The organism is Gammaproteobacteria bacterium (genome assembly GCA_016195665.1).
GTDB lineage: Bacteria > Pseudomonadota > Gammaproteobacteria > SURF-13 > SURF-13 > JACPZD01.
Map to the genome: position 1 here is coordinate 1 of JACPZD010000028.1, position 57,671 is coordinate 57,671.

Genomic DNA, 57,671 nt, shown 5'->3' on the forward strand with positions numbered 1-57,671 from the left:
CAGGACAACGCTCAGAGTCCGGTTGAACCGAGTCAGGCGATGAGCTTCAGCCTCTACGGCATCACCACCTTCGACGTTCAATACTGGAACGGCTCTGCCTGGGCGGCTATTCCCGGGGGCACGGTCACCGGTAACAACAAAGTCTGGCGGCAATTCACCTTTGCAAGCATCAGCACCGGCAAAATCCGGGTGCTTGTCAACAACTCAGCGTCCAAGGACTGGAGCCGCATCGTGGAGGTGGAGGCGTATTAGCCCCTGACTCTTGTAGTCGTGACGCAGCAGCCTTGTTGCTTGCGCCAAGAATCCGAGTTGACCCCCCGTTTTCACGGACACCCAGATAAGGGGATAATGCCCCGAGGAGAAGTTCGATGCAGACGCTTATTCAGGCACTGGGGGCGGTTGAAAGCCGAGCACTTCGTTGCTGCCTGACAAGAGAGCGCTTCGATTACACGGAGTGGCGTAAGGTAAGTCCAGGCTCTCAGATAGGGGTATTGAGACGTTGAGCAAAGAGGCGTCCCGATATGCCAAATTGCTAGGCAACTGACCCCCCATGAATACTCTCGCAATGCCTGCAAAAGCGAAGACATTAGCACTTCTCTAGACGAGACAAAACACCGCTACTGGATTTATGAATGCAAAGAAACTGATATACAGAAGCCACGCCATCAAGCAAATGTTTGAACGTAACATTGGAGAGGCAGACGTAAAAGCCGTTATTGACCTGGGTGAAGTGATCCAGGACTATCCTGATGACGTTCCCTACCCAAGCCGCTTGATACTTGGCTGGTGCAGAGGACGGCCGATTCACGTGGTCGCCGCTTACGACAACCAGGAAAGAACAGACATCGTGATCACCGTCTATGAGCCCGATCACTCACTGTGGGAAGACGGATTCAAAAAGAGGAAACCGACATGAAATGCCTTATCTGCAATCTGGGAGAAACCCGCGAAGGATTTGCCACCGTTACACTTGAACGGGGGCAAGCCACTCTGGTATTCAAGCACGTGCCCGCCCAAGTCTGTACAAACTGCGGGGAAGAATACATCGATGATGCCGTCGTCAGGCACTTGTTTGAACACGCCGAGGAAGCGCTGGAAGCAGGTGTCGAATTGGACGTCAGACAATACAAAGCAGCCTGAGCCACCAACTAACCGCTATGCACTATCCGCTACGCCCTTTAAACTAACCACTATGCGCTATTAACTAATCGCTACCCGCTATCTGCTACCCAAGGAGATCCACCATGACAGCAACATCAGTGAAAAATGAAGCCAAACGACTGGTTGAAAACCTTCCGGATACCGCGAGTTGGGATGACCTGATGTATGAGGTCTACGTCAGGCAAAAGATCGAAGATGGAATCAAGGCCGCAGATGAAGACCGGGTGCTGACCCATGAGGAGGTGCGCAAGCGCTTCGGCACGCAATGAAGCTCGTCTGGACCGAGCCTGCAGTAGAAGCCTTGCAGGCAGTCCACGATTATATTGCCCTGGACCACCCCTTCTACGCGGTCCGTTTTGTCGACCGCATGACGAGATCTGCTGAGCGACTGATCATCCATCCTGAAATCGGCAGGCAAGTGCCCGAAGCCGGGCTGGAAGATATTCGCGAGATCATCTTTCAGCGTTACCGGATTATCTACCGACTGCGCCCTCACCTGATCCAAATCCTGACAGTCGTACACGGCGCGCGAAACCTTGCCGGATCGGAACCAAAACCTTGGGAGGTTGGATGAAACTATTGAGGTGGCAATATAATGTTGAACGTCTATGGACTGCCACGGCGTCACTGCCGCCTCGCAGTACTAACCCCTATTCGCTATGCCCTTAAACTACACGCTAATCACTACCCCCTATCCGCTATGAGCATCATTGAAGTCAACCACGTCACCAAGGAATTCAAGCTCGGGCAGTTGCACAGCCTGAAAACCACCGCCCTCAACCAGTGGCGGCGGCTCACCGGCCAGCCGGTAGAAGAGCGCGCTCCGTTCAAGGCGCTGGACGACGTCAGTTTCAGCATCGAAGCAGGCGAAGTCGTCGGCATCATCGGCCACAACGGTTCCGGCAAAAGCACGATGCTTAAACTGCTCGCCAACACTCGAAACAGACGTCAGACAGTATAAAGCAGCCTGAGCCACCGACTAATCGCTATGCCCTATCCGCTACGCCCTTTAAACTATCCCCTACTCGCTAACGCCTAATGACTAACTACCACTCGCCAATCTCATCGCCGCACGAAGAGGATGCTTTTGCTCCCATCCTCGATTTCGTTCGCCAAGCGCGCGGCCAGGCCTTGGCGGCCGTCAACCGCGAACTGGTAGCGCTTTACTGGCGGATTGGCGAATACCTCAGCCACAAGATTGCAGCGGACGGCTGGGGGCAAGGTACGATCAAGCGCTTGGCCGACTGGCTGGTGATCCATGAACCCGTTATCAGGGGATACTCCCCGCAAAATCTTTGGCGGATGCGCCAGTTCCACGAGACCTACCGAGAAGACGCAATTCTCTCACCAGTGGTGAGAGAATTGTCCTGGACCCACAACCTGGTTATTTTGTCCAAGTGCAGATCGCAGGAGGAACGGGGCTTCTATCTTCGCCTCGCGGTACAGGAGCGGTGGACCAAACGCGAACTGGAGCGGCAACTTGATGGCGGCCTGTTCGAGCGCACCCTGATCGCCAAACCAAAACTCTCACCGGCGTTGAGAGAAATCCACCCCGGTGCCGAATCTGCCTTCAAGGACGGCTATCTTATAGACTTTCTTAGCCTGCCCCATGTCCACAGCGAACACGACCTGCAGAAAGGCCTGCTTGCCAACCTCAAACAGTTCCTGCTCGAACTGGGGCGAGAATTCTGCTTCGTGGATGAGGAATACCTTATCCAGGTAGGCGCCAAGGATTTTTTCATCGACCTTCTGCTCTACCATCGCGGCCTTCAAGCCCTCGTGGCTTTCGAACTCAGGATCGACGATTTCAAACCCGCCTACCTGGGGCAACTGGAGTTCTATCTCGAGGCCCTCGACCGCGACCACAAGAAACCCCACGAAGCGGCCAGCATTGGTGTGCTACTGTGCAAGAGTCGCGACCATGATGTAGTGGAATACGCCCTTTCGCGCAGCCTCTCACCAACACTTGTGGCAGAATATGTGACCAAACTGCCAGACAAGCATATGCTGCAAACGAAGCTGGATGAATTTTACGAACTGGCACAATACCAAGCCCGCCAGGAGCGCGAGCCATGAAATTCCGTCACTACCCCCTAACCCCTATCCGCTATGAGCATCATTGAAGTCAACCACGTCACCAAGGAATTCAAGCTCGGGCAGTTGCACAGCCTGAAAACCACCGCACTCAACCAGTGGCGGCGACTCACCGGCCAGCCGGTGGAAGAGCGCAAGCCATTCAAGGCCCTGGATGACGTCACTTTCTCCGTCGAGCAAGGCGAGGTGTTGGGCATCATCGGTCACAACGGCGCCGGCAAGAGCACGATGCTCAAGTTGCTCGCCAACATTTCAAAACCCTCCAGCGGCAGCATCACCGTCAAAGGCAAGATCGCCCCATTGATTGAGGTAGGAGCCGGCCTGGTTGGCGACCTCACCGGCCGCGAAAACATCTATCTCAACGGCGCCATCCTCGGCATGCCGAAGAAGGAAATCGACCGCAAGTTCGACGACATCGTCGCCTTCGCCGAACTGGAAGAATTCATAGATACCCCGATCAAGCGTTACTCATCAGGCATGCAAGTGCGGTTGGGATTTTCCGTCGCCACCAGCGTGGAGTCGGATATTCTGATCGTAGACGAGGTGCTGGCTGTGGGTGATCTGGCGTTTCAGCGGAAGTGTTTCGACCGGATCGAAGATTTGATTAATAGGCAGGAGAAAACCGTATTATTGGTAAGTCACAATATCAGGCAAGTCGAACGCCTCTGTAGCAGAGTCATTATGTTGGATCATGGTCACACAGTGGCCGACGGTGATCCAACCGAAGTAAGTAATCTCTTCTTCGATTACAGCAACCAGAAAATCAAGTCAGACGCTTCAAATACTAGTGGTGGAAAGTTCAGAACGTCAGATGAGCTAACCTTTAAGGGCATGGATTTTTACGATGAGCACGGCCAATCTGCGGATCGGATTAATTTCCTCTCGCCCTTCCACATATGTATTCAATTTACAATTAACAAACCTCTTGAGCGTATTTGTTTCCTCATCGGCGCACACACCACCGATTTCGTATATCTCACCGCCAATAATAATGTCGAGGACCCGCGTGATTTCGAGACGGGCGATCATGCTGTCGAATTGCATTTCGAGTCCATGACGCTGTTGCCAGGCATCTACTCAATGCGTGCATGGATAGGAACCCCGGAAGGCCGTGAATCGTTTTATGGGGAAAATCTTTTCTCCTTCCAGGTTTTTTCGCATGATCACTTCATCACCCGCCAACAGGAAATGGGGTTATTCCACTTAAATGCCACATGGAATTTTGGAGAAAATAGAATGCTGTCTTCCAAAATGGCTAGCCCGCAACCGATTGATGAATAACAAAGAAGTGATTATTTGGAATTTAATATAATGGCAGATCCTTTCAAAATAGCATACAAATATTACCGTTCTGCATTTAACAAATGGGAATTTCACAAACGAAAAAATGAAGCCCATAGAAAATTAAAACTATGGCAGCGTCCCTATAAATTGCACCTAGGTTGCGGGGAAATCAGATTCAATGGCTGGATCAACATAGATCTAAATAAGGATCTAACAGATACCGATATTATCTGGGACTTGGCCTGGGGAATTCCTGTGGAGGACTCTTCCTGTGGGTTGATTTTTACTGAACACATGTTGGAACACATAAGCGTCAACGCTGGGCTTTCGTTCCTGCGCGAGTGCCATCGCGCACTTCAACCAGGAGGGGTAGTAAGAATCGCAATGCCATCCCTCGACGTACTCATTGAAAAGGCCTATCTAGGCAATTGGCGGGAACAGGATTGGTTAACTTGGCCAGCCTATCAGTTCATTAAAACGCGTGCCGAAATGATGAATATTTTTTTCAGGTGGTGGGGGCATCAATGGATATACGATCGAGAGGAGCTGCATAGGCGGTTGCGAGAAGCTGGTTTTACCGACATACGCGACGTTGAATGGGGCAAGAGCGAAGTGCCTGATATGCAAAATCGCGAAACCCGCCCCGACTCATTGCTGATATGCGAGGCGCGAAAATGATACCCCATGCTGACCGACAACTCATCAAACTAGGACAATCTAAGGTAATTAATGCCCCCGAAAAATAAATTGGCAATTTGGGAAGGCGGTGGCCACGCCCTAATCGTGGCCGATACTATACGGCTTCGGGGGGGGTATGAAATTGTTGGCTTTCTCGATGATGTTAATCCGGCTCTCTATGGTGCGGAATTTTGCGAAGCTGAAATTCTTGCGGGCTCTCAAAAGTTAGCTGAGCTTAAACATAATGTGGTTGACGACAAGACTATCCACTTCCGCGAATGCAAAACCGCACTGTGACCAGAAAACCTCCTATCGTCGTGTTCGGTGCTGGAGGCCATGCCCTAGTAGTGGCCGATATCCTTGGCCAAATGGATCAGTACCGTATCATCGGATTTCTGGACGATGTGAATCACGAACGCCACGGTGCGAAATTCGCCGGAGCCTCAATCCTTGGCGGTTCCAACGAACTGGCGGCCTTGCGCGCCGACGGTGTGACTCACGCCATCGTGGCAATCGGTCATTGTGCAACGCGCACTCGAATAGCTGAAATGCTTGTCAACACAGGTTTTGAGCTGGTCAGCGCAATACACCCGCGAGCCTATATTGCCGGCAACGTGGAAATCGGCCCAGGCTGCGTAGTGGCAGCCCAGGCCGCGATTAATCCGGGTAGCAAGTTAGGCACCAACGTCATCGTCAACACCGGGGCCACAGTAGACCATGAATGCGAAATTGGCGCAGCTGCCCACATTGGCCCGGGTGTACATTTAGCCGGTAGAGTACAGGTGGGAGAACGCGCTTGGATAGGCATTGGTTGCTGCGTGAGCGATCGTGTCCGCATAGGCTCAGATGCCTTCATTGGAGCTGGGGCTGCCGTGGTGCGGGATATTCCAGCAAGTATGCTGGCCTATGGAGTACCAGCCCGTGTTATCGGGAAAGTGAACGAATGAACAATACTAGACCCCTCGCCATTCTCGGTGCCGCCCCGACGTTCCCCGAACCCCTATATGTAGGGCGTCCCAACATCGGCGACCGAGAACGTTTGATGGCACGACTCAACGACATGCTCGACCGCCGCTGGCTTACCAACAACGGACCCTACGTGCAGGAACTAGAACGTGAACTGGAAAAGATGCTGGGCGTGAAGCACTGCATCGCCATGTGCAACGCGACAGTAGCTCTGGAAATTGTCATTCGTGCGTTGGAGTTGAAGGGCGAGGTGATCGCCCCTTCTTTTACCTTCATTGCCACCGCCCATGCCCTGCAATGGCAGGAAATCACCCCTGTGTTCTGCGACGTTGGCCCGGCGACCCATAATCTTGATCCACGACGTGTGGAAGAACTCATCACACCCCGTACTACGGGCATCATCGGTGTACACGTCTGGGGCCGTCCTTGTGACATTCCGGCACTCGCCGAGATCGCGCAGCGACGCCGACTCAAGCTGCTATTCGACGCCGCCCATGCCTTCGGCTGTACCACCGGTGGGCGCCACCTCGGCAATTTCGGCGACGCTGAAGTGTTCAGTTTTCATGCCACCAAGTTTTTCAACGCCTTCGAGGGTGGAGCGGTCACCACCAACGATGACGCGCTGGCAGCGAAAATCCGCTTGATGAAGAATTTTGGATTCAGTGGTTACGACAATGTCATCTATATCGGCACCAACGGAAAGATGAGTGAAGCATCGGCTGCTATGGCTCTCACGTCCCTTGAGAGCATGGACAGTTTCATCGCCACCAACCAGGCCAACCACGAAACTTACACTGCATCCTTTGCGGACTTTCATGGACTTAAGCTGATAGGGTATGATAACAGTGAACAAAACAACTACCAATACGTCGTGGTGGAGGTAGACGAGTCCCAGACCGGCCTTAACCGTGATGAACTGATCAAAGTTCTGCATGCAGAAAATGTCATCGCCCGACGTTATTTCTATCCAGGTTGCCATCGCATGGAACCCTACCGCTCATTTTTCCCCCATGCCGGTCTGTTACTACCCCACACGGAAGCCTTAGCCGACCGGGTACTAGTACTTCCCACCGGTACCGCTGTAAATTCCAAGGATATCGGCACCATCGGCGATATTCTGTACTCCGCCGTCGCCAATGCGCCCGCAGTACGTACCTACGCCGAACAGAGCGGTAAATAATGGCAGCCCCTGTCGTAAGCGTCTGCATTCCCACATTCAATGGCGCGGCATTTTTGGATGATTGCCTACGCAGCGTTCGCAGTCAAAGCTTCAGTGATTTCGAAATCGTTATCGTCGATGACAACTCAACAGATGAGACTGTTGCAATTGCAGCACAGCACGCCGCTGACGACCCTCGTATTCAAATTTTTGAATACAAAACACATTCTGGGCTTGGCGGTGCCGGAAACTACAACCGCTGCATCCAACATTCACACGGAGAATGGATTAAGTATGTTTTTCAAGATGACCTGCTGGCGCTCAGGTGTCTTGAACGCATGTTGGAAGCCACAAGTGCAGAAAGTCGCTTCGTGGCTTGCTGGAAAGACTTCCTTTTCTCGCCGGAGACGCCCCACCAAGTACGGGACGAATACCTGGCCATGCCTGACCTCAAATCGGTGTTCGGTGAACATCATCGAGTCGACGCTACAACCTTTTGTCATGCGGTACTGGCACGCTGGCAGAAGAACTTCGTAGGTGAGCCAACTTCAATGCTGATACATAGGGATTGTTTCGAGCGGTATGGCCAGTTCAATCCTGATATTGCGACATTCGCTGATATGGAATGCTGGATTCGTATTGGTAGCCATGAAGGTTTAACCATCGTACCGGAGGTACTTGCAACCTTCCGCATCCACAAAGCATCCATGAGCGGGATCATCCGCCATACACGCCTGTACCGGGCAGAACTAGAGAGAGTGTTACTGTGCAACAACCTTGCTTTTTCTAATCAATATGCCTCTCTCCGGGCGCATGCCGCAAGAGTCAACCCGCCAATTGACCCTATTCAAAAACTAGTGCAAATAGCCCAAGATGTGCGGTGGCTTGCCATCCATGCCCAGAACAGCCAAAACGATTTCACGCTCCTTACGGAGTGGGAGAACTTCTCCCGGCACTATCCCCACATAACTCAGTTGCTGCCACGAACAAAAGAGGCAGATCCGAGCCTGCTTACTCGCATAAAAAAATATATTGCTAGACAGATTGGTCCCTCTTAGGTATTTGTCATGGCTGCCATATCTCAGTCCAGTGCTGTAGCGTGTTCGTAAGGATCAATAATGCCAATCGTCAGCATCTGCATACCCACATATAACGGCGCCCGATATCTGGAGTCCTGTTTGGACAGCGTGTTGAGCCAGACCTACAAAGATATTGAGATTCTTTTGGTCGATGATGGATCAACCGATGCCACTTTTGAAATCCTTGAGCGTTACGCGGCCAGCGATCAACGAATCCGATTGGCCCGAAACGAGCAGAATCGTGGGCTGGTAGATAACTGGAACCATTGCATTGAACTAGCCCACGGCGAGTGGATCAAGTTCGTCTTTCAGGACGACCTGATCGCGCCCGGCTGTTTAGAACGGCTGGTTGCCGCATCAGCGCAGGACGTTTTTTTTGTTGCATGCAAACGCAATTACTTATTCGATGAGGACACCACCAAAGATGTCCGACAGTTTTATTTTGATAATCAGCGTTTGATTGATAACATTTTTTCGGAGTCTGGCAGGATTTCCGCACAAGACTATTGTCAATTGGCGCTTGCTCGGATAGGGATGAATTTCGTAGGCGAGCCTACCAGCGTCATGTTGAGAAAAAGTGTTTTTGACCAATATGGATTATTTAATCCTCATTTAATCATGTCCTGCGACTTGGAGTATTGGACACGGGTTGCCATCCATACCGGCTTAGTCTATGTGGCGGAAAAACTGGCGACTTTTCGAGTGCATAAAGGGGCAACGAGCGAAACAAACCGGGCTCATCGTCAATATCGAATGGAAGTATTGGATGCGCTTATCATTCTGCATGATATTGTATATGCGTCGAACTATGCACCGCTACGAGAGGCTGCCAACAGCCGGCAGCCTCCAATCAATCTATTACAAAAGCTCGCCGAGGAGGCGCGTGGTGCAAAATGGCTGGCAGTCGCCGCTGCAAACAGAGCGGATAATCCAGATAGTACCCTGATAGAAGAATGGAATCAGGTGGCGCAAGATTACCCGCGCCTTGCAAAGCTTTCGGGTGGCGCCTCCTCACACCGGGGTAGTAAACTACTGAGTGCCTGGCGGGATCGGCTGTCCAGATTTTTGTAACGATACAAAAAACAATAACCGATTGCTCGCCATGCCCCCATTAAAATACATTTACTGGAAAGTCTCTGCCCTCATTACCGAGCAAGTAGATTTGCTTAAATTCTTATTTAAGACTTAGGCCGCTGTTATTTTCGAAAACTTTTATGGCGGACATTAAGCTCATTTGCTTCTACCTTCCTCAGTTCCACCCTACTCCCGAAAATGACGCATGGTGGGGGAAGGGCTTTACGGAATGGCGGAATGTTACGAAGGCTAAACCATTGTTCCCCGGCCATTACCAGCCGCATATTCCGGCCGACCTGGGTTTTTACGATTTGCGGCTACCCGAGGTGCGGGAGGCGCAGGCGGAGGTGGCGCGGGAATACGGCATCCACGGTTTTTGCTACTACCACTACTGGTTCAACGGCCGGTGCATTCTAGAGCGTCCTTTCAATGAGGTATTGGCCTCCGGCAAACCCGATTTTCCCTTCTGCCTGTGCTGGGCGAACGAGAACTGGACCAGGGTTTGGGATGGGGGCGAGAAGAATGTTCTGCTCGAGCAGAAGTACAACCATGAGGACGATCTTGCCCATATTGAGAGTCTGATGCCCGCTTTCCGCGACGAGCGCTATATACGGATCGATGGCAAGCCGCTATTTCTGGTCTATCGGACTGAGCTTATGCCTGATCCGGCGCGGACGGCCGAGATTTGGCGCGAGGCGGCAAAGCGGGCCGGCGTTGGGGATCTTTATCTTGCCAGAGTGGAGAGTTTCGACAATGCCACTGATCCGCGCGGTATCGGGTTTGACGCCGCGGTAGAGTTTGCCCCGGACGGCAACTACTATGGCGAGAAGAAGTTTCATGGCAAGTTTTATGAGTGGCTGGCAAGAAGAGGGTTGCTGAGTAAGGGGTACATCGAAAACAATGTGGGCAATTATCGGGGGCTCGCAGCCCTCCATCGTCAAAGGCCTGATCCAACCTTTACCCGATTTCACTGCGTCACACCGTCGTGGGACAACAGCCCACGTAGGAAGCAGGGCGCCTGGATTTACGATGGATCGACGCCGGAGATCTATGGAGATTGGCTAAAAACTGCGCTCCGAAGAACGCTAAAAAAACACAAAGGCGATGAAAGGGTAGTCTTTATCAACGCCTGGAACGAGTGGGCGGAGGGCAATCACCTGGAGCCTGACCTTAAGTGGGGGCGCGCCTATCTGGAGGCGACCGATATAGCGAAAAAGGCGGCAATATCCGGCGAGGGTGAGAACAGTCACAGTCCCATTCCAAAAGGCATCGGGAGCCCTTCTACTCCGGTTGCTAAACGGCTGTATTGGAAGACCGCTGCATTCGCCAGCAAGCAAGTGGAGCTGGCAAAAGCCCTATTTAAAAAATAGCGATATCGGCTGAGCCACAACAGGATTAATTGATGCTTTCTTCAAGAGTACACGCCTTCGGCTGGCTTTTTGCCCTGCTCCTGCTGCCAAATTTAGCGTCGGCTGCGGAGACTGCGGAGACTGCGGCAAGGTTGTGGCGGGTCACGGAATTGGAATTTGCCTCCAGTCAGGATTCCGAGAGGCCCATGGATGTAGAGTTGACCGCCCAATTTACCGGCCCCGATGGCAGCCGCCTTGACGTGCCTGGGTACTGGGACGGCGAAAACGCGTGGAAGATTCGCTTCACGCCGACCAGGCCGGGCAAGTGGACTTATGTAACCCGTTGCAGTCGCATTGACGATTCAGGCTTGCATGATCAGCACGGTATGCTGCTTGCTTTACCGGCGGATGGCGACAACCCCCTGTTCAAACACGGCGGCTTTCTGAAGGTCAGCAAGAACAAGCATTATCTGACCTATTCGGACGGCACGCCGTTCTTTTGGCTCGGAGACACGTGGTGGTTTTGCCCATCCAAACTTTGCCCCATCGAGGGTTCATCCAATCCGAAGAAGTACCCTTCGATGTTCAAGGCGCTGGTGGACACCCGGAAGAGCCAGGGGTTCACGGTGGCGCAGATGGCATTCTTGGGTCCGACAAATGCCCCCGTGCCGCATCTTAACCCGCGTCAATGGACGCCAGCGAACATAGATTTCTGGCGTGGCGCCGACGAATATATCAGCTATGCCAACGAAGCCGGGATTGTGCCGGTCATCGGGGTGGGCTTCCACCGTGATCTCGACAAACCAAGTCTGGAGGATTTAAAGCTGCTGTGGCGTTATATGGTGGCGCGTTACGGCGCCTTCGCCGTCACCTGGTTGATTATGGGCGAATACAGCATGGGCGCCGATGCTGCGCGGATCAAGAAGGTGATGGCGCTTGGCCAGTTTATCAAGGACATTGATCCTTATAAACGAGCGATGAGTATACATCCGGAAAACACGGGCGCCGAACATAGGGTGGCGTGGAATCAACCCTGGTATGATTTTATCATGAATCAATGCGGCCATCCGGAGGACAGGGTGCCGTCCATAGACATATACCTGTACCCGCACGCTTTCGGACTCAAGGGGACCAAGCCCGTGCTGGAGGCCGAATGCAATTACGAGGGTATCCGCGGCAAGACAGCGGATCGGGTGCGGCTGGTGGCCTATCGCGCTATTCAGTCCGGCTCCTTCGGCTATACCTATGGCGCTCATGGGCTGTGGTACCCCACGCAATTCATAGTGGATAAAACATTCTGGATGTTTGGGGTATCCCCGCCTTGGTGGGAAGCTCTGAAGAAACCTGGCGCTGAGCAAATGGGCTATCTGCGGCAAGCCTATGAATCCGTGAACTGGTGGGAGTTGGAGGCGCGGCCCCAGGCAGTGACCACCGCCCTGCCCCTTCCCGAGGGGCAGCGCATCCTCACCAAAGCGAGCGGAGACAAGGTTTTTCTGATTTATTTTCCGAAGGGGCTCGATCCGATGACGGAGACGTTGTTGCAAGGAACCGATAGGCGCGGCGCCTATTCCGCCGAGTGGTTCAATCCGCGCAACGGTGATCGGCAAACAGCAGACCCAGGAAATGTCGATGGAAGACTCCCGCCACGCCCGGATGACGAGGACTGGATGCTGATTTTGCGCAAGCAGTGACGGTTCATGACTCCGGACATACGACTAATCGCATTTTATCTGCCCCAATTCCACCCCATTCCCGAAAATGACGAGTGGTGGGGCAAGGGTTTCACGGAATGGAGAAATGTCGCCAAGGCGCGACCACTCTTCCCCGGACATTACCAGCCCCATCTACCGGCTGATCTGGGATTTTATGACTTGAGACTACCGGAAGCACGGGAGGCTCAGGCCGCATTAGCGCATGAATACGGCATCCACGGGTTTTGTTACTACCACTACTGGTTCAACGGCCGGCGTGTCCTGGAGCGGCCGTTCAACGAGGTGCTGGCCTCAGGCAAGCCGGATTTTCCCTTTTGCCTTTGCTGGGCCAACGAGAACTGGACCAGGATTTGGGATGGCGGAGAGAAGAATGTTCTGCTCGAACAGAAATATAGTCATGAGGACGATCTCGCCCATATCGAAAGTCTGATTCCCGCCTTTCGCGACGAGCGCTACATCAGGATAAATGGCAAACCTTTATTCCTGGTGTATCGCAGCGGACTGCTGCCAAATCCGGCTCGCACCGCGGAAATTTGGCGCGAGGCGGCGAAGCGCGCCGGCATAGGCGGCCTTTATCTCATCAGGGTGGAAAGTTTCGGCAACGAAGCTGATCCGCATGCCATCGGTTTCGATGCATCGGTGGAGTTTGCCCCGTTTGGCGGAGTAATGGGCAAGTTAAAATTTAGCGGGACTTTTCATCGCCTGCTGGCAAAGCTCGGCGTGCTCTCCAAGGGGTTTATCGAAAACAGCGTGATTGACTACGACACCATTGTGGAAGGTATGCTGAAAAGACCAGAACCCGATTACAAGCGGTTTCACGGCGTAACGCCTGCTTGGGACAACAGTGCGCGCAGGAAGCAAAACGCCTTTATTCTCGATGGCGCAACGCCTCTAAAATACCAAGCGTGGCTGCGAACGGTGGTGGAGAGAACGCTGCGTAAACCGGCGGGCGACGAGCGCATTGTTTTTATTAATGCCTGGAACGAATGGGCGGAAGGCAATCACTTGGAGCCTGATCTGGAATGGGGGCGCGCCTATTTGGAGGCGACACGCAATGCAGTGCTCGGCGCGACCCAGCAAAGCGGGGCTGCTGCACCCGCAAATCGTGCACCCGAATTACAGGCCACGCCGGCTAGGCGGACTTATTGGAAGGCGCGTGCTTTCCTGAAAGAGCAGGCGAACTTATTACGCCTACTGGGTTTTAGAAAGAAGTAAAATGCTTAGAGCATCTAACAAAATGAACGATAGTTTATTTCTGATACCCCGCTAGCGAACACCGGCCTGTCATTTTGTTAGACACGCTTATTTAACTGCCTAAAAAACGCCGCTGCAATCTCCGCCAACGCGGCTTAAGTTCTTCTTCCATCATCTCAACCGCAACGCTGCGCAAGCGTTTCTTCAAGCTAAGCGGATAGGTGCGAAAGTACGGATGAAATATGCGTCCGCCGGTGCGTGACAGTAAATGGCTAAACACCATGCGCAGGGGCACTTCGTGCACGTCGGCGTTCAAGATTTTGGCGCGCAGCGGCAGCGATCGCGTGCTAGGGTCGTCCGCCCACCATGGGTTGTAGGGATGCGCGGTGCAAAACGGGATGCCGAAAATTTGTGCATAGATAGGCAGCTTGTATTCCAAAAAACCGAGTTCGGAATCGGGTATCTGCGCGTAATGATCAAGAAACCGTTTCGATAGGCATGCCACGATAAATTCGCAGCATAGCGGTTCATCGCGGTAGGAATGGGCCGCCCTGATGTATTCCATGAACTTAAAATATTCCTGCCGCTCGGCGGAGCCCTCGCGCAGCCACCACCACCAACTTTCCACTTCCTTTACCGGGCGCAATCCGGAAAGCAGCACCTCGTCTTGTTTCAGGGAGGGAAAAAGCTTTTCCACGCCGCCGATAATCAACTTGTCCCACTGAGCAATAACCACCGTATCCCAGGATAAATCCTTGCCCCTGTCGCGATGCCATTGCGCGATCATCAAGTCGCCGTTGCGCCATTTCCATTGTACGTCTTTGTCTTGGTTGTACGCATAGAAGTCGTCCAGGTATTGCCCCAGCGCGCCGCGGAATTCCTCTGCCTGATTAATATCACCGCCATAGAGTCCGAATATCGGCGTGTGTGGATTATACTTACGCAAGACCTGCACACGATTCAGGCATAATGGGGCGTCTTTGTAGAACCAGAAGAGAATCGCTAACTTCATGCAGGAGTCGCCTTATTAGACGGGGCGGCAACGCTATTTAGCATTGCCTTTTGGGACGCGATTAAGTACGATGATTTTTAATATTATACAATTACTTACGTAAACCTATCAATGAGCGGCAACCTGATCATACGCAGATTTCACACTACCGTAAAATCAAAATGAAAAAAATTCAGCAGGGATGACAAGTGTCCATAGACTTCATTTCACGCCGATTGCTGCGCAACGCCGGCACGCATGGGCCGCTCGCGCTGATGTACCATTCGGTCGTTCCCGGCAACGGTGTACCTGATTGGAGATGGGCCGTTTCCTGCCGCTGGTTTGTCGCCCAGCTTGATTTGCTGCGTGACGAAGGTTGGACAACGGTCTGTGTGCGTGACCTGGTCCATCCGGCCGGTTTGCCGAATCGCACGGTCGTATTGACTTTCGATGACGGCTACGCGGACAACTACCCTGCCTTTGAAGCGCTCGCACAGCGCGGCATGCGCGCGACCTGGTTTATCGTGAGCCGCGACGTTGGCGGCATGTCAGGTTGGGACGACCCCGGTGTGGCGCCTCAACGCATGCTAAGCGGCGAGCAGCTACGGGCGATGGCGGCAGCCGGCATGGAAATCGGTGCGCACAGTCGCAGTCACGCCCGGCTAACCGAGCTGGACGACACCGGCCTCGCGGATGAAGTAGGGCGTTCGAAAACAGAGCTGGCCGGAATAGTGGGCGAGTCCGTGCAAAGTTTTGCCTATCCTTATGGTAAATACGATGACCGCGCGGTGGATGCGGTGCGCCGCGCCGGGTACACCGGCGCGTGCATCACCCGCCCCGGCTGGGCGCTGCGCGATAACGATCCGTTGCGCATTCGCCGCGTCAGTATTTTCGCTCAAGACGATCTCGCCGCACTCGCGCGTAAATTGGCGTTTGCCGACAATGATGTGAGCTGGCGGCACATGCTGCGTTATGCATCAGGCCGGCTTGTTACTCGGCTACGGCCCTGAGGGCGCAGCGCAGCGCTTTATAATGAGTCCTCACACCGCTTCCATTATCATCCCGTGTTTTAACGGCGAGCGCTTCCTGGCCGAGGCGATTGATGCAGCGCTCGCGCAAACATATCCCCGGTGCGAAGTCATCGTCGTTGACGATGGCTCCAGCGACGGCTCGGCGGCCATCATGCAAAAGTACGCAGGGCGTATCCGTGTCGTGCAGCAAGCCAACGCGGGTCTGCCCGCAGCGCGCAATGCTGGCATCCGGGTCAGCACCGGCGGTTATCTCGCCTTCCTCGATGCGGATGATTACTGGCGGCAGGATTTCATCGAGAAGATGGTGCAGGCGCTGGAAACGAGCGGCGCGGCTATTGCTTATTGCGGCTGGCAGAATGTGGGCCTACCGGACGGACGAGGCAAACCTTTTATACCGCCCGATTATGAGCATGAACAGGGTAAGCTCGAGCGGTTGGTCGGCGGTGTGCGCTGGCCGGTGCATGCGGCGCTGGTGCGCCGTCATGCCGTCGAAGCCGTTGGGGGATTCGACCCGAAATGGACAAGCTGTGAGGACTTCGCATTTTGGATACGCGCGGCCACCCGCCACGCCCTGGTTAGGGTCCCCGAAGTGCTGGCGTTTTATCGTCACCACGGCCGCCAGATGACGAAGAACCGGGCGCTCATTGCCCACAACCATTGGAGGGTGCAGAGGGAATTTCTGCGCGAGCATCCCGAGGTCGAGAAACGGTTGGGCAGGCGGCGCATTCGGGAGCTGACTCATGGCGAAATGCTGCGCAAGGGTTATGAATCTTATTGGCAGGGGGATCTGGAAACGGCGCGCGCCATCTTCCGCACCGTAATGAAAACCGGCTACGGGGCGCCCGGCGATTGGAGATACATGCTGCCCGCGCTCCTTCCCCTGCCTTTGCACCAGGCGTTGATCCGTCTGATGGATCGGAACAAAAAAGAAAAGCCCCTTTCAGAAAATGACTGACCATGCTGACCTTCGCCTTCTGCACCTACAACCGCGCCGACCGTCTGGAAAACCTGGTGGCCGCCATGCGCGCCCAGGTTTGCCGGGTCCCATTTGAGATCCTGGCCGTCAACAACAACAGCAAGGACAACACCCTCGCCATTCTGGGGAAACTGGCCGCACAGCCCGGCGCCCCATTGCGCTTCGTCACCGAGAGCGCCCAAGGTATCGTCCCGGCCCGCAACCGGGCCATCGAGGAGGCGCTGAAGAGCGACATTCTGGTGTTTATTGACGACGATGAATTGCCACAGGCCGGTTTGCTGAACGCGGCTTCTGACGCCATTGTCAACGAGGGCGCCCAATGCGCCGGCGGACGTGTAGAAGTCGACTTCACCGCGCACAGTCGCCCCGCTTGGCTGGATGACGAGATTGCCGGTTTCCTCGGCGAACTCGATTACGGATCTGAACCGTTCTGGATCAAGGATGGCGATACGCCGGTCTGGAGCGGCAATATTGCCTACGACATGCGCCTGTTCCGCGACGACCCAACGCTGAGGTTCGACCACCGCTACAACCGGGAAGGTGCGGACGTGGGCGGCGGCGAGGACGCCATCATGTTCCGCACGTTGCAGTCGCGAGGCACGAAGATTCGCTATCGCCCGGATATGGTCGTACGGCATTACGTCGAATCCCGGCGGCTGAAACGCAGCTACTTCCTCACGCTGCACTACCGGTCGGGATTGCGCCATGGCCGCCACGAATTAGAGACCTATTCTCGCACCATGCTGGGCGTGCCGCCTTTCCTCGTCGCGCAGTGCCTGCGCCAGGGAGTACGGGCAACGGGCATGCTGCTAACGAGCCGTCCCGGTGCTTTGCGACAAGCTATGAATGCCGCCAATTCTCTGGGTCGTCTGGTGGGTTACGCTCAGCGTCCCAAGGCATACTAAAAATAACATAAATAAAGCCGTGGCTTTATTTATGTTATTTTTAGCAACTTCTTAAGGAAGCTCTGATTTATGCATGTTGAACCGCCAAGACGCCAAGAACGCCAAGACTTTTCTTTACAAATTCAAGCCTTTTTTCTTGGTGACCTTGGCGCCTTGGCGGTTGGCGATATATTTTTCAGAGTTTCCTTAATTTTTAACTCACCCCCACCCTGTCCCGCCCCCTGGAAAGGGGCGGGAACGTATCATGTCGTGTGGCTTACTTAATGAAGTTCATTGTAACTCGGACCCATGATTCCGGAAAAACCCATGGACACCGCCCTCACCGTCCTGATCTGCACCCATAACCGCGCCGATTTGCTGGAGCATGTGCTGGCATCGCTGAACGCAGCGAAGCGGCCGAACATGCCGGTGCAGATTCTGGTGGCAGCGAATGCCTGCACCGACGACACGGTGGCGCACATGCATGCATATCAAGCGCAGCAGGCTGACAAGGGCTGGCTGCCGCTACGTATCATTGAAGTCCCCACACCCGGCAAGTCGTACGCGCTGAATCGCGCCATCCCGGAAATCGACACTGAACTTACCGCCTTTGTCGATGACGACCATAGGGTTGATGAAAACTACCTGGTCGCCATCGAACAGGCTGCGCTGACCTGGCCCGGCGCCGGATTGTATTGCGGCCGTATCCTGCCCGACTGGGATGGCGCAGAACCCGCCTGGGTGCATGACGAGGGGCCGTATCGCATTTACCCCCTGCCCGTGCCGCGCTACGACCAGGAGGATCAACCCAAAACCATCACGGCGGAAGAAGGCCCCATCCCCGGCGGCGGCAATCTGGTGTTGCGCCGCCGCGTTTTCGAACTGGCCGGATCGTTCTCCACTGAGCTGGGCCCCCACGGCCATGATCTGGGCGGCGGCGAGGACAGCGAATACGTGCTGCGCGCCCTGACACGCGGCGAATGTTGCCAGTACACACCGGACATGGTGCAGCATCACTATGTCGATGCCGCACGACTGAAGCTTTCGTATCTGCTCAGGAAAAGCTATCAGCGCACCCGCTCCACCTCACGCATCCGCGGCAACGGCCGAGTGCCGCTGTATATGTGGCGCAAGCTTGCAGAGTATGGTTTTCACAGTATCTTCAGCCTGTCATGGGCAAAAAGCCGCTTCTACTGGGTTCGCACAGCCGCGGCATTAGGAGAAGTACAGGGTCGTCGCGAATCCGGCAATCGGCGCAAGAGGCTCGACCTCCCGCCGGACCGCGGCATGCTGGGGGTGGGGGCGCTAGCGCTACTGACTGCGGCTTGCGGCTTAGTAGCATGGTTCGCGAGCGGCGAGGATCGTTGGGCCGGATTACTACCCGCGCTTGGAGTCGCTGCAGTTGGAACAGTCTCCCTGCTGGCGAAATCGCTGTCGGACTTCTCGCAGACCGGGCCACGCATCCGTAAAGAAATTCTCACGCACTATCGGCGTTATACTCTGTTTGCCCTCGCCCGCCTAAGTGCATGGGCGTTTGCGCTGACGCTGTTTGCAGGGGGCGGCGGCGTGCTCATTTATTACGCGCTGAATGTGAGCTTAGGGGGAAGCTGGTCGGCATGGCTGGCCGCACTGGCCACGGTCATGGGAATACTCGGCGCCAGTGCGCTGCAACTTATCCGCAAGCTCCGCTTTAACCCGGGACTGCTGGTCGCTTCCACGCACTACCGCATGAGCCGGTTCTACCGGCTGTGGCAGTGGGTCACGCCTGCCCGCATCGGCGGGTTGCAGGGTGCGCTCATCTTCGTTGCCGGACTGCTGGTCGCCGCCGCCTCGTGGCGGCTGGTGAAGCAGAACCAGACGGCGGAACTCATGGCGCTAGGGTCAGCGGTGCTATTCTACGCCGGGGTCATCGTGTGGGCCGCATGGTCGCCGCAAGCGCGTGCGCCGCGCCACGCCAGGATCCGACAGGAAAATACGCCGCCCAATATCCTGCTCATCGGCTCGGACACGCTACGCGCCGATCGTCTGGGTGCGCACGGCTATCGCCGCGCGCTCACGCCCAATATCGATACACTCGCCGCGCAGGGTGCGCTGTTTTCAAATTGTTATGTTCCTTGCGCCCGCACGTCACCCAGCCTGATTTCTCTGTTAACCGGCACCTGGCCGCACACTCATGATATCCGCGACAATTTTGTCGCCGATACCGAAACCCGTCTCAAGGTCGCCACCCTGCCGCAACTGTTGAAGCCGCTGGGCTATCGCACCGCGGCGCTATCCGACTGGTGTGGTGCGGACATGGGCAAGTTCTCATTCGGCTTCGACTACACCGACCTGCCGGAAGACCAGTGGAATCTGAAATACCTGATCCGGCAAGGCCCGAAGGATCTGCGCCTGTTTGTTTCGCTGTTTACCCATAACCGGCTTGGGCGGCTGCTGTTGCCCGAACTGTACTATCTGGGCGGAGTGCCGCTCACCACCCAGATGGGATGCCGCGCGCGCCGGCTGATCTCGCGCCTGGCTGCCAACCCGCAGCCGTTTTTCCTGAACGTGTTCTACTCCACCACGCATCCGCCTTTTGCCTCCGAATGGCCGTGGTATACGCGCTTTGCCGATCCCGCCTATGCCGGAGAATCAAAATTTGCCATGGCCAAGCTCTCCGATCCCTTCGACATCATCCGCCGCCAGGGCGCACCCCTGGAAGAATTCGACCTCGACCAGATCATCGACCTGTATGACGGCTGTGTGGCGCAATTCGACGATGAGGTCGGTCGCATGCTGAAACATATTGAAGCTTGCGGGCTCGCGGACAACACCATCGTCGTCGTCTATTCCGACCACGGCATGGAGTTTTTCGAGCATGATACCTGGGGGCAAGGCAATTCCGCCGTCGGCGACTTCAGCCCGCGCATCCCGCTGGTGATCCGCGATCCCCGCAAGCCGGCTTGCGGCACAATCAAAAGCGTGGTACGCAGTATTGACTTGGCTCCCACGCTGCTGGAATTGGCCGGTTCAACACCGGCAGCCCACATGGAGGGAATCTCCCTCGTTGCCTGCCTGACCCATCATGAACACTGCCCGCAACTCGACGCTTACAACGAAACCGGGGTCTGGGTCACCGACATCCCAGGTCAGCCAGAGAAGCATCTGCGATATCCTGACCTGTTGGAACTGCTGGAGGTGCCGGACATAGCCGGCGGCGCCCTTGCAATCAAACCGGAATATGCAGCACACATCATAGCAGCCAAGGATCGCATGATCCGCAGCGGGCGCTGGAAGCTCACCTACCAGCCGCTCACTAACAGCCACATCCTGCAACTGTTCGACGTTGAGACTGACCCTATATGCCGGCATAATGTGATTGAGCAGTATCCGGAAATAGGCGCTGCGTTGTGGCACAAGCTGTCTGAATGGATCAACCACGGGTCTGACGCACAACCCAAGCGCTGACTTTTCCGGCAAGGGAGAAACCAGATGCCGTTCAAATCCGCTATTAAGCAAACTCTGCGTGCCTTAGGCTACAAAATCGAGAAAATCGATCCGCTGGAGGAAAGCATTCCCGCCGAGTACAACCACTCACCTTTTCTGCCCCGGATCTATCGCGGCGCGCTGGACCGGTACCTTTACTTCAAGGATATGGTGGAACAGGTTCGAAATGTGGAGAGAGACATCGTCGAATGCGGCGTCTCGATCGGGCATGGGGCGTTGCTTTTTACCTTGTTCAGCGGCTATATCGGAAGGCCTCGGGCCTACTACGGTTTTGACTCCTTCGAAGGATTCCCTGACCCGGTCGAAAAAGATGAAACTACCCCAATCAAGGGCAAGGGGTTCTGGGCCAACCCGCTCGATACTGTGCTCAAAGTGTTGCAGGACGGGCGCCTGAGCGATGAGGTCATCCGCGAACGGATACATCTTGTAAAGGGATGGTTTGACAAGACTCTGCCCGGCTACGAGGGGCGTATCGCCTTGCTGCACCTTGACTGCGATCTATACGAATTCTACAAACTCGCTCTGGAAACCCTCTACCACAAAGTTCAGCCTGGCGGTGTGATCATGTTTGACGAATACGGCGACGCGCGCTGGCCGGGCGCCACCAAGGCTATTGATGAATTCTTCCGTGGCAGGCCCGAGACGGTTCAACCGCATTCAAAATGCACCTGGAAATACCACGTTATCAAACAGTGAACGCCACGGATGGTCAATAGTGGCCGCAGCGCGCCCCCGTTCTTGACAGTGGCGCACAGCACTCGCCTCAACTCTTGCCCTCATGCGGGACGGCGCATCGAATCGGTAATTCGGCCACGCATGAGGGCGCCTGTCGCGCAATCTAAGGTCTTAAGAAAATGAGCACTAAACCCGTTGTCTGTTTCTTCACCCTGAGCGCCGGTGACTGGGGGGGCGCCAGCCGAGTACTGTTCACCAACCTGCGTCTGATGGATCGTGACAGGCTGACGCCCTTGCTGCTTTTGCCACACACTGGGCCCGTAGTGGAAGAATTGAAGCAACGGGATTTACACCACCTTATTTGGGGACCTCTCACCGAGCCGGGCAACCTCATGATCTATCTGCGTGGTTTCATCCGGGCTTGGCGTTTCTTCCGGCGTGAACGAGTGGAGGTGATCCACGTCAACGGCTCCAACTTCTGGCGGCCGGCCGAGTTGCTCGCAGCCTGGGTACTGCGCATCCCCATCGTCGCCCACTACCACGTCATCAACGACGAGCCGGGGCCATTCATGAAGTTGTGCCGGGCGGCAATCAGCGTCTCGCGCTACACCGCCGAGCAATCGTTGCCGGTGACATTGCACAAACCGGTGATCTACAACTCGATCGGTCTGGATCGTTTCGATGCTGGACGCAGCCTGCGCGCAGAACTGGGTCTGTCCGACAGTAACATCGTGGTGGCCTTTCTGGGTCAGATCCGTGACATCAAGGGAGTGCAGGATTTCATTGCCATGGCCCGCCGGATCCCGAACCCCGACGCCCGTTTCCTGATAGCCGGCGAATGCCGCGACCCGAAGAGATTTTCCGGCTCCTTTTCAGAGCAGGACCTTAAGGATATGGCGGGCGGTGATGCTCGTATCCGCTACATCGGCTACGTGAAGGAAGTGGAAAACGTCTACCACACCGCAGACATTGTGGTGGCGCCATCACGTTGGCAGGAACCCCTCGGACTCATCAACCTTGAAGCTGGAGCCTGCAGCAAACCGGTGGTGGCAACCCGGGTCGGCGGCATCCCCGAGGTCATTCATGACGGAGAGAACGGCTATCTGGTTGAGCCGGGTGATGCGGAAAGTCTGGTCGGGCGGGTGCGGAAACTCATCAATGATCCTGATGAGCGCCGTCGTATGGGAGAGACCGGGCGGCGGCAGGTGGAAATGGATTTCACAATCCGGCCGGTTAGGGAGTTCGAAGATTTATTGTTAAGCTATACTAGACGTAATTGAGTAGCGGGGCTCTATACATGGCGATTTCATCAGATGGTGGCTAACTGAATGGGCGCCAGAAAACCAGACTTCATCATCATCGGCGCAGCCAAGGCCGGCACCACCTCCCTATACCGTCATTTAACCTGGCATCCCTCCATCTTTATGAGTGATCCCAAGGAACCCACCTATTTCGCATTTGACGAGCGCTATGGCAGAGGTGAGGATTGGTATCTGTCCCTGTTTTCCGGCGCAGGCGAGGCACAACTCTGTGGCGAGGCGTCGACCAACTACACCAACTGGCCGCTCTACCCTCATACGGTGAAACGCATGCATGCGTTGCTGCCCGACGTAAAACTCATCTATGTCATGCGCCATCCGGTAGATCGCGCCTATTCCCACTATATCCAGTTGATCAACAACATCCGCAACGATGATCCGGATTACACCTTCACCGATACCTTCGAACAGCATATCGCGAAGGATGACAGCGTCATCCAGAGCAGCCATTACATGCTGCAAATCAATCGCTTTTTGGAGTATTACCCCCGCGAACGATTCCTGTTCCTTTTTTTCGAAGATTTCATTCAAGATCCCGGATTGACCCTGGAGCGAGTCATCAGCTTTCTGGGCATCGACAAGAAGGTTGATTTGCTGGCACGGGGCGCAGTGAGCGAAAATCTGAATAAGGAAAAGGAAGCCTGGCTGATTCGCTCCAGGCTGACTGGTCCCCTGCGTACATTACCGGGAGCGCAATGGATAGCCGACCATCTTCCCCAGGGGGTGCGTGACAGTATCTACACGATGTTGCGCAAGCTTCCTGCGCATCGGCGCATCGAGGCGGAATTCATCCCCCCCAGGATGCAGACGGAAACCAGAGTTCGGCTACTGGATTATTTTCTTGGGCCGAATCGGGAGTTGGGCGAATTTCTCGGTAAAGACCTGTCGCGCTGGAATGAATGAAACCGGCCAGGCTATTGCATCGGGGCGTCGGCTGGCGGTGAATCCGATTTGGTCTTGTCTAAACTCTCCTAATCCGGGCAGAAACGGCAGTAGGGGTTGGTCGGGGTGCCGATGACGGGCGGTTTGCTATCGCCGGCGCTGCTCGCTTCACCACCACTCTGTTTGTCTTTAGATGTGGCGGTGTCATCTGGCCCAGCTTCCTGTTCAGGCCCCGATTCGGTCGCAGCATCGTGGGGAGTCTGACTTACTCCGGACCGGGTATCTTGCCGCCCGTCCGCAGCATCCGGCGCTGCCGGGTTGCCTGGTGATGCAATACTTTCAGCAGCCGGGAGCGGTTCCTTGCCGCCCAACTCCAGATATTTCTTCTGCAACCCTTTGCTTTTCGGAGCGTGACTGAGACCGTTGGTGACGACCTCCAGAGCCTTGGCCTTATTGCCTCCCTTGATGTAAATCGCTGCCAGGTTCAAATAGGCCTGCACCTGTTTGGGATCGTGTTCGATGGCTTTGACAAAATCGACGGCGGCGGCGCCATCTTGCTTCATCAATTTATGTGCGATACCGCGATTGAGATAGATTTCTCCCGCCAATGGAAAATCGTCGGGCATATCCTTAGCCACGTAATCGATCTCCGGTACGGCACGGCTCAGATAGTAACCCCTTTTCGGGTCGTTCCACAGGCGCTGATACCGGTTGATGTAATTAAGGCCGCTACAGTAGTGATGGATGCCCCGGAATTTCGGACCCAGCCGATTCAACCACATCTGGAATTCAGGCAGATGACCATTATCGGTGGCCCTGACCCTGCAGTATTCCGGCAGCCGCGCCATTTCCGCTTGAGTCGGTGCAAAGGGCAGCAACTCCGCCCCTGTAGCCTGTAATGTGAATAAAAGCAACAGGGTCCCGAATCCTCGCATTCTTCGCACCATGCTCACTCCTTTCCAGCCGCTGGCACACCCAGTCCACTGGTCTTGGCCGCGACCTGTTCCCAAGCAAATGCTCCCAGCGCCCTATGATAGCCGTTTTTACCCATACTGTATCCCACTCCGCCCAGCAGGCGCACAAAGGCATCCACGATGGCCCCCAAGCATTCACCGTTCACTCTCAATCCGGTTTCCCCATCCACCACCGCAGCACCCGTCCCGCCTGCGTTTCCAGCCAATACGGGCCTGCTACAAGCGGCCGCCTCAATAAACACCATGCCAAAACCTTCCGTGTCGCCATTGATCTCGCGGTTGGGCATGGCGAACACGTCGCAGGCATTGTACCAACGAGGCAGATCCTCGGGGCTGACATGGCCCAGAAGGTGGACTTGATTGGCCACTCCCAATTCTCGAGCAAGACTGATCAGATAATCCCGGTCTTCACCCATGCCGATCAGCGCATATCGAACATTGATCCCCTGACGCAGCAGTTCCGGCAGGCTGCGGACGACCATATCGAAACCCTTGCGCCGAGACAGACGTCCCACTGACAAAATGAGTTTTTCACCCGGCCGGAGACCGATGCCGGCCTTAAGATCATCGCAAGGGAGACCCGGGCGGAAGCGCTCCACATCCACACCCGGATAGATCAGGGTGATGCATTCGGGCCGGACATCCATTTTCACCAGTTCGTCGCGGGTGAACTCGCTGTTGGCGATTACCCGGTCGGCGTGACGCAAGGCGAAGCGCATCGCCCTGTACTTGCCCCCCCGGCCCCAGGTGGTGAGCTCCTCGCCGTGGGCATAGATCACCACCGGCAGCCGTATGAGCCGCGCCACCGCCCAGGCCACCAGGCCTTCCGGCAGGGCGCGGCCGGCATGCACCACGTCGAAATCGTGGCGCAGCGCGAGCCGCAGCCCGGTGACGAAGAGCTTGGCGTACATGGCTATTGACTCGGGTTTGAGCCACCAGCGGCGACGGAGTTTCACCCGATGCACGCTGTTGGGGTGGAGCGCGTCAACTTCCGCCGCACCCGGCACGTCGGCGGTGACGATGTGGATATCCTTGCCGCCCAGACGCCGGTAGACCTCGGCGAACCATACCGCGGTACCGCCCTTGGTGGGCAGAAACAGTTCGGTGAAAACCAGATAACGCAGCGCCATCCGTAAGCCTATTTTTTGTCGTCCAGGCCGCGCGCCACCGACAGCAACTCACGCAGTGTGGATAGTCCCGGTTGAGCGAGGAACGATGGCAGGACCGCTCCGACAGCCTCGGTCCGCCGCCCCTGGCGCAGCAGCGCCACCGCCAGGTTGTAGCGGGCGCTGCGCAGGCCGGCGCGGAAACCTCGTTGCACGGCAGGCAACGCCGCGGCAAGCTGAGGTTTCAGCGCCGTAAGCGCCTCCACCGTGAGCCGCTGGGCGCGCAGCGGGTCGCGCCGGGTGGCGCTGCCGGGGTAGATGTAATAAACCGCCATGGGCCGGAGTACGACACCGATGCGACGGCTGGCGGCTGTGAGCCGAATCAGGAAATTGACGTCCTCGCACACCGCGCGCCCCGGCGGATAGCCGCCCAGTTCCAGGAAAGTCCGGCGCGGCACGCTCAGGGTATGGGTGTCGCCGAAATGGTCGGCGACGAAGGCTTCAATCTCCGCCGCTTGATCCATCACCACCCGCTCCGCCCCCGCCGCTCGCGCCAGCAACATCCGCCCCGCCGCCGTGTGGGCGAGCGAGGTCTTGATCAGCCGTCCGTCCGGCTCGCGGTATTCCTGCTCGCCGGTGAGAAAATCCAGTGTTGGATCTTCGGCGATCCACTGGGCATGCCACTCGATGCGGCCGGGATAGTATATGTCGTCGGCGTCCAGGAACGCCAACCAGTCGCCCGTGGCCAGCCGGGCGCCGGCATTGCGTGCCGCCGACACACCGGCGTTGGGCTGGTGCAGGTAGCGCAGTCGCTCCCCGTAGTGCGCCACCACTTGCGCGGTGGCGTCGGTGGAGCCGTCGTTCACCACGATCAATTCATGGACCGGATGGCTTTGGGCCAACACTGAGTCAATGGCGCGGGCCAAGGTGGCCGCCCCATTGTAGACCGCGATGATGACCGAGAAGCGCGGTGTCATGCCCCCTACCTATAAATCTGCGGCCGAAGGCCGCTCTGACTCTCCTTCTCCCGCTTGCGGGAGAAGGTGGCCCGAAGGGCCGGATGAGGGAGAGACCGCTGGCTCATGGACACAATTCGCGCCCATGGAGTCGGGCGGTCGCTCCCACGAGCCGGCCGGCCAGCCGCAGGGGCAGCGCCAGGCCGGTGACGCGCGCCAATTTCCAGAATCGCGGCAGGATGCGGAGGCGCGCCAACCAGGCCCGCAGCCGTGCCTTGAATCCCGCTTCGATGAGATCCGGTGCGCGTCGCGTCATGGCCTCGGCCAATTCCACCGGGGCCAGGAAACGGATAGAGGGGTACGCCGCCAGTGCCGAATCCAGCGCCCTTCCCAATTCGGCCAGTGCCTCGGCGGCGCCGGCGCGCACGAAGTTGAAGCGATGCGTCTCCACCAGGGTCGGCCGGCCCAACTCCGTGTTGTGCGCCAGCGCCGCCGTCACCCGCTCCGCCTTGTGGTCCAGGGCCGGTTCGAAATAGGCATCGCGCACCAGGTATAGCATGCCGGCGGAACCTCGTTCGCCGTTGCGAAGATCACGGCCGGCCCGGTCAGGCCGGCCGTCCGCGCCGCGCCCCTCATAACGCCGGCCCGGTGTCACCACCACCCGCACCCCGTGGGCCGCCCAGGCCCGTTCGACTGTTTCGCCCCAGACAAAAGCGGGCGGCACCGCCACCACCGGCGGAATGCCGAAAATATCCTTGAACAACGCCGTTTCTTCCGCCACCGCCCGGGCAATGTCCACATCCCGCAGCGGCACGGACGGCAACCGGCTGGCATCGGTCCAGCGGCTCTGTAGATGGGAAGGCAGCGTTTCGGTTTCGGGCAGAGTGCCGGTGGCCAGCCACTGCGCTACGGCGGGATCGGTATGCGCTGCGTTCATCAACACGGCTGGGCTATAATGTTCCAAGCCGTGCAACTGCACCGCGAACACCCCGTCGGCGATTCCCTGCGCCATCGCCCGCCGTATCGGTTCGAAACGCGCATCGGTCAGAGGCAGACGGTGATACCGCTCCATCCGGGCGGCGCGGATGGCCGCCGTATCCGGCAGCGCCAGGATCACCCCCAAGGTCATCAATGCCGGCCGTCCCCGGCTGTCTCGATGTCGCAGCAATACCTGCCGCAGACGCTCCAATGCCTGGGCGTGAAGGGCCGGCCCCGGCCCCCAGTCGTCGCTCTCAATCACCAGAACAGGGAATTTCAGCACCGGTTCGCGCCACGCCGCCGTGATCACTTTTCGGAACGACCAAACAAGCAACAGGACACACAGAGTCCAGGCAAGAAGCGGATAAAGGATCCAGGGCAGCACGTCAGGAATCGGAATATGCAGCGGCAAGAAACTGTTTCAAAGAGGGTATCCCATCCGATGGGCGACAGCCAGCACCGACGGAAGCGCGCGTTCTATCTTGTCCAGGTTGCGTCCGTCCTTCCACTTGTTCAGGCGGATAGCGGAAAAGGCGTTGTATGGAGTATCCAGCACATTTGCACAATGCTGTTGCAACGCCGGGGTGAAGCGCAGGCCGGTGGCCTCGAACAGGGGACGGAAGCCCGCCACCGGATCGCGTACCAGATCCTCGTAACACACCTCGCTCCACTGGGAAGACGGAATAATGCGCTTGGCGTCCAGGATAGCCTGATTGATGGCGCGGTACTGGAACGCGCAGACCTCTTCTACCGGTGCGCGCAGGTAATCGCGCCAGCCCTCAGCCAGAAAAAAGCACCATCGGGTGTAACGGCCGCCGTCGACTTCCACCCGCTCGGGCAGATGGTCGGACCAGGTGGCGAATTCCTCCGGCTTACCCCAGCCCTCGATCAGGGAATTCAGGTTATCGCCGGGGCTGCGCTTGATGAAGACGAAATGGGCATCCGGGAATAGGGCGTGCAGGTATGGCACACACAGGCCGTTCTGATTGTTCTTGTCGACGAAGCGGCGTTTGCCGGTCCAAGCATAGAAATAGCGCGACACGCAGTTGCGGTCATGGTCGCTGGCCTGGGCCGCATCCAGGGCGTGGGTATCCCAACGCTTTTCCGACAGCGGATGCAAGTCCATCCAGAAATCGTGAGTTTCCCGTTGCAGGGAGCCGATTTCTCGCGACTCGGAGAAGGTCTTATAGACCACCGTGGTTCCGGCGCGGCTGCACCCCACGATAAAAACCGGCTTTTGCATGGATGGTTGAAATATGTCCCAGCGCAGGCCACGGACACCTTGTTGAAACCGCTTTTGGCAGTAATGCAGGGTTTTTCCAATTTTTGTCCAGAGCTCACTCACAACAACCTCGTTATTTCCAGCCGGGCTATTAATATCCGGGTCAAACATATCATTATAAGGTACCATTTTGCTAAATTTGGCCTGACTACACTATAAAACCATTGAAAATTGCTGATTTGAACCGGCCATGAGCGGAATATGCGGATGGATGGATGCCTCGACCGGGCAGGACGAGGCGCGTAGCGTTCTGGAACGGATGGTTTCCGCAACCGGGGCTGCCACTGATCCAGGAGGGCAAGAGGCGGTCTTGCCAGGCTGTGCGCTTGCGGTTTACCGGGGCCGCGTACCGGTGGGCCTGCATCGGAATGGCGCGGTGCTTGCAGCCGTGCAGGGCCATGTCCAATGGACATCGAACGACCTGGCCACGCTGGCGGCAAGTCAGGGGATGGGGGCGGCGGCGGCTGCCGCCTATGCGCGCCACGGCGTGGAGTGCCTTCAGGAAATGCGCGGGCCGTTTGCCCTGGCGATTGCGGACGCGCGGACCCAGACCACCCTGCTGGCCGTGGATCGCATGGGCATCCGCACCTTGTGTTACGCCACATCGGGCGAACGGCTAGTGTTCGGTAACACGGCGGATTGCGTGATTGCCCATCCGGCGGTTCAGTCCAAGCTGAGCGAGCAGGCCATTTTTAATTATCTTTACTGCCACATGGTGCCCAGCCCGGGCGCCATCTATGAGGGGGTGGAAAAGCTGCTGCCCGGCGAGCGCCTCGTCTGGCGCCGGGGGGGGGTGGAAAAGAAATTTTACTGGCGGCTCGAATATCACGACCATGCCGCTGCTTCAGTGTCCGCGCTGGAACAGCGTTTCCACGGCGTGCTGCGCGAAAGCATCGGCCGGGCGGCGGACGGGTTGGATGGCGGGCGGGTCGGCGCGTTTCTGAGCGGGGGCACGGACAGCTCCACGGTGGCCGGCATCTTGACCGAAGTGTGCGGCCGGCCGGTGGACACCTATTCGATCGGCTTCGCAGCGGAAGGATTTGACGAGATGGGCTACGCGCGCATCGCCGCCCGCCATTTCGGAACCCGCGCGCATGAATATTACGTGACGCCGCAGGACGTGGTTGATGCGGTGCCGCTGATCGCAAGCAGCTACGACGAACCCTTCGGCAACGACTCTGCCGTGCCAACCTATTACTGCGCAAAGCTGGCTAAAGAAGACGGTGTGAACATCATGCTCGCGGGTGACGGCGGTGACGAAATCTTCGGCGGCAACGCGCGTTATGTCCAGCAAAAGGTGTTCGAATACTACGGCCTGATTCCCAAGCCGTTACGCAGCGGGCTGATAGAGCCGGCGCTTTCCGCCATACCGGGCGGCGCAGCGGTTCTTCCGGTGCGCAAGCTACGCAGCTATATCAAGCAGGCGAATATTCCATTGCCGGACCGGCTGGAATCGTACAATTTCCTGCATCGCATGCCGCTGTCCGAGATTTTCGAGCCGGATTTTTTAGTTCGCCTGGACCCGGAGCATCCGTTGCAAATCATCCGGGAGGCCTATAATAGAACGGCCTCCGCTTCCATCATCAACCGCATGCTGCACCTGGACCTCAAGCAGACTCTTGCCGACAACGACTTGCGCAAGGTTTCGCGCATGTGCGAGAGGGCGGGCGTCGAAGTACGATACCCGCTCATCGACGAGGCGCTGGTGCAGTTCGCCGCGGAATTACCGCCATCCCTCAAGGTGAAGGGATTGAAGCTGCGCTATTTCTTCAAGCACGCGCTGCGCGATTTCTTGCCACGGGAAATCATTGCCAAATCGAAACACGGTTTCGGCCTGCCGTTCGGTCTATGGGTCAACACCCATGCGCCGCTTGCGGATATGGCGCAAGCCAGCCTGGAGGCCTTCCAGCGCCGCGGTTACATGAAGCGCAGCTATATCGACCGGCTGCTTGCGGAACACCGCAGCACTCACGCGACCTACTTCGGGAAAATGATCTGGGCAATCATGATGCTGGAGCAATGGCTGGCAGCGAGAGGGTTATAATATTCATGGAGTGGTGCCAGATGCTCATCGTAGCGACTTCTTGTAGACCCAATAGGCCTTCTTCGCCACCCGGTGTGCGAGGCTGCCCTCGGCAACATACGAACGGTAAATGGCCTCGGCCTTTTTCTCAAACTGAAACTTGAGAAAGTCCAGCACCGCCCGTTTGCGGTAAGCCTTGAAGTAGTCGGCAAGCTCTTGGTCCGATTTGGCTCTGCCATTATCCGCGTACTTGGCCACATAGGGTGTGAAATCCGGATACAGACGTCCCGGACTCCAATTTCCATGCAGGGTGGTCTTCATGAAATTGCCGATCAGCAGGTCGTCGAAGATTTCATACTTGATCGCCGTCATGAGCGAATGCCGGGGCGCTTCGAACGTTACGCCGCGGACCTCCCGCTTTGGATTCAGGCGGATGATATTATCCTGCCCACCGACGCGCAAATTGATGAAATCCAGAAAACGGGAGAGGTGCTGGATGGAGCCGAAATACCGGCCGGCCATCTCCACCTCCGGCCTCTCCAGGGTCTCGCTCCAATCATCCCCGAAGTCGGCCGGACTGAACAGGGTGTGCGGCAGTTCCGCCGGCTTGATTTCCTCGCATAGATCGCGTTCGCAATCGTAACGGATAAACGCCGGCAGCAATTCGCAGCGTTCGGACTTAAAGCCTGTCGCATAGTCCGCAAGCGAGGTGTGGTATTGATTGGCCCAGGCGGAATCCTCGCGTTGATAACCATGCATCGAACTGAACGGAATGAAATACCTTGCCCCGACCGTTTCGGTACGGTGGGCGTTGCGCGCACCGAGACTGGGCACATTCTCGCGCACGGGGATGCGGTTACCATCCTCATCAAAATAGTTGATCATGTCGGCATCGCCGAACCTGCTTGACAGCGCCAGCAGGAACGAGATGTCATATTTCTTGATGATATTCCGCACAAAGCTTTCCCAGCCATGGTCGCTGGCGTCGTTGCGGTTAAACACCAGGCGCCCGTTGATATCGACAAGGAGCACGGCGTCCTGGTTGAAATCCGAGATGCACAGGGCGCGGACATGGGGAGACAGTTGATACCACTCGCGATCCCGTAGGGTGTGGACATCGTAGCCCTGTTCTTTGAGGCCCTGATAAATCCGCTCCCCGACGTGATCTGGCAGCAGAATCTTGCGGTCTCGCAGCAACTCCATGGATGCGGAGCTCAGATGATCCGGGTGGCCGTGAGACAACCAGATATGATCCGCGGCCTTGATGGCGCTCATCTGCTGTTCTGGAATCTCGTGGGAAAAGCCCCAGCTACCGAAGTAAGCGCTGCCGGCAATCCAGGGATCGGTCGCCAACACGGGACGGCCCTGGTCGTAACAGATCAAAATGGCGTTGCCGATGGTGTCGAAGCCGATATTCATATCCCTTCCTTTACTCCTACCCCGGCCTGCTGCCCTCGCCGGCCCGGAGTGGCACGGGTTGCCCCGACTCCTTGCGGCGCCGGCGCCTTTTGCCCCGCCTGCTCGCCGAGCAGGATGACCTTGCTCAAAACCATGATGCAGATCAGATGGTAATACAGATCGAAGTAGGCCAGGCCCAGAAAGGCGCCCCCTGCGGCGTAACCCACCATGCTGACTTGCGTCATGGCGGCGAGGTCCGCCGCCCATTTCTTGTCCGGATCCCGCTTTGCATTCTTAATGACCCATGAGCCGGTGCGCCAGGTGGCAAAGCCCAACAGCAGGAAAAAAGCGAGACCGACAAATCCATGTTCTCCCAACACCTCAAAATAGATACTGTGCGCATCATGGAGGTTTTCCGGGTCAGGGGCGTATATTTTGAATATCTCATACCTGAAGGTTGCGAACCCCCCGCCCACTAACGGCCGGTCCTTGGCCAGGTTGAAGGCCATCGCCCAGGCGTTGAGGCGCCCTTGAGCGGAAGCGTCCTGCTGGTAGGTTGTGATGGTAGACATGCGATCATGCCACTTCTGCGGCATGACCAGCAGGATCAACACCACCGATACGGCGATGACAAGGCTGGTCAAGAACTTGTTACGGCTTTTCAGCCACAGGAAAAGGCCCATCGCGCCGGCCCCCACCAGCCCGCCGCGGGACTGGCTGCCGATCACCGCGAGGGCGCTCAGGATCATGGCCGCAGTGAGACCGTGCCGGATCCAGGTTTTTTTCGTATTCAGCTGAAGATAGCGCATAAGGGGGATGACCATGATCATCGCCAGAGCGATTTCGTTATTGCCGCCGATGAAGGTCCCGAGCGGCCCCCTGACCTCGTACACGCCGCCGTGCAAAACGGTGAAGATGCCGCCTTTAATCCCATAGAAACCCAGGGAGAGCGCGATGATCCACACCAGGGTGTGCAGCTTCTCCCGGGTGTTTATAAGGATCAGCGTGAGAAAAATCATGAGCTGGATCTTGGCGACCTTTTCCATCTGCGGCCAAGCGAGTTCGGGGTAAAAAGCGAAAAAGGTGGTGACGAGCATCCACAGGATAAACAATAACAGCAGGATGCTCTCTCTGGTCCAAGGGATGCGCTTGGATTCCCGCGAAAACAGCAAACCCGCCAGAGTCGTCAAGCCGACAATAAAAGCGAAGGGGAAGGTATAGGCAAAGCCCCAGGACAGGCGATGCGGATTCATGTAGCCGAGCCACGACCAAACGTAAATCCCGATATAGGGCTTGCTCAGTATGAGCGGCAGACTGATCAGCACCACCGCGGTGACGAATATATCTCTTAATGGCATGTCTCATCCGTAACTGTAGATGCTTCGATGAACCAGTGGACCCGTTTTGGCAGATGAACATCCTGCAACAGTCCCTGTTGCATGCGCCGCGCAAGCGTGCGCTCAGCCCGCCAACTGCGATCCCTGACCTGATAGAGCCGTCCCTTGCCCGGCTGCACCCGACCGAGGCGCTCGCCCCGTTCAAGCCGGGCCAGCATTTCACCGAATGCTTCGGCGCTGTCGTGAACCGCGCGCCAGAAAAGGGACAACTCATCGCCGCCGCCCTTTACCTCCGGGCAGACATGAGCGATCAGCGCTCCCGTGTCTATGCCGGCGTCTATCCGGTGCAGGGTGCAGCCCACCTTTTCCGGTTCGCCGTTATGGAGCGCCCAGAAGGTGCAGTCGGCGCCCCGGTATTCCGGCGATAGACCGCCATGGAGATTGAATAACCCGGTTCTTCCCATTTCAAGCAAGGCGCCGCGAATCAAGGAGGCGCCAAACACCGCAATCACATCCGGCTGCAGGTTCTGTGCCAGCCTCACTACATCGGGGTGATTGATATGCGGCACCTCCACCAGCAAGTCCGGCCGGGCAAGGAATGGAGCCCGGCTGCCGAAGAAGAATTTGGCTTCGCCGCCTCCGGTATAGCGCCCGCGATCCCTCAACCAGCGCCAGCCTTTGCGCCAGAGATTGACCGGATTGAGCAGGCGCCGTAATTTTTTACCGTTCCACTGACTCCCGGTTTCCTGCACGATTGCAACCGGGCGGGCGCTTTCGCAGAGCATGTTGGCGACATAGAGATGCCGCGGGGAGCGGCCGCACAGTATCAGTACCGATAAGTCAGACATGTGACATCACCTCCGGCGCGGCGTGGCCGATCTTGGCGACCGGCGGCACGGTCATGTCGGCCATATCCATCATCAGGGCATCGGCAAAAAATTTCGCCGCCCAATTGGGGAATTCAAACATGGAGTACCGTCCCCAGATTGGCGCGGAACCGGCCACCGCACCGCGAAATGTAGGATCCGAATCGGTCAGTCTGTGGTTGCGCTTGAGATAACTCAATCCGCTGCGAGCATGCGCGCGCAAGTCCTCCGCCCCGCACTCGCGGGCGAGTCTCAGCCAGTTCAATCCCATTTGAGCCACACCTGTCAGACAGCAGTAGCTTGCACCGGCCTGCCAATTCTCGTCATAGGCGCCGGCCAGCCAGCCGTCTTGCCGCTGTGTCTTTGCCACGGCGCGAGCCGCTTTCTCCGCCGCCGCAAGATAGCGTTCTTCGCCAAGCACTACCCCGCTTTCCAGGAAACCGCGGATGGCATAAGCGATAGTATGAGTGTAAGGCGGCCGCCCCGGGGTGAAGGCGTTGTTGGCGAACCAGCCGGTGGCCGTTTGTTGCGCCAACGCCCAATCGAGATTATGTATTGCGGCGGCTTTGAGTTTTGCCTCACCTGCGATCAGGGCGGTGGCGAGCAACGCCCAGGTGCCACGGGTATTGTAGGTGTGGGGTACGCCATTATGCTCGAAGCGCCGCCAGCAGCCGTCTCCATCCTGCTGCCGGGCCAGCCAATGACCGGCCTTGACGGCGGCGTCGAGACATTCCTGCCGCCCCAATTGCGTGTATCCGGCGATCATGCCATGCATGATTTGGCCGGTATTGAAAATCACCGGATGACTATCCGGCTCGCCGAAATGTCCGGGAAAGGCGCCGTCTTCCTGCTGAAGCGACAACTCCCAATCAATGATCCAGTGAGCGCGCCCGATCAAGTCAGGCCGATCCAATATTTTGGCGGCTGCCAGAAAAGTTTCGATGATATAGCCGCTGGTTTCCGGATAACTGGGCAGCCAGCCGTCCTCAAAACTCCAGCCGGCGGATACGCCGCCTGCATCCGCCTTGTCTGCCCGCACATCCTGCGCGCGGCACAGCCAGTCGATAGCGGCCCGGAGATGGTCGAGGTGATCTCGTTCCGGCTGATTACCCGGCGCCATCAAGTCCTGCACGATCAGGCGGAGGTGACGCGGACGCCATGGCTTGTAGCGGAAGGGTAATGCGGCAATTTTTGCGATATCCATAGGCGAGATTCTTGTCCGACCTAATTGTACCCGTTGCCCGTGGCGTGCGCCGCCCGCGCGGACTCCAGGCCGGCCTGCAAGGGGACATGGCTCACCACATAACGATATTTTCCGGACGCCTCCACGGGGATGCGTTCCATGAGCCGTATGGTCACGCGCACAGAGTCTCCCATTCGCGCCCTGATCCCGCTTTCAATTTGGCCCTGCCGATCCGGGCCGAAGCCCCGGCCCGGCACCACCAGAACTTCCATGTCCTCAGGCGTATGCTGGATCAGTTTGAATTCCGCCACGCCTTCCACCGCGCGCAGCACATAGATGAGGGCAAGCGCATGCATGATGGCGCCGTCCGCGCGCACGACGAAATCCGTGTTGCGCCCGGCTACTTCGGCGATCACATGCAGCCCGCGTCCGCCGGTGCAGGGACCGTCCGCCATCCGCACCCTATCGCCGGTGCGGTAGCGGATGAAAGGCTGGGCCTCCGAGCACAAGCCGGTGATGACGGCTTCGCCCATCTCACCCGGGCGGGCCGGACTTCCGGTTGCATCCAGCACCTCCAAAAGGATGCTTTCGCTCATGAGCAATAGTTGACCCCCGGGGGCTTCGTGGGCGGTGAAACCGATGTCGCGGCTGCCGAACTCATTGGCGGCGGGCACGTCGAATACTTCCCGGATAAGTTCACGTTGATAGGGATAGAGCGGTTCGCCGGTGGTGCATACCACCTTCAAGCCGGGCAGCTTGAGTCGCACGCCGCGATCGCGGGCGCGCGCCGCCAGCAGGGCGATGCTGCTCGCGTAACCGTAGATGCACTTGGGCTGGTAGGCTTGTATGGCACGTATATAAGCGTCCATGTTGGCGGGAGACATCTCGAAGGCATTCAGCACCAACTGGTTCAGCAACCGATCGCGCAGGGTTTTGATCCGGTCGGTTTTGTCAAGCTCCACCGGCGCGCCCCACAGATACACTTCCCGGTCGCCCACGTCCACGCCCCACCAGCGCCGCGCACGGATGCGGCCCGCGGCGTCGGAGGCCTGGCGGCTCCGGCCGTAGTAAAAAATCAGCGGTTGTCCACTGGAGCCGCCGGTGTTGTATTTGAACGCGCCGCCGGGTACGCCGGCCCAGCGCATCGCCTCGCCATGTTCTTGGGCGTCCTGTTTGGTCATGGTAGGCAAGCGGCGCAAATCGGCCAGGGTCAACGGCGCGGAATCGGGCGCCACATCCAATCCGGCGGCGCGGATCCGTTCCGCGTGCCAGGGGCTGTGCGCCAACGCGGTCTGTAGCAATATTTTCAGCTTTTTAAGCTGCAGTTGTTCGATGGCTACGCGGGACCACCATTGGGTTTGCTCCAGTTCGGCGAGGTAGCGAAACGTGGGCCGTTTGAGCAGCCTCTCGTGCAGGGGGTAAATAACGCGGCGGGTGAGCAAGGAACTAACCATGGTTGTTTGCATCACGCAACCCGGCCCCTGGCGCCGGTTGCTTGTTTCTTGTCCTTTGGTGGGTTTCCGGTAAGCGCGGAAAATTCCTCCACCAGCACGTTGACCCGACTGTCCCAGGAATTGGCCCGGGCATAGTCCACGATGGCGCTGCGATCCCAACTCTTGCGCAAGGCATCGGCAAGGGCGCGCTCCAGCGCCGGGCCATCGCCAAATTCGACTATCGTGCCTAAATCGGAAGTTGTCACCACTTCGCGGTTGCCGCCTACATCGGTGGTGACCACGGGCAAGCCGCAGGCCATGGCTTCGAGAAACACGTTGGCCCAACCCTCGTTGCGCGTGGCGAGCACGAAGACATCCGCTGCGGACAGGGGGAACTTCAACTCGTCGGGAGATAATGCCCCAAGAAAGATGACGTGGTCCGCGAGACCCAATTGTGCGGCCTGCGCCCGCAGCTTTTCGCCCCAGTTCCCTTCCGGGCCGGCGCCTCCTATGATCAGGTAAATCAGATTGGGGAATTTTTTCACCAGTACCGGCAGCCCCTCGATGACCCGGTGGAACCCTTTGCGTTCCGTCAGCGCACCCACCGAAACCATTATCGGGACATCCGGTGCTAGGTTCAGCCTGCGCCTTGCCTCACCCCGTTCAATCGGACTGAACTTGACGGTATCCACCCCGTTGCCCACCACGCGAATTTTGCCGGCATCGGCGCCCAAACCCGCCACGTGACGCTTGAGCGATTCGGACACCGAGAACACCCGCGCCGCTCCGGAAAGCGCGGCGACGATACCCCTGCGCCGGCCCGGATCCCTCGCCAGGGGCACTTCGGTGCCGCGCAGGGTGATCGTTACCGGCGCCTTGAGCCATTTACCGAGCAGCGTGGCGGCATAACCGTCGGGGTAGGCAAAATGCGCGTCAATCACGTCAAATGCAAAACGCCGTTTCAGGCGCAGCAGGGTCGGCAAGCTTCCCAAGGCCATGAACAGGCCGTCCAGGGATTTGAACAGCCCCGGCACGGAAAAAAAGCGCGGGTGGAGGACTTCGATGCCGTCCTGAATTTCATGCCGGGGCGCGTCGGGACGAAAATGAGGACGCCATCCGCGGATCAATCTTTGCAGCGGAAACCATGGCACGGGCGCCACCACGGTAAGGGGCAATATCTTACCCACGCGGAACATGCGCTCGCGGATGAAGAGCCCGGCGCTAGGTTGCCCGGGATGGGGGAACAGAGTGGTGAATACCACCAAGCGCGGTGATTCAGCCATAGCGCGCCTGTGCCGTAAGGTGTTCGTAGATGCCTTGGTAACGGGCGACGGAGACCTTCCAGTTGCGTTCGGTCTCTACAAATCGGCGCGCGGCGGATTTGAGAGCGGGCCAGCGTTCGGGGTGTTCGATCAGGTCGAGCACCTTCGCCGCAAGAGCATCGGGATCATCGGCCTTGAACAGGACGCCGGTTTCTCCGTCACGAATGAGTTCGCAGTGACCGCCCACGCCGGAGGCGGCGATCAAGCGTCCTTGCGCCATCGCCTCCAGGGGTTTGAGGGGAGTCACAAGATCGGTAAGACGCATGGAGAGGCGCGGATAAACCAGCACATCTATCAGATCATAGTAGCGCTGCACATTATTATGCGGCACACGCCCGGTAAAGATTACTTTATCTTGCACGCCCAATTCCGTGGCAAGCTGTTTTAGCGCCTCTTCTTGCGGCCCGCCGCCTACCAACAGAACACGGGCGCGTGGAAAATCTCTGAGCATCAACGGCAAGGCCCTCAGTAATACCGCAAGCCCTTCATAGGCGTAGAAGGAACCGATGAATCCAAAAACCAGACAATCTTCCAAACCGAGCGTGCGCTTGAGGGCAAGGTCAACGGTCGTATCTCTGGAAAATTTTATGATGTCCACGGCGTTGGGAATGACGGTCACCTTATGTTCCGGTATGCCACGCGCGACGATATCGCTGCGGAGGCCCTCACAGATGGTGGTCACGGCGTCCACCCGTTTGAGCACATAGGTCTCCATGGCGCGGGTCAGCCGGTAGCGCAGCCCCCCTTCCCTGCTGGTGCCATGATCCACAGCGGCGTCTTCCCAGAAGGCCCTGACTTCATATACCACGGGGATATTCAAACGGCGCGCCACCCTGAGCGCCGGGATGGCGTTCAACACCGGCGAATGGGCGTGCAGCACATGTGGCTTGATGCGGTGCACCACTTCTTCCAGCCGCTGCGTGGTCCCGCCCATCAGTGCAATTTCCTTCAAGCCGGGCAGCCCGGTGAATATCCCGTTGGCCGGGGAGGTACGGTAAAAGTGCCAGCCGTCCACCTCTTCTTCCATCACGTTACAGCCTTCTTGCTTGGGACCGGTGAGGTGAAACGTCTCCCATCCCAGCGCCCGCTGCTGCTCGAGAATCGAAAGCGTGCGGAAGGTGTAACCACTGTGCAGCGGAATCGAGTGATCGAGGATGTGCAAGATGCGCATGGCTCAGACGGCGGCCTTCAGTGCGGGAGCGGCCTGCGCGCCCATGACGTTGCGCAGGAATGATTCGAACATCAGCAACGACCAGAGCGGCGCACCGTAATCACGCAACCCCGACTGGTGCTGCTCAACCATCTGGTGCAGAAAGTTCGGATTAAACAGCCCCGTGTCCGCCAGCGTCGCGCCGAGTACACTGTCGCGCACCTTTTGCCTCAAAGGACCACGAAACCAGCTTGCCAAAGGTACGGAAAAGCCCATTTTCGTCCGGTACAGAATCTCGTTTGGCAAATAAGGCTCCAGCGATTTTTTGAGCAGATATTTTCCCTCCCCGCCGCGCAGCTTGAGTGCAGGAGATAAGCTAGCCAGCCATTCCATCAACGGGTGGTCCAGCAAGGGCTCGCGCACCTCGAGGGCGTGCGCCATGCTGGCTCGGTCCACCTTGGTCAGGATATCGCCGACCAGGTAGGTCTTCATATCAAGATATTGCACGAAAGACAGCGGCTCATCCGTGGGCGCGCGCGCGGCGTGGCTGCGCAAGACTTCAAGGGCGGTGTAATTTTGCAGGTCGGCGCGAAACTTATCGCTGAATAATTTGCTCCGCATGTCATCGCTCATGACGGAAACACTGTGAAAATAGCCCGCCGCCGAATCGCGCGCCAACGCCTCAAGGGTTGACTTGGCGCGGAACAGCTTCGGCGCCCAGTCCGCCTTCGGATACAGCCTGCCCATCGCGCCGAATAGCGGCCGGCGCAAGGCCAACGGCAGCAAACTCCGCAGCCGTTCTTCATAAAGGTGATAGCGGTAGCGCCGGTAACCGGCAAAATTTTCGTCGCCGCCGTCGCCCGACAGCGCCACCGTCACCGTTTTGCGCGCCAGTTCGCAGACGCGGTAAGTCGGGATGGCGGAACTGTCTGCATAGGGTTCGTCGTACAGCATGGCCAGCCGATCCACCAGATCGAAGTCGTCTTTATCCACCTGTTCGACACGATGGCGGGTGCGGTAACGATCCGCCACCTGTTGCGCATAAGCAGATTCATTGAACGCCGGGTCGCCAAAGGAGATGGAACAGGTATTGACCGGTTCCGTCGAGAGGCCCGCCATCATCGCCACCACCGCGCTCGAGTCCACACCCCCGGAAAGAAAGGCGCCCAACGGGACTTCCGAGATCAAACGGATTTTAACGGCTTCGCGCAATCTGACTATCAGCTCTTCGCGCGCGTCTTGTTCCGGGATAGCCGGGCCGGACTTGAAAGATATATCCCAATATTGTTTGGGCTGCGCCCAGGGTTGTCCTCGTTGCAGGGTGAGTGTATGGCCCGGTGAAAGTTTCAGTGCGTGTTTGAATATCGTGCGCGGCTCAGGAACATAGCCGTATGCGAAATAGTCCTCAATGGCAAAGGGATCCAGCTCGCGCTGCAAGCCGGGATGAACCAGCAGGGATTTGAGTTCCGACCCAAACAGGAAGGTACCGTCGGGAAGCGCCGCATAGTACAGCGGCTTCACGCCCAGGCGGTCGCGCGCGAGAAAAAGGATGTGCCGGTTACGATCCCATAGACCGAAGGCGAACATCCCGCGAAAGCGCTGCACACAGGCCTCGCCCCACTGTTCCCAGGCATGGACGATGACTTCGGTATCGCAGTGGGTGCGAAAGGTGTGACCGAGTTTCTTCAATTCCTCCATCAAGTCCGGGAAGTTATAGATCTCCCCGTTGAATACCACCACCACGCTGCCGTCTTCATTGAACAGGGGTTGCTGTCCGCTGGAGAGATCAATGATCGAGAGCCGCCGGTGCCCTAGTCCCAGGCCAGGCTCGAAATGCACACCGCCTTCGTCTGGCCCACGATGAAACTGAGACTGATTCATCCGCTCCAGCAGCGGGCGATCCATCTCGCGCTGCGCATGTGTATCAAATAGACCAACTATGCCGCACATCGTGCTTCCCTTCTGTTCAACTGCGTTGGACTAGGCACGAAACCCAACATGGAGCTTCATATGTCACTAGTTGCCGCCAGGGCACTGACCTTTAATGCTAAGCGGCTTTTTTGACAGTTAGCTTGACGCGCATTCCAGCCTTGGCGAGTATATTAACCAAAGCGTCTAAACTGAACTTGTCGATCTTTCCCTTGAGCAGCAGATTAAGGCGGGGCTGGGTAATACCCAGCGTGTGCGCCGCTTTCTCCTGGGTCACCCCTTTGGCCAGATCGCGCACCTTCGCCATCAGCTCCGAGCGCAGCAAAAGGTTTTGCGCTTCTTCATCTGGAAAACCAAGGTCACGGAAGACGTTTCCGCTACCCTCTGTGATTTTCAATTTTTTTTTCATGACGATTTCCTCTGATTCACCAATTCACGGTAGCGCTGGGTTGCCAAGTCAATATCGCGCTTCGCCGTTTGTTGCGTCTTCTTGGCAAAGGCGTGGAGTATATAGACTGCTTCAGCAAACTTTGCCACGTAAATGACCCTGTACTGATTTTCGGCACGAATGCGAACTTCTTTCACGCCAAGCCCGATGCTGGGCATAGACTTCCAGTCTGACGGCTCCCTGCCTTTTTGTATCTCGTTGAGTTCGAAGCCTGTCTCGCGCCGGGCCTCGTCTGAGAATTCACGGACAGCTTGTAGGCTATCGCCAATCCACCTTAACGGCTTCATCCGTTATTATTCCAGTTCTGATATAAAATGCAAGAGGGCTACTTCGCTTTCATGGGTTTGACCAGGTCCGCACTACTCTTAAGCCCAGCCGCCCCTATCATCGTCGCTCCTTCTGAAACCGCCAACCCGTCCATGATCTCCGCCCTGCAGCAGCCGGTCATAGACATTCATATAATTCTGCGCCATGGCCTCGATACTAAAAAGGCGCGCGGCCCACTCGCGCGCGGCAAGACCCTGCCTTCTGCGTTCTTCAGGATTCCCCAAATAGTAGCTCAACGCCTCCGCCATCGCGTGAGGATCACCCGGCGGGACCAGTTGTCCGGTACGCCCTGCCTCGACCAGCTCGGGGTTCCCCCCCACTCGCGTGGCCACCACGGGCAGGCCGCTCGCCATGGCCTCGAGGATGGTGTTGGAGATGCCTTCTCCGAGCGAAGGCGATACAAACACATCCAAGGCCCGCATGATCTCCGGCACGTCCGCCCGCTCACCAGGCAGCCACGCCAGGTCTGCGGCGTTTGCGGCCTGCAATTGCCCTAGACAAGACGCGCGGCTGGGGCCGTCACCCGCGATGACCAGGCGCAGCCGCCCTCTTGCCGCCGGCTCCCTCTCCAAAATCTGAAGAAATGCGCGCACCAGCGTCGGGTAATCCTTCACCTCGACCATCCGGCCCACGCTGCCGATCACGATTTCCCCGTCGCGCAGAAATCCGGGCGGGCCGATGGGGCTGCGTTCACCCTCGCGCGGATGAAAGCGCGCGCTGTCCACCCCATTGTAGATCTGGGCAATACGCTCCGGCGGCACACCCACGGTCTGCACCAGCCAGCCCTGGAGGTCCCGGCTCAGGGCGATGTAGCGGTGCACCAGCGGGCGCGCCAGCTTGCGCAGCAGGTTGTACTTGCGGCTGCGGCCATGCAGATCGAATACGTCCCGCCCGTGTTCGCCGTGAATTCTGGCGCTCACACCCGCCAGGCCCGCCACGAACTGACCTTCCAGGGCGGACAGGTTGCGCGTGTGCACGATGTCCGGCCGCAATTGCCGCAACAACCGCCACAGCCGCCAGTAAAGCCCCAGGTCGTGCCCCGGCTGCTTGTCCAGGGCGTAAAACCGCACATCTTCGCGTTCAATGCGCTTGCGAAAATCGGTATACCCATCCAGACACACGACCGCGTGCCGGTAGCGGTCTGCGGGCATGCGGTTGATCAGGTTCACCAAGCCATTTTCCAGACCGCCCACGTCGAAGTGGTGGATCACATGCGTGATAAGCGGCGCTTGTCTCATACCTCGTCCATGCCTGCCGGTGAGTAACGCCAACCCCGGGCGCCGGGCCTACTGATGCGATACATCCTTGAGGCTCGCTTCCATGCCCGGCAGCATATCGTTGAGAAAGGCTTGCAACACGGACGCCGCCTCTTCCGGTTGTTCATCATAGGGCGCGGCGATAATAATCGCGGCGCCCTCGCCCCGTCCGCCGAACAGCCTGGTCTTGGCGAGCAGCAGTTTGGCCAGATAAGGGTTAACGGTATCCTGCTCCTGAATCCGGTTCCAGTTCCACACCAGCAGGCGCTGCGCAGGGGAGCGCAACTTGGTCTGCACCACGCGCTCCTGCCGACCGGCCAGCACAATAGTTCGATAGCCTTCGCCAACCTTGCTCCACACCGGGTGTTTCTGGTGCACCATGACGTTGGTCGAGGTCACCAGCTCCGCGCCCTGCCGCTGGGTCCGATAATAGCCCAGATAGACGCTCACGGTCTGATCGCCTTTACGGTAAGTCTGCATGATGGAGGCATCCGGGTGGGCGTACTCCGGCCGCCAGCCCGAAAGCGGGGTGCTCTGTGCCTGCCAGCCTCCCGCCGGGGCGGGAACAGGCATGTCCAATCCTGCGGTAGAGATTGGCTTGTCCTCCAGATGGGCTGCGTAACCCGGCCACAGCGCGGAAATCGCCATGGCGAAGACCGCCGCAATCACCATGCCCCGCAACGGGACAGGCTTGTCAAATTCCCGCGGGGGAACAGATCTTTCGAGGGTGCCGATCTCCTTGTCGTCTTCGCGCCAGAACGAGCCCATCCAGAACAACAGCAGTATGACCAGACCGAAAAACACCCAGCCGTAAAGGTAATGATCCACACCCAGCGCCAGTTTCATGTCGCTCAGGTGGGCGATCATTACGATCATGTAGGCGCGCAGTCCGTTGGCGAATATCGGCACGACGATCGACAGGAGCACAAACAGTAAACGCTTCCACAAGGTACGGTAGGTGAGGTAGGCATAGAGACAACCCAGCGTCAACGAGGCGATAAGATAACGCAGGCCGCTACAGCCCTCGACCACCGACCACTGTCCGCTGGGTATGGTGAAAAACAAACCTTCGCGATATACCGGTATACCGGTCAGTTGCAATGCGGCAACTGTAAAGTCGGCGGTGAACGCCATCAAGGGAGGGAGAAATATTTCCCCGAACGGAACCGCGAACAGTAAAAACAGTAACGGGAAGGCAAGCTCCCAGACTATCTTGCCGCCGAGGAGGGTCCAGACCAGCAGCGGGATCATCAACACCAGGCTGTATTGCTGCACCACCTTCACGTCGGCCAACCCGGCCAGCAGCCAAACAAATCCGGTCACCCCTAACAACAACAACGGCCAGTAGCTCGGCTCCGGCCTGAGCGCCAACACCGATCGCCGACGAGTCCAGATGAGATAGGCGCTGATGGGGAAAATCAAGAAACCGTGCGCGAAAGTCTCCGAACGCATCCAGATGGCCACGGCGGAGAACACGGTCTCCTTATACCACACGAACAGCCAGAGCATTACGAAGGTCGTCACGACCGCCGCAAGCAGCCAAGCCCTGCGCTGTGCGGCCGGGTCCAGCGGCGCCGATGTAACCAGCCCTGATTCAATCTTCATGGTGTTATTCCAATTTTCATTCAAAACAACAAAAAAAACGATTCACCGCAGAGGACGCGGAGAAAAAACAAACCCTTTCGATGTTATCCCTCTACATCCTTGATGGTTTGTGTATGTTCCTTTGTGCTTCTCTGCGTCCTCTGCGGTGAAAAAAAGCTTGACCCTGGAATCAGGCCTTAACCAAGCTTTCAATCTCGCCGATATTGGTATCCCAAGAATAACCGGCGAGCACTCGCTCACGCCCGGCCCGGCCCATGGCGGTTCCGCTGTCTTCATGGTGTTATTCCAATTTTCATTCAAAACAACAAAAAAAACGATTCACCGCAGAGGACGCGGAGAAAAAACAAACCTTTTCGATGTTATCCCTCTACATCCTTGATGGTTTGTGTATGTTCCTTTGTGCTTCTCTGCGTCCTCTGCGGTGAAAAAAGCTTGAACCTGGAATCAGGCTTTAACCAAGTTTTCAATCTCGCCGATATTGGTATCCCAAGAATAACCGGCGAGCACTCGCTCACGCCCGGCCCGGCCCATGGCGGTTCCGCTGTCGTCTTCAAGCAATGTGGCGATTTTGGATATAAACTCACCCTCTCCCGCCGCGACCAGCAATTCCTCGCCCACACTCGCGGAAATACCCTCGGCTGCCTCGACCGAGGCGATCACCGGCTTGGCCATCGCCATCGCCTCCAGCACCTTGTTTTGTATGCCCCGAGCGATACGCAGCGGCGCGACGGCGATCTCTGCATGGGCAAGATAAGGGCGGATATCGGCTACCGCGCCGGTGACAACGACGCCAGGCAGTTCCGCCAACTTCTTCACGGCAGGGACCGGCCGCGCACCCACAATGTAAAACCGGCTGTCCGGCCGCCTCGCACGCACCACCGGAAATACCTTGCGCGCAAACCATACTGCGGCATCCACGTTGGGCCAATAGTCCATCGCGCCGGTAAAGACTAACACACGTTCAGCGGCGCCATAAGGATTTGCATAGTCTCTCCGCGGCGAGAAATACTCCGCGTCCACCCCGTTGTGAATGGCATAGGTCTTGGCTGCGCTCTCCGGCGCAAGTTGTCTGAACAATTCAGCTTCGGCGTCCGACACAAATACCGAGGCGTCGAAGGCTTGCGCCACCTCGCGCTCATAACGCAACAACTGCTCGGCCTCGCGCTTGTATATCAAACTGAGCGGCCAGGGTTTAGTCAGCGCGTACTGCTTCCACTTGTCCGAGTCCACGTCAACAAAATCTACAATACGGCGGGCTTCCCCGGCGCGCATCGCATACTGCGCCATGACCGAGGAAAACACCACGATATTTCTGACAGGCAACCGGCTCAATAGGTCACTCACCCAGCGCTGTAGTCGCTCGTCCCGATAATAAAAAAGACTCAACGGCGCGCGCCGGATCAGCCCCGTGAGGCTGCTGATTCTCGCGGTGACGGGATTGAGGCCGGCGAAATGAGATTCGCCGCAAAGTTTGCGCACCGTCTCGACGTGCCGCCAGTCATCGGCATCGTCCACAAAGGTGGCGAGATGGACACGGTAGCGGGCGGACAAATATTTCAGGAAATGGTAAGACCGCACCTTGTCCCCTTTGTTGGGAGGATAAGGGATGCGATGGGTAAGGTAGAGCACGTCCTGCATCGCCCTAACCCAGATTTTTTACAACGTAGGGGCCGATCAGATTGGCCAGCGGCAACGGTAATCGCTGCCATAATTTGATGAATAATTGATATTTCGGGTTGAGGGGGTTGTGATCCGGCACTGCCTTGGCGCGGTAGAGTTTGTACTCATAATGCAGCGGCTGCGGCTCGAAACCCCAGTTTATCTTGAAATCGTATGAGCCCGTACCGCGTTTGCTGCGGCCGTAATCGAATGTTTTGCAGCCCCGCGCAGCGGCGCGGCGCATGACCTCCCAATACATGAAATCGTTGCCGGCGACGTCGCGCGCCTGGTCGGTGCCGCCGCCGTAGTACGGCAGCGCCTCGTCGCGAAAATAAAAGTTGAGCACGCTGCTGATCACGCGTCCGTCCAGGGTCACCGTCAAGATCTCACAGCCGGTTCCGAATACTTCCTTAAGGATAGCGAAATAATTTTTGGCGAATACCGGCGTACCGAGCCGGTGCACGCTCTGTGAATAGGCGCTAAAAAAGCGGTCTACATCCTCATCAATCCCGCTCGCGAGGCCAGCCTTTATTCCCTTGCGCACCATCGCACGCTGCTTGCGCGGAATGGCGAGCATGTTCTTTTCCTCATCGGAATCTATCGGCTTTCTGAAGGTGACATACAAATCCTTGCATACCCAATCAGGGTGTTGCGGCGCGAGATTGCGGTATTCCAGATGGTCTACCTTCAAGCGCGCGGCCAGCGCCTGTCCCGCCTGGTCGAGCGACTGCCGGGCGGCCTGCGTCTCGGCCACAATCCCGCCATAGACGCAGAACGGCAGACTCACCAGGCTGTGACCGAACAACCGGCTCTTCACCTCGGCCAGCGGCAGTATGCCTACAATACGGCCGCCCGACTCGGCGTAGAGAAAATGAGTGCGATGCCCAAAGGCGCGTTCAATAACCGTCTTCCAACCGGCGCGATGAAAGAACGTGGCGCCGGGGGCAGCCTCGACAAACGCCTCCCAGCGGGCGACACCGGCGGGTTGCAGGTCCTTGATTACCACTTGCGTAGCGGGCGAATGACGCGCGACCCCGCGCTCATCCTGGGCCAAGGCAGTCATGACCGCCTCCCGAACGGGCAATATCTTGCATAGGCCTCATGGCGCCAGAAATATCCTGTCCATCCTGTCCCACAGGAAGTCCTTGAGCAGCGATCTCAGCCGCGGCTCCATGCGCCTTAGATTCAAATAGTGACGAAAGCGGGTCTTGTGACTGATGCCCGGCAGGCGCGGCTGGTCGGGATCTATCTCCCAGGGGTGAAAATAGAAGATGCAGGCCTGGCCGTCGGACCGATTGACCTGCCGCATGCACCAGCGCGAAAGATAATAAGGCAGCAAACGGAAGTACCCGCCTCCGCCGATAGGCAGCTTGCGGTTGAACAGCCTGATCGTCGTGACCGGCACCTCCAGCAACCCTTGACCTTCGCTGGGATGAAATGCGAAACGCGGCGCATTCGGCATACCGTAGTGATCATGCCGGATAGGATAAATGCTGGAGCTGTAGCGGTATCCCGCCTCCTGCAGGCATTGCAACGCCCACAGATTGTTTTCGCCTATAGAAAAACTGGGCGCGCGATAGCCTTTGACCTCTACGCCACCGATATCCTCCAAGAGATGCTTGGTGCGGGTAATATCCTCCAGGAACTCACCGCGGTTCTGTTCCGTCGCACGGTAATGGTCGTAACCATGACTGGCCAGTTCATGGCCCTGGGCGATTATCCTGCGTATCAAATCGGGATAGCGTTGCGCCAGCCAGCCGAGCGTGAAGAACGTGGCGTGCACCCCGTGGTCGTCCAGCATGGCGAGTATCGCGTCCACATTGCGCTCCACCCGGCAGGGCTGGTTGTGCCATGTTGCGCGGGAAATATACGGGGCGAAGGCCGAAACCTGGAAGTAATCCTCGACGTCTATCGTCATCGCGTTTCGTACCGGCGTCGGGGTTACGGTGTTCGTCATGAGCGGTTACCATCTCGGGAAGATCAATTTGAATTAGCCACGCTCAGCTTGCCGGCATCATTACTCAGCCACTCGTGCATCACCTCGGCGATACGCAGCGACGCCCGGCCGTCCCACAACTCCGGAATTCTGCCCGCCTTGCCGCCCTGCCGCACGATATCGTCGAATACCGCCAGGATGCGTTTTGGGTCCTGCCCCACAACGGTGTTGGTGCCCTCATCCACTGTTATCGGCCGCTCCGTATTATTTCTTAAGGTGATGCAGGGCACGCCCAAGGCAGTGGTCTCTTCCTGGATCCCCCCGGAATCGGTGAGCACCAAGCGGGCGTCTTTCATCAGTCCCAGCATTTCCAGATAGCCGATGGGCGGCAGACAGGCCACGGAGGGGACATCCAGAATGGGTGTTAACGAGAATTGCTCTATCATGGTCCGGGTACGCGGATGCATGGGGAAGATCACAGGCGCCTGCAGGCTGATCTCGCGGACGGCCAACAGCAGATTTTTCAAGATCGAGGCATCGTCCACATTGGAGGGGCGATGCAGCGTCAGCACCGCATACTCCGCGCGGCCGTTCAGAAAATCTCCCTTTCCGGCAAGCTGTAGAATTTGCAAGGGCGGAACGGCTTGTTTCAGATTGTGGTGCAACGTATCTATCATCACATTGCCGACGAAGTGGATGCGTGACGCTTCAACGCCCTCGCGCAACAGATTGTCGCGCGCGCCTCGTTCGGTGATGAACAAGAGATCGGAGATCTGATCGGTCAGCACCCGATTGATCTCCTCGGGCATGGCGCGATCGTAGCTGCGCAGACCCGCCTCGACGTGCACCACCGGCACGCCCTTTTTAGCCGCAACCAGCGCGCAGGCCAGGGTGGAATTTACGTCGCCGACTACCAAGACCGCTGCGGGCCTCTCCTGATCCAGCACCGGCTCAAAGCGGCGCATAATCTCAGCGGTCTGCACCGCATGGCTGGCCGATCCCACCTCTAGATTCGTATCGGGCCGCGGGATATCCAGCGCCTCGAAATACTGATGGTTCATCGCAGCATCATAGTGCTGGCCGGTGTGCACCAGATGCAGATCGAAGGACTGGCTTTTTTTCATTGCGGCCATAACGGGCGCAATTTTCATAAAGTTGGGGCGTGCGCCCACCACACATAAAATCTTGGAGACAGGACCGCCGCGAGAAATCGAATGACCCATCACTGGCCCTCTTTGCGGAGCCGCTCCACACTGGGTAGAGCCAGAATTTCCCGCAACAGCTTCAGCACCTTGATGACGGATTTCTCCATTTGGGAAATCCTGTCTTCGAGTCTGGCCAAATTCGACTGTATCTCCAGCTCCTTTTCCTCACGAAGAACGCTTGCCTCGATATCCGAATCATAGCTTCGAGGTTCGCCAGTGCCGCCTACTTCGCCAACGAGATCCACGATGACTTCTTTAACCGCTGCCTGGTCAAGGGCGTGCATATCCTCCAGATAACCCAGCAGCATCAGCCGGTCGCACAGGGTATTAATCTTGCGGGGGATGCCGCCGGTATAGTTATAAATCGCACTGAACGCATCCGCACTGAAGGAGGGATCACCCTTCCATCCCGCAGTCTGTAACCGATGTTCGATATAGGCCCTGGTTTCCGGCTCATCCATCGGCCCAAGGTGGTAAGAGGCGATGACCCGCTGCCGCAGTTGCTGCATGTCTTCGCCCTGCAGGGTATTGCGAAACTCCGGCTGACCGAGCAGAAAACTTTGCAGCAGAGATTTTTCGCCGCATTGAAAGTTGGACAGCATGCGCAATTCTTCCACGGCGCGGGGGGTCAGGTTTTGCGCCTCGTCAACCACCAGCAACGCCCGCTTCCCCTGATTGTGCAGCGACAGCAAAAACGCCTCCAGCTTTTTCAGCAGGATCGCCTTGCTGGCATCTTCGTGCGGAAGGCCGAATGCGGCCACCACCATGCGCAGCGTGTCATCCGCATCGAGTTGAGTGCTGACCAGATTGGCCGCCACCACATGTTCCGTATCCAGTTTGCGAAACAGATTGCGCACCAGGGTGGTTTTCCCGGCGCCGATCTCACCGGTGATGACGATGAATCCCTCGCCCTGATGCAAACCGTATTCCAGGTACGACATCACGCGCATGTGTCCGCGGCTGCCGTAGAAGAATCGAGGGTCGGGATTTAGCTGGAAGGGTTTGGCATGGAGGTTATAGAATGCCTCATACATAAAAGCGTGTCTGCCTTAGAACCTCATATCCAGTGATACCGTAAGGGCATTCTCTTTATAGTCATTACCGGCCTCACTAGAGTCACGCTCCGTGTGGCGCAGATCCGCAGAACCGTTCATTTTTTTCGCCAGACGCGTGCGTACACCCAGCCTGACCGTCGCCAGGTCGTCCTGCCGCCCCGTATTCTTGAACTCGTTGCGAGAGTATGAGACGCCGAGGTTTGAGCTGGTGCGTGGCGTCAGGCGTGAATTCCAAAAGGCGCTGGCGCCGAACTGTTTGATATTGCCGCTCAGTAAAAAATCATCGCTGCCCGGAGCGCCGTTTGGAACTCCGGCCGTCTGTGAGGTGCGGTCTACATTGAAAAGGCTGAAGACCATGGTGTTCCTCACGCCGTTCAGACTCACCGCGGCCTGCAGGCGTTTTTGCAAAAACGCCCGATTGGTGAGAAAGTTAAGCGACCCCGCCACGGTGCGCGGCAATCCGTTCTGAACGATAAAATCTTCGATAAACTGCGCACGAATTAGCGGATCCGGAATGGCCGAGCTGAATTGGCTGTCCAACAGGCTGGCGATATCAACAGCCGTCGGGATAAAGAACTGCGAAAGTGTAGTCGTAATGTCTTCGGTGTAACTGACGGACCAGACCGTGCGGCGGCTCCGCTGGCTATAATCGAGAAGATAGGTATCCCCAAAATAGCGCCTGCCGAAACGGGCTTCAAGCTTGGTCCGTATGGTCGGCGTCCAGGCAAAACCGGCGTCCCAGAAGGATCCCTCTGGTTTGGGTCCGAGGGTCAAGAAGGTGTTATTCTCATAACCATAAGAACCCACCAGACTCAGCTTACGGCTCAACAAATAGCGCAACTCACCCGAGAATCTCTCTCTCTGATAGTCCTGAAATTTTGTGTTGTTTACATATTCCTTGCTATAAAGCAGCCGCCAGCCCAATTTATAGAAGGCCCTGGCGCTATTTAACTCGGCATTGACGCGGTCGGACTGGCTGTCCGATATGCCGGCTGCGCTGGTGCTGGCTGCATTATGCGTGTACCGCACCAGATAATTTGCAAAGTTTCCCAACCTGCTGCGGATATAGGGGCTGATCCGGTAAGTCCTTACATCCGCGCGATTACCCGTAACATTGACATTATCGGAACTCTGTACACCCAGCAACGAGATGTTTTGCTGGGAAATGGATGCGCTCGCGTCAGTATAAAAGAAGTCTTTCACCCACTCGGCGTTCGCGTTTGCGCTTAACTGGTGGTTGGTATTGTTGCGGCGGCTGTCGCGCAGATAGGTCAGAGTTTGCAGGGTGTAGGCCGCATTGACCTTTAACCGGTTACCCGTTTTGCTCACTGAAACACCGGGATTGATCTGAGTGACAAGCTCGCTCTGCTCTTGACCCTTGGGCGCCAGCGCCACATTGTCGGTATAGGTTTCCCGCAGATTGAGGCGTGGAGTGACGCGCCAATCCGCAGCATCCGCATCAGGCGCCATCAACCATAACGAACACAACGCCGTGTAGCAAAAGGAAAAGGATAGGGCCAGCCGGCCGGGCCTCGCAGTGGGTTTGTGAACTGAAACTGCTCGCATCCCGCGGCGGTCGTGATTATTTGCCATAGCCGCCATACTGCCCGTAGCCGTAATAGTCTGCACCCGTGAGCGCATTGCCCTTATTGAGCAACAGACTGACGACATCGCAGGATTCGATCTGACGCAGCGCCTCCTTAAGCGCCTCGTGGGTCGTCCTTTGCGCCTCGACGATCATCACGATCTGCCCCATGTGAGTGGCCAGAACCCGTGCCTCAGTGGTCGACAGCAACGGTGGAGAGTCAAAGATAATGATACGGTCCTGGTAACGCTGCGCCATATCCCGCAGCAAACGGTTCATGGCCTCACTGGCCAACAACTCCGTGGCGTAGCGATGCCCCCGTCCGGCGGGCAGGATGGAGAGCTTCTCGACGTTAGTCCTGATCAGCACATCGGAGAGTTGAACGTGCTCGTCGAGCAGTACATCCATGATCCCTTTATCCGCTTTAAAGCCGAAAAACTTTGGAATGGAGGGCTTGGCGACGTCGGCATCCACCAAGAGCACCCTGTGATCCATCTCCATGGCGATGCTCATCGCAAGGTTGATCGAGCAAAAACTTTTCCCTTCTCCGGGAAAAGAGCTGGTCACCATAATCAGGTTGCCATTTTTGACCGGCGCGGCGCCCTGGTTAAAGGCGTTCATAATCAAGGGACGCTTAATCAGCCTGAACTGCTCGGCGATCTGCGATCTCTCACCGTCTGGCGTAATCATCCCCGCCTGCCGTAACTTGGCGAGATTGATATTCTCATGACGAGAGGCCTGTTCCGGCAGGCGAGGGGTAGGCCCGCGTTGCGGCTCGGCCGGCGGCTGGCCGGACATAGGGGATTTCACCCCATCACCCAGCTTCTCCCTGTTGATCGCGGCCTCGATTATTTTTTCGTCACGATCCCGCGCGATCTTTTCGCCGTCAGAAGCCGGCTGAATCGGCTTTACAGTTTCTCCAAGTTTGCCCGCCGCCTTTTCAATAATGCTCATAGAAGTCCCCCTGCCACGCCGCTAGGCAAGCTTGGCGGTCAAAAACAACATTGCCATAATCGCCGCGTAGGCGCCCAACAAGCTCAAAAAGGACAAAATAAAAGCGATGAGCCGGTTCTTGTATTTCCTGCTTTGCTGGCGGGTCCAGGTCATGGAAACCATCCCCAGCAGGGGCAGGCCGGTGACCTCACGCAAGGTGCGGGGATCGTTAAAGGTAGGTCGTACTTGACTGACAAAAAATGCCAGAGCGAGACCGCCTATCAAGCCTCCCAGGAGAACCAGCGACATTAACTGCGGGCGGTTGGGCCCGCTGGGAGTAATTGGCACGCGAGGCGGATCAACGATTCTGAAATCAACCGCGCCCTTGGTAGCATCGAGTTCTCCTGAAATCTGCGCCGATTCTCGCCGCGCCAGCAGCTTTTCGTAATTCTCCTTATGCACCGAGTAGTCGCGGTTGAGCTGAGTGAGATCAGCCTCGACTTGAGGCACCCTGTCCGCTGCAGCCTTAAGCTGTTCGTAACGGTTTTCGTACTCTTTTACCCTGGCCTGCATCGAAGCCACGTTTGCCTCAGCCTCGGACAAAGCGATGGACAGTTGTTGGTATAAAGGATTTGTAGTCTGGCCTTGACTGTGCGTCCCGGAAGAGGGGGGATTCAGTTTGGCCTCTTCCTTCTTCTGCGTCTCCAGTTGCTCAATGATGCGTTTGGTGGTGACAACATCAGGATGCTGCTCCGTATACCGGAGACGCAGGGCATCTAAATTTTTGGTCAGTTCTTGAATTCGCGCGTCAAGCTCCGGATTTGCCGGTGCTGGAGGCGGCTCATCAACGATTGCGGTGGACTCTACATCGGCCAGTTGATTTTTAATAGCATCACGCGCGCTTTCGGCCTCGCGCAAGTCGAGCTTGGCCTGATTCACATCACCGCTGGCCCCAGCCATCCTGCCAAAATAATCTTTCCCCTCCCCCGGCATCATACCCATATTCTGCCGTTTGAAGTCCCTCAAGGCGTTTTCCGCCACGATCAGCTTTTGCTCGTAGGCCTTGATCTGCTCATCAATGAAACGCCGGGCGGAATCCGCATCCTTTCTTTTATCCCCCAGGCTGTCTTCGACAAAGATCGTCAATAACGCCTGTACGACCCGCTTGGCGACTTCCGGCTTTCGATGACCGTAGTTGATTACATAGAGGTTATCCCTGCCGGCGCTCTGAATCCCGATCTGTCTGGCCAGCCCATCAATGAGCGACTCCTTGTCCGACGCCGTCTTCGCGGTGATGTCGAGATCCGCCATGCTGACCAACTTCTCCAGATTGGGACGGCTCAACAAGGTCCGGCTCATCATGGCCACCTGTTGGTCCACGTTGAGCTGTACCACCATACCCGACAACAGCGGCTTGAGTATGGTTTGCGTGTCCACATAGACGCGCGCCGATGCGTCGTAGCGGTCGGGCAGGGTATAGACCACCGCCCAGCCGGCGACTGACACTACCCAGGCCACAATGATTACATACCAGCGATGCTGCCATATCCCCTTCAGGTAAGATAGCAGTTGGGCCATCAGATCATGCATCTGCAAACTCTCCTTGGCATTCTGAACCTTATAAGCGTGAAATCGGGGGCCTACTCGGCCAACGGCAATCTCAGCGCTGGGCAGCGGGAGCGTTGCCCAGCCAGGCTTAAAAAAAACTCTCCGGTATAATGAGCACATCGCCCGGACGGACTTCAACATTGGCCGAGATATCCCCGCCGTTGATAAGATCGTCCAAACGAATGCCGAACTGCTCCCTCCCGCCGGACGTACGCAGGATGGTCGCGTTGTTGCCCGCCGCGAACTCGGTCAAGCCGCCCACGGCGATCATCACATCCAGCAGCGTCATATTCTCCCGATAGGGCAGCGACTGCGGCTTGGTGGTCTGGCCGACGACGCGGATCTGCTCGCTGTACGGGCCCACGAAATTGGTCACGATGACCGTGACGACCGGGTCCTGAATATATTTTGACAGGGCCTTTTCGATCTCACGCGCCAACTGCGTGGAGGTCCTCCCGGTGGCCGGCAGGTCTTCCACAAGCGGCGTCGTGATCTTGCCGTCGGGGCGGACGGGAACAGACATGGATACTTCAGGATTGCGCCAGACGATGATATTCACGTTATCGCCCGGACCAATCAAATAATCATGCGCAGGGACGCTGGCGGTAGAAGAGGGGCCGGGCGGGTAAGGGGTCCCGCAACCCCCTAATAAGGAAAGCGTAATCATGAAGCCCAAGGCTTGGAGCCGGCGTATAGAAAAAATTTGTATTTTCACTTGTCTTCACCCCTCTCTAGAAATGCCAATTATGACTAGCAAATATCAAGCCATCCCTTGAGGCAGATATTGTGCTATGGTACTGTTTGCCCGCTATTCCTAGCTTATCGAATAGATGGACTTTAACTTTGACTTTCCCGAACTGTCCCTCTTTAAAGGGCAGTAAAAGCCACTTCACCATCCCAAAGAACTTAGATTCTATATCCGAATCTCTCTGGAAGTAAATGAATTTTCTATTTAATTGTATGAGATTGAAAATTTGGCACAAATCCTGCATTCGTATACCAGACACCGCTTTCTGGCCAAGGGATAGCAAAATAAACTATGCTTAAACACTTGACCAGCTTATCTAACGACTCGCCGGGCGAGCTGAAGTTTAGTGACGGTGTGCAGAACATGCATCTAGTAACTTGGCCGTTATGGAAACGGGAGGGCCGCGGCATGAAACCCACCACTATCGTTGAAGTACCTTTTGAATCTCCGTATGAGATTAATGCGTTACCACTTGATGAGTGGGATCCCACACATACTAGCGACCCTACTGTAAAAGGAGGCTCGTTCAGAATCCGGCTTGCCGATACGCATGGTCAGCGTAGCTCCGCCAACATGCTCATCGACAAAATGTATTCTTGGAGAGGCTATACTCCCTCACCCCCTATCCGGGAGATTCCAAACAGAATTACACTGGTGGCCCACAAGAATGATCACATTATAGGCACGATTACCTTGGGGTTTGATTCTTCCATTGGCCTTTTGGTTGACGAGCTTTACAAGCAAGAGATCGACCCTATCCGCAAACAAAGCCGTAAACTTTGCGAATTCACTAAACTCGCGGTAGACGGTGGTGTCAGATCGAAACGGGTCCTGGCCTCGCTGTTCCATATAGCCTACATCTACGCACACAATCTTCATAACAGTACCGACTTATTTATTGAGGTCAACCCGCGCCACGCCAAATTTTACGAAAAAATGCTGGGGTTTAAGCAATATGGCCCTGAAAAGCACAATCAGCGAGTAAACGCACCCGCCGTATTGTTATGGCTTGATCTTGATTATGCCCATCAACAAATACAAAAATTTGGCGGGAGATTGAGCCTCACCAGATCTGAAAAATCACTTTACCCCTACTTTTTCTCCCCGGCGGAGGAAGAAGGCATCAGCCACCGGTTAGCACTTTCAAGCTGACCGATAATTCATCGCTGTTATTCACGGCCGCCCACCGCTAGACTCGGCATGTTTTCCTACAATCAGGCGTTTTCGCGCAACCTCGGGTGGGTCACTCCCCAGGAACAAGCGGTTCTTCGTTCCAAACGCATCGCCATTGCGGGCCTGGGCGGAGTCGGTGGTAGTCATCTATTGACCTTGACCCGTTTGGGGATAGGCTCCTTTCATATTGCTGATTTCGACA

Annotated in this window: 54 protein-coding genes and 1 pseudogene (1 of these 55 running past the window's edge); 28 read left to right on the plus strand and 27 right to left on the minus strand. The window is 57.0% G+C overall.

Translation table 11 applies throughout. The features are described from left to right. Positions 1 to 39 precede the first annotated feature (39 nt). The 17 genes and pseudogenes from HY028_07845 (at position 40) to HY028_07925 (ending at position 13,771) form a co-directional block, all read left to right on the plus strand. Positions 40 to 252 (plus strand): hypothetical protein, encoded by a 213-nt coding sequence (locus HY028_07845; protein MBI3344747.1) that lies wholly within the window; start codon positions 40 to 42, stop codon positions 250 to 252. A 376-nt stretch (positions 253 to 628) separates the two neighbouring features. Beyond that, positions 629 to 916 (plus strand): DUF4258 domain-containing protein, encoded by a 288-nt coding sequence (locus tag HY028_07850; GenBank protein MBI3344748.1) that lies wholly within the window; start codon positions 629 to 631, stop codon positions 914 to 916. Further along, positions 913 to 1,140, plus strand: a complete 228-nt coding sequence (locus HY028_07855; GenBank protein ID MBI3344749.1) for a type II toxin-antitoxin system MqsA family antitoxin — start codon at positions 913 to 915, stop codon at positions 1,138 to 1,140. Before HY028_07850 ends, HY028_07855 begins: the two co-directional genes overlap by 4 nt. Positions 1,141 to 1,244: 104 nt before the next feature. Further along, positions 1,245 to 1,430, plus strand: coding sequence for a hypothetical protein (locus HY028_07860; protein ID MBI3344750.1), 186 nt, complete (start codon positions 1,245 to 1,247; stop codon positions 1,428 to 1,430). Next, the gene (locus tag HY028_07865) at positions 1,427 to 1,735 is read left to right on the plus strand and encodes a type II toxin-antitoxin system RelE/ParE family toxin (protein MBI3344751.1); all 309 of its coding nucleotides are present in this window, start codon (positions 1,427 to 1,429) and stop codon (positions 1,733 to 1,735) included. The genes HY028_07860 and HY028_07865 overlap by 4 nt, the downstream gene beginning before the upstream one ends. Positions 1,736 to 1,861: 126 nt before the next feature. Beyond that, positions 1,862 to 2,095: pseudogene (locus HY028_07870) on the plus strand (ATP-binding cassette domain-containing protein). Positions 2,096 to 2,199: 104 nt separating this feature from the next. Further along, the gene (locus HY028_07875) at positions 2,200 to 3,237 is read left to right on the plus strand and encodes a DUF1016 domain-containing protein (GenBank protein ID MBI3344752.1); all 1,038 of its coding nucleotides are present in this window, start codon (positions 2,200 to 2,202) and stop codon (positions 3,235 to 3,237) included. A 33-nt stretch (positions 3,238 to 3,270) separates the two neighbouring features. Then, the gene (locus HY028_07880) at positions 3,271 to 4,536 is read left to right on the plus strand and encodes an ABC transporter ATP-binding protein (protein ID MBI3344753.1); all 1,266 of its coding nucleotides are present in this window, start codon (positions 3,271 to 3,273) and stop codon (positions 4,534 to 4,536) included. A gap of 30 nt (positions 4,537 to 4,566) precedes the next feature. Beyond that, positions 4,567 to 5,217 carry a methyltransferase domain-containing protein gene (locus tag HY028_07885; GenBank protein ID MBI3344754.1) on the plus strand — a complete coding sequence of 217 codons (651 nt, stop codon included), beginning with the start codon at positions 4,567 to 4,569 and terminating at the stop codon, positions 5,215 to 5,217. 51 nt (positions 5,218 to 5,268) lie between these two features. Beyond that, positions 5,269 to 5,514 carry a hypothetical protein gene (locus HY028_07890; GenBank protein MBI3344755.1) on the plus strand — a complete coding sequence of 82 codons (246 nt, stop codon included), beginning with the start codon at positions 5,269 to 5,271 and terminating at the stop codon, positions 5,512 to 5,514. Beyond that, positions 5,496 to 6,164, plus strand: coding sequence for an acetyltransferase (locus tag HY028_07895; GenBank protein ID MBI3344756.1), 669 nt, complete (start codon positions 5,496 to 5,498; stop codon positions 6,162 to 6,164). Before HY028_07890 ends, HY028_07895 begins: the two co-directional genes overlap by 19 nt. Beyond that, entirely contained in the window at positions 6,161 to 7,363 is a 1,203-nt protein-coding gene (locus HY028_07900) for an aminotransferase class I/II-fold pyridoxal phosphate-dependent enzyme (GenBank protein MBI3344757.1), read from the plus strand. The genes HY028_07895 and HY028_07900 overlap by 4 nt, the downstream gene beginning before the upstream one ends. Further along, positions 7,363 to 8,400 carry a glycosyltransferase gene (locus tag HY028_07905; GenBank protein MBI3344758.1) on the plus strand — a complete coding sequence of 346 codons (1,038 nt, stop codon included), beginning with the start codon at positions 7,363 to 7,365 and terminating at the stop codon, positions 8,398 to 8,400. The genes HY028_07900 and HY028_07905 overlap by 1 nt, the downstream gene beginning before the upstream one ends. Before the next feature lie 60 nt (positions 8,401 to 8,460). Then, positions 8,461 to 9,492 carry a glycosyltransferase family 2 protein gene (locus HY028_07910; GenBank protein MBI3344759.1) on the plus strand — a complete coding sequence of 344 codons (1,032 nt, stop codon included), beginning with the start codon at positions 8,461 to 8,463 and terminating at the stop codon, positions 9,490 to 9,492. A 143-nt stretch (positions 9,493 to 9,635) separates the two neighbouring features. Continuing rightward, on the plus strand, positions 9,636 to 10,865 hold the full coding sequence (locus tag HY028_07915; GenBank protein MBI3344760.1) for a glycoside hydrolase family 99-like domain-containing protein: 1,230 nt from the start codon (positions 9,636 to 9,638) through the stop codon (positions 10,863 to 10,865). 32 nt (positions 10,866 to 10,897) lie between these two features. Then, positions 10,898 to 12,535, plus strand: coding sequence for a DUF4038 domain-containing protein (locus HY028_07920; protein ID MBI3344761.1), 1,638 nt, complete (start codon positions 10,898 to 10,900; stop codon positions 12,533 to 12,535). A 6-nt stretch (positions 12,536 to 12,541) separates the two neighbouring features. Next, entirely contained in the window at positions 12,542 to 13,771 is a 1,230-nt protein-coding gene (locus tag HY028_07925; protein MBI3344762.1) for a glycoside hydrolase family 99-like domain-containing protein, read from the plus strand. A 91-nt stretch (positions 13,772 to 13,862) separates the two neighbouring features. On the opposite strand, the gene HY028_07930 is transcribed toward HY028_07925, so the two are convergent. Further along, entirely contained in the window at positions 13,863 to 14,762 is a 900-nt protein-coding gene (locus tag HY028_07930; GenBank protein ID MBI3344763.1) for a hypothetical protein, read from the minus strand. A gap of 254 nt (positions 14,763 to 15,016) precedes the next feature. Between HY028_07930 and HY028_07935 the strand changes: the two genes are divergently transcribed. The 7 genes from HY028_07935 (at position 15,017) to HY028_07965 (ending at position 24,015) form a co-directional block, all read left to right on the plus strand. Further along, positions 15,017 to 15,751, plus strand: coding sequence for a polysaccharide deacetylase family protein (locus HY028_07935; GenBank protein ID MBI3344764.1), 735 nt, complete (start codon positions 15,017 to 15,019; stop codon positions 15,749 to 15,751). Between the two features lie 22 nt (positions 15,752 to 15,773). Beyond that, positions 15,774 to 16,727 carry a glycosyltransferase gene (locus HY028_07940; protein MBI3344765.1) on the plus strand — a complete coding sequence of 318 codons (954 nt, stop codon included), beginning with the start codon at positions 15,774 to 15,776 and terminating at the stop codon, positions 16,725 to 16,727. A gap of 2 nt (positions 16,728 to 16,729) precedes the next feature. Continuing rightward, positions 16,730 to 17,653, plus strand: coding sequence for a glycosyltransferase family 2 protein (locus HY028_07945; GenBank protein ID MBI3344766.1), 924 nt, complete (start codon positions 16,730 to 16,732; stop codon positions 17,651 to 17,653). A gap of 306 nt (positions 17,654 to 17,959) precedes the next feature. Next, a complete protein-coding gene (locus tag HY028_07950) occupies positions 17,960 to 21,079 on the plus strand; it encodes a sulfatase-like hydrolase/transferase (GenBank protein ID MBI3344767.1) in 3,120 nt (1,039 codons plus the stop codon). A gap of 24 nt (positions 21,080 to 21,103) precedes the next feature. Further along, positions 21,104 to 21,814 (plus strand): class I SAM-dependent methyltransferase, encoded by a 711-nt coding sequence (locus tag HY028_07955; GenBank protein MBI3344768.1) that lies wholly within the window; start codon positions 21,104 to 21,106, stop codon positions 21,812 to 21,814. A gap of 158 nt (positions 21,815 to 21,972) precedes the next feature. Next, positions 21,973 to 23,073, plus strand: a complete 1,101-nt coding sequence (locus HY028_07960) for a glycosyltransferase family 4 protein (protein MBI3344769.1) — start codon at positions 21,973 to 21,975, stop codon at positions 23,071 to 23,073. A 48-nt stretch (positions 23,074 to 23,121) separates the two neighbouring features. Continuing rightward, entirely contained in the window at positions 23,122 to 24,015 is an 894-nt protein-coding gene (locus tag HY028_07965) for a sulfotransferase (protein ID MBI3344770.1), read from the plus strand. Between the two features lie 68 nt (positions 24,016 to 24,083). Here HY028_07965 and HY028_07970 read toward each other — a convergent pair whose 3' ends face one another. From HY028_07970 to HY028_07990, 5 genes are all read right to left on the minus strand, one after another. Then, positions 24,084 to 24,938, minus strand: a complete 855-nt coding sequence (locus HY028_07970) for a tetratricopeptide repeat protein (GenBank protein ID MBI3344771.1) — start codon at positions 24,936 to 24,938, stop codon at positions 24,084 to 24,086. A gap of 5 nt (positions 24,939 to 24,943) precedes the next feature. Next, the gene (locus HY028_07975) at positions 24,944 to 26,098 is read right to left on the minus strand and encodes a glycosyltransferase family 4 protein (GenBank protein ID MBI3344772.1); all 1,155 of its coding nucleotides are present in this window, start codon (positions 26,096 to 26,098) and stop codon (positions 24,944 to 24,946) included. A gap of 8 nt (positions 26,099 to 26,106) precedes the next feature. After that, on the minus strand, positions 26,107 to 27,051 hold the full coding sequence (locus HY028_07980) for a glycosyltransferase family 2 protein (protein MBI3344773.1): 945 nt from the start codon (positions 27,049 to 27,051) through the stop codon (positions 26,107 to 26,109). A 103-nt stretch (positions 27,052 to 27,154) separates the two neighbouring features. Then, complete coding sequence (locus tag HY028_07985) at positions 27,155 to 28,381, minus strand: glycosyl hydrolase (protein ID MBI3344774.1); 1,227 nt, start codon at positions 28,379 to 28,381, stop codon at positions 27,155 to 27,157. Between the two features lie 48 nt (positions 28,382 to 28,429). Beyond that, a complete protein-coding gene (locus HY028_07990) occupies positions 28,430 to 29,401 on the minus strand; it encodes a sulfotransferase (GenBank protein MBI3344775.1) in 972 nt (323 codons plus the stop codon). Positions 29,402 to 29,480: 79 nt separating this feature from the next. On the opposite strand from HY028_07990, the gene HY028_07995 reads away from it, so the two are divergent. Next, positions 29,481 to 31,334, plus strand: a complete 1,854-nt coding sequence (locus HY028_07995) for an asparagine synthase (protein ID MBI3344776.1) — start codon at positions 29,481 to 29,483, stop codon at positions 31,332 to 31,334. Positions 31,335 to 31,358: 24 nt separating this feature from the next. Here HY028_07995 and HY028_08000 read toward each other — a convergent pair whose 3' ends face one another. The 12 genes from HY028_08000 to xrtA all read right to left on the minus strand — a co-directional run bounded on the left by HY028_08000 (position 31,359) and on the right by xrtA (position 45,567). After that, positions 31,359 to 32,732 (minus strand): MBL fold metallo-hydrolase, encoded by a 1,374-nt coding sequence (locus tag HY028_08000; GenBank protein MBI3344777.1) that lies wholly within the window; start codon positions 32,730 to 32,732, stop codon positions 31,359 to 31,361. After that, the gene (locus HY028_08005; GenBank protein ID MBI3344778.1) at positions 32,729 to 34,069 is read right to left on the minus strand and encodes a putative O-glycosylation ligase, exosortase A system-associated; all 1,341 of its coding nucleotides are present in this window, start codon (positions 34,067 to 34,069) and stop codon (positions 32,729 to 32,731) included. The genes HY028_08000 and HY028_08005 overlap by 4 nt, the downstream gene beginning before the upstream one ends. Next, positions 34,060 to 34,896 carry a formyl transferase gene (locus HY028_08010; protein MBI3344779.1) on the minus strand — a complete coding sequence of 279 codons (837 nt, stop codon included), beginning with the start codon at positions 34,894 to 34,896 and terminating at the stop codon, positions 34,060 to 34,062. Before HY028_08010 ends, HY028_08005 begins: the two co-directional genes overlap by 10 nt. Next, positions 34,889 to 36,118: a terpene cyclase/mutase family protein gene (locus HY028_08015; protein ID MBI3344780.1), complete on the minus strand. Its 1,230-nt coding sequence runs from the start codon at positions 36,116 to 36,118 to the stop codon at positions 34,889 to 34,891. Before HY028_08015 ends, HY028_08010 begins: the two co-directional genes overlap by 8 nt. A gap of 20 nt (positions 36,119 to 36,138) precedes the next feature. After that, positions 36,139 to 37,551: a phenylacetate--CoA ligase family protein gene (locus HY028_08020; GenBank protein MBI3344781.1), complete on the minus strand. Its 1,413-nt coding sequence runs from the start codon at positions 37,549 to 37,551 to the stop codon at positions 36,139 to 36,141. Positions 37,552 to 37,562: 11 nt separating this feature from the next. Then, complete coding sequence (locus tag HY028_08025) at positions 37,563 to 38,813, minus strand: glycosyltransferase (GenBank protein MBI3344782.1); 1,251 nt, start codon at positions 38,811 to 38,813, stop codon at positions 37,563 to 37,565. Further along, complete coding sequence (locus HY028_08030) at positions 38,806 to 40,023, minus strand: glycosyltransferase, exosortase A system-associated (GenBank protein MBI3344783.1); 1,218 nt, start codon at positions 40,021 to 40,023, stop codon at positions 38,806 to 38,808. The genes HY028_08025 and HY028_08030 overlap by 8 nt, the downstream gene beginning before the upstream one ends. A gap of 3 nt (positions 40,024 to 40,026) precedes the next feature. Continuing rightward, positions 40,027 to 41,952, minus strand: a complete 1,926-nt coding sequence (locus tag HY028_08035) for an amidotransferase 1, exosortase A system-associated (GenBank protein ID MBI3344784.1) — start codon at positions 41,950 to 41,952, stop codon at positions 40,027 to 40,029. Between the two features lie 97 nt (positions 41,953 to 42,049). Continuing rightward, complete coding sequence (locus HY028_08040) at positions 42,050 to 42,340, minus strand: XRE family transcriptional regulator (protein ID MBI3344785.1); 291 nt, start codon at positions 42,338 to 42,340, stop codon at positions 42,050 to 42,052. After that, the gene (locus HY028_08045; GenBank protein MBI3344786.1) at positions 42,337 to 42,666 is read right to left on the minus strand and encodes a type II toxin-antitoxin system RelE/ParE family toxin; all 330 of its coding nucleotides are present in this window, start codon (positions 42,664 to 42,666) and stop codon (positions 42,337 to 42,339) included. The genes HY028_08040 and HY028_08045 overlap by 4 nt, the downstream gene beginning before the upstream one ends. A 78-nt stretch (positions 42,667 to 42,744) precedes the next feature. Continuing rightward, positions 42,745 to 43,944, minus strand: coding sequence for a TIGR03088 family PEP-CTERM/XrtA system glycosyltransferase (locus tag HY028_08050; GenBank protein MBI3344787.1), 1,200 nt, complete (start codon positions 43,942 to 43,944; stop codon positions 42,745 to 42,747). 48 nt (positions 43,945 to 43,992) lie between these two features. Continuing rightward, complete coding sequence (xrtA, locus tag HY028_08055; GenBank protein MBI3344788.1) at positions 43,993 to 45,567, minus strand: exosortase A; 1,575 nt, start codon at positions 45,565 to 45,567, stop codon at positions 43,993 to 43,995. Between the two features lie 145 nt (positions 45,568 to 45,712). On the opposite strand from xrtA, the gene HY028_08060 reads away from it, so the two are divergent. Next, positions 45,713 to 45,946 carry a hypothetical protein gene (locus HY028_08060; protein ID MBI3344789.1) on the plus strand — a complete coding sequence of 78 codons (234 nt, stop codon included), beginning with the start codon at positions 45,713 to 45,715 and terminating at the stop codon, positions 45,944 to 45,946. 65 nt (positions 45,947 to 46,011) lie between these two features. Here the strand turns inward: HY028_08060 and HY028_08065 are convergent, their stop codons facing one another. The 9 genes from HY028_08065 to HY028_08105 form a co-directional block, all read right to left on the minus strand. Beyond that, complete coding sequence (locus HY028_08065) at positions 46,012 to 47,205, minus strand: TIGR03087 family PEP-CTERM/XrtA system glycosyltransferase (GenBank protein MBI3344790.1); 1,194 nt, start codon at positions 47,203 to 47,205, stop codon at positions 46,012 to 46,014. 4 nt (positions 47,206 to 47,209) lie between these two features. Next, entirely contained in the window at positions 47,210 to 48,289 is a 1,080-nt protein-coding gene (locus tag HY028_08070; protein MBI3344791.1) for a FemAB family PEP-CTERM system-associated protein, read from the minus strand. A 36-nt stretch (positions 48,290 to 48,325) separates the two neighbouring features. Next, a complete protein-coding gene (locus HY028_08075) occupies positions 48,326 to 49,144 on the minus strand; it encodes a DUF3473 domain-containing protein (GenBank protein ID MBI3344792.1) in 819 nt (272 codons plus the stop codon). A 62-nt stretch (positions 49,145 to 49,206) separates the two neighbouring features. Then, positions 49,207 to 50,385, minus strand: coding sequence for a UDP-N-acetylglucosamine 2-epimerase (non-hydrolyzing) (wecB, locus tag HY028_08080; GenBank protein MBI3344793.1), 1,179 nt, complete (start codon positions 50,383 to 50,385; stop codon positions 49,207 to 49,209). Continuing rightward, positions 50,385 to 51,401, minus strand: a complete 1,017-nt coding sequence (locus HY028_08085; protein MBI3344794.1) for an AAA family ATPase — start codon at positions 51,399 to 51,401, stop codon at positions 50,385 to 50,387. Before HY028_08085 ends, wecB begins: the two co-directional genes overlap by 1 nt. Positions 51,402 to 51,416: 15 nt before the next feature. Next, entirely contained in the window at positions 51,417 to 53,015 is a 1,599-nt protein-coding gene (locus tag HY028_08090; GenBank protein ID MBI3344795.1) for a TIGR03016 family PEP-CTERM system-associated outer membrane protein, read from the minus strand. Further along, positions 53,005 to 53,961, minus strand: coding sequence for a tyrosine-protein kinase family protein (locus tag HY028_08095; protein ID MBI3344796.1), 957 nt, complete (start codon positions 53,959 to 53,961; stop codon positions 53,005 to 53,007). Before HY028_08095 ends, HY028_08090 begins: the two co-directional genes overlap by 11 nt. A gap of 21 nt (positions 53,962 to 53,982) precedes the next feature. Further along, entirely contained in the window at positions 53,983 to 55,530 is a 1,548-nt protein-coding gene (locus HY028_08100; protein MBI3344797.1) for a chain length-determining protein, read from the minus strand. 106 nt (positions 55,531 to 55,636) lie between these two features. After that, entirely contained in the window at positions 55,637 to 56,215 is a 579-nt protein-coding gene (locus HY028_08105) for a polysaccharide biosynthesis/export family protein (protein MBI3344798.1), read from the minus strand. A 669-nt stretch (positions 56,216 to 56,884) separates the two neighbouring features. On the opposite strand from HY028_08105, the gene HY028_08110 reads away from it, so the two are divergent. Continuing rightward, positions 56,885 to 57,448: an N-acetyltransferase gene (locus HY028_08110; protein MBI3344799.1), complete on the plus strand. Its 564-nt coding sequence runs from the start codon at positions 56,885 to 56,887 to the stop codon at positions 57,446 to 57,448. A 48-nt stretch (positions 57,449 to 57,496) separates the two neighbouring features. Further along, positions 57,497 to 57,671, plus strand: partial view of a ThiF family adenylyltransferase gene (locus HY028_08115; GenBank protein MBI3344800.1) — the 5' portion only. The gene runs 1,805 nt beyond the window's last position; 175 of the gene's 1,980 nt are visible here — the first part of the coding sequence; the start codon lies at positions 57,497 to 57,499; its stop codon lies beyond the right edge, outside the window.

Coding starts and splice junctions, on each gene's coding strand:
- HY028_07860 (MBI3344750.1), top strand. CDS start 1,245: ATGACAGCAACATCAGTGAAAAATGAAGCCAAACGACTGGTTGAAAAC.
- HY028_07935 (MBI3344764.1), top strand. CDS start 15,017: ATGTACCATTCGGTCGTTCCCGGCAACGGTGTACCTGATTGGAGATGG.
- HY028_07980 (MBI3344773.1), bottom strand. CDS start 27,051: ATGACACCGCGCTTCTCGGTCATCATCGCGGTCTACAATGGGGCGGCC.
- HY028_07850 (MBI3344748.1), top strand. CDS start 629: ATGAATGCAAAGAAACTGATATACAGAAGCCACGCCATCAAGCAAATG.
- HY028_08070 (MBI3344791.1), bottom strand. CDS start 48,289: ATGACTGCCTTGGCCCAGGATGAGCGCGGGGTCGCGCGTCATTCGCCC.
- HY028_07900 (MBI3344757.1), top strand. CDS start 6,161: ATGAACAATACTAGACCCCTCGCCATTCTCGGTGCCGCCCCGACGTTC.
- HY028_07950 (MBI3344767.1), top strand. CDS start 17,960: ATGGACACCGCCCTCACCGTCCTGATCTGCACCCATAACCGCGCCGAT.
- HY028_08005 (MBI3344778.1), bottom strand. CDS start 34,069: ATGCCATTAAGAGATATATTCGTCACCGCGGTGGTGCTGATCAGTCTG.
- HY028_07885 (MBI3344754.1), top strand. CDS start 4,567: ATGGCAGATCCTTTCAAAATAGCATACAAATATTACCGTTCTGCATTT.
- HY028_08040 (MBI3344785.1), bottom strand. CDS start 42,340: ATGAAAAAAAAATTGAAAATCACAGAGGGTAGCGGAAACGTCTTCCGT.
- HY028_08100 (MBI3344797.1), bottom strand. CDS start 55,530: ATGCATGATCTGATGGCCCAACTGCTATCTTACCTGAAGGGGATATGG.
- HY028_08065 (MBI3344790.1), bottom strand. CDS start 47,205: ATGCAGGACGTGCTCTACCTTACCCATCGCATCCCTTATCCTCCCAAC.
- HY028_08030 (MBI3344783.1), bottom strand. CDS start 40,023: ATGCGCATCTTGCACATCCTCGATCACTCGATTCCGCTGCACAGTGGT.
- HY028_07960 (MBI3344769.1), top strand. CDS start 21,973: ATGAGCACTAAACCCGTTGTCTGTTTCTTCACCCTGAGCGCCGGTGAC.
- HY028_08110 (MBI3344799.1), top strand. CDS start 56,885: ATGTATTCTTGGAGAGGCTATACTCCCTCACCCCCTATCCGGGAGATT.
- HY028_08000 (MBI3344777.1), bottom strand. CDS start 32,732: ATGAATATCGGCTTCGACACCATCGGCAACGCCATTTTGATCTGTTAC.
- HY028_07995 (MBI3344776.1), top strand. CDS start 29,481: ATGAGCGGAATATGCGGATGGATGGATGCCTCGACCGGGCAGGACGAG.
- HY028_08020 (MBI3344781.1), bottom strand. CDS start 37,551: ATGGTTAGTTCCTTGCTCACCCGCCGCGTTATTTACCCCCTGCACGAG.
- HY028_07990 (MBI3344775.1), bottom strand. CDS start 29,401: ATGTTTGACCCGGATATTAATAGCCCGGCTGGAAATAACGAGGTTGTT.
- HY028_07925 (MBI3344762.1), top strand. CDS start 12,542: ATGACTCCGGACATACGACTAATCGCATTTTATCTGCCCCAATTCCAC.
- HY028_08015 (MBI3344780.1), bottom strand. CDS start 36,118: ATGGATATCGCAAAAATTGCCGCATTACCCTTCCGCTACAAGCCATGG.
- HY028_08075 (MBI3344792.1), bottom strand. CDS start 49,144: ATGACGATAGACGTCGAGGATTACTTCCAGGTTTCGGCCTTCGCCCCG.
- HY028_07975 (MBI3344772.1), bottom strand. CDS start 26,098: ATGGCGCTGCGTTATCTGGTTTTCACCGAACTGTTTCTGCCCACCAAG.
- HY028_07940 (MBI3344765.1), top strand. CDS start 15,774: ATGAGTCCTCACACCGCTTCCATTATCATCCCGTGTTTTAACGGCGAG.
- HY028_07945 (MBI3344766.1), top strand. CDS start 16,730: ATGCTGACCTTCGCCTTCTGCACCTACAACCGCGCCGACCGTCTGGAA.
- HY028_07910 (MBI3344759.1), top strand. CDS start 8,461: ATGCCAATCGTCAGCATCTGCATACCCACATATAACGGCGCCCGATAT.
- HY028_07920 (MBI3344761.1), top strand. CDS start 10,898: ATGCTTTCTTCAAGAGTACACGCCTTCGGCTGGCTTTTTGCCCTGCTC.
- wecB (MBI3344793.1), bottom strand. CDS start 50,385: ATGGGTCATTCGATTTCTCGCGGCGGTCCTGTCTCCAAGATTTTATGT.
- HY028_07865 (MBI3344751.1), top strand. CDS start 1,427: ATGAAGCTCGTCTGGACCGAGCCTGCAGTAGAAGCCTTGCAGGCAGTC.
- HY028_07855 (MBI3344749.1), top strand. CDS start 913: ATGAAATGCCTTATCTGCAATCTGGGAGAAACCCGCGAAGGATTTGCC.
- HY028_07905 (MBI3344758.1), top strand. CDS start 7,363: ATGGCAGCCCCTGTCGTAAGCGTCTGCATTCCCACATTCAATGGCGCG.
- HY028_08095 (MBI3344796.1), bottom strand. CDS start 53,961: ATGAGCATTATTGAAAAGGCGGCGGGCAAACTTGGAGAAACTGTAAAG.
- HY028_07915 (MBI3344760.1), top strand. CDS start 9,636: ATGGCGGACATTAAGCTCATTTGCTTCTACCTTCCTCAGTTCCACCCT.
- xrtA (MBI3344788.1), bottom strand. CDS start 45,567: ATGAAGATTGAATCAGGGCTGGTTACATCGGCGCCGCTGGACCCGGCC.
- HY028_07895 (MBI3344756.1), top strand. CDS start 5,496: ATGCAAAACCGCACTGTGACCAGAAAACCTCCTATCGTCGTGTTCGGT.
- HY028_08025 (MBI3344782.1), bottom strand. CDS start 38,813: ATGGCTGAATCACCGCGCTTGGTGGTATTCACCACTCTGTTCCCCCAT.
- HY028_07955 (MBI3344768.1), top strand. CDS start 21,104: ATGCCGTTCAAATCCGCTATTAAGCAAACTCTGCGTGCCTTAGGCTAC.
- HY028_08105 (MBI3344798.1), bottom strand. CDS start 56,215: ATGATTACGCTTTCCTTATTAGGGGGTTGCGGGACCCCTTACCCGCCC.
- HY028_08050 (MBI3344787.1), bottom strand. CDS start 43,944: ATGAGACAAGCGCCGCTTATCACGCATGTGATCCACCACTTCGACGTG.
- HY028_08090 (MBI3344795.1), bottom strand. CDS start 53,015: ATGGCAAATAATCACGACCGCCGCGGGATGCGAGCAGTTTCAGTTCAC.
- HY028_08045 (MBI3344786.1), bottom strand. CDS start 42,666: ATGAAGCCGTTAAGGTGGATTGGCGATAGCCTACAAGCTGTCCGTGAA.
- HY028_07930 (MBI3344763.1), bottom strand. CDS start 14,762: ATGAAGTTAGCGATTCTCTTCTGGTTCTACAAAGACGCCCCATTATGC.
- HY028_07845 (MBI3344747.1), top strand. CDS start 40: ATGAGCTTCAGCCTCTACGGCATCACCACCTTCGACGTTCAATACTGG.
- HY028_08010 (MBI3344779.1), bottom strand. CDS start 34,896: ATGTCTGACTTATCGGTACTGATACTGTGCGGCCGCTCCCCGCGGCAT.
- HY028_07875 (MBI3344752.1), top strand. CDS start 2,200: ATGACTAACTACCACTCGCCAATCTCATCGCCGCACGAAGAGGATGCT.
- HY028_07965 (MBI3344770.1), top strand. CDS start 23,122: ATGGGCGCCAGAAAACCAGACTTCATCATCATCGGCGCAGCCAAGGCC.
- HY028_08085 (MBI3344794.1), bottom strand. CDS start 51,401: ATGTATGAGGCATTCTATAACCTCCATGCCAAACCCTTCCAGCTAAAT.
- HY028_07890 (MBI3344755.1), top strand. CDS start 5,269: ATGCCCCCGAAAAATAAATTGGCAATTTGGGAAGGCGGTGGCCACGCC.
- HY028_08035 (MBI3344784.1), bottom strand. CDS start 41,952: ATGTGCGGCATAGTTGGTCTATTTGATACACATGCGCAGCGCGAGATG.
- HY028_07880 (MBI3344753.1), top strand. CDS start 3,271: ATGAGCATCATTGAAGTCAACCACGTCACCAAGGAATTCAAGCTCGGG.